The sequence below is a fragment of the Hafnia paralvei genome (assembly GCF_020150375.1).
Classification (GTDB): domain Bacteria; phylum Pseudomonadota; class Gammaproteobacteria; order Enterobacterales; family Enterobacteriaceae; genus Hafnia; species Hafnia paralvei.
On the sequence record NZ_CP083737.1, the window covers coordinates 3,045,811 to 3,103,481 of the forward strand.

General features: G+C 48.8%; 52 protein-coding genes (2 of these 52 only partly in view). 14 read left to right on the plus strand and 38 right to left on the minus strand.

Annotated elements, in window-relative coordinates; all coding sequences use genetic code 11:
* Together K9N75_RS14320 and K9N75_RS14325 are read right to left on the minus strand one after the other, a co-directional pair.
* A protein-coding gene (locus K9N75_RS14320) for a glycoside hydrolase family 31 protein (RefSeq protein ID WP_224451767.1) crosses the window boundary here: on the minus strand, window positions 1-1,648 show its 5' portion. Its footprint begins 722 nt before the window's first position; only the first 1,648 of its 2,370 coding nucleotides appear in the window; the start codon lies at window positions 1,646-1,648; the stop codon falls past the left edge of the window.
* Between the two features lie 32 nt (window positions 1,649-1,680).
* Window positions 1,681-2,988 (minus strand): MFS transporter, encoded by a 1,308-nt coding sequence (locus tag K9N75_RS14325; protein WP_039185461.1) that lies wholly within the window; start codon window positions 2,986-2,988, stop codon window positions 1,681-1,683.
* 331 nt (window positions 2,989-3,319) lie between these two features.
* Here K9N75_RS14325 and K9N75_RS14330 point away from each other — a divergent pair, with 331 nt between their 5' ends.
* A complete protein-coding gene (locus tag K9N75_RS14330; RefSeq protein WP_224451768.1) occupies window positions 3,320-4,390 on the plus strand; it encodes a LacI family DNA-binding transcriptional regulator in 1,071 nt (356 codons plus the stop codon).
* A gap of 106 nt (window positions 4,391-4,496) precedes the next feature.
* Entirely contained in the window at window positions 4,497-6,815 is a 2,319-nt protein-coding gene (bglX, locus tag K9N75_RS14335; protein ID WP_224452615.1) for a beta-glucosidase BglX, read from the plus strand.
* Between the two features lie 349 nt (window positions 6,816-7,164).
* Here bglX and K9N75_RS14340 read toward each other — a convergent pair whose 3' ends face one another.
* The 4 genes from K9N75_RS14340 to K9N75_RS14355 all read right to left on the minus strand — a co-directional run bounded on the left by K9N75_RS14340 (window position 7,165) and on the right by K9N75_RS14355 (window position 11,704).
* Window positions 7,165-8,022 carry a hypothetical protein gene (locus K9N75_RS14340; protein WP_224451769.1) on the minus strand — a complete coding sequence of 286 codons (858 nt, stop codon included), beginning with the start codon at window positions 8,020-8,022 and terminating at the stop codon, window positions 7,165-7,167.
* A gap of 102 nt (window positions 8,023-8,124) precedes the next feature.
* A complete protein-coding gene (locus K9N75_RS14345; protein WP_224451770.1) occupies window positions 8,125-9,732 on the minus strand; it encodes an ABC transporter substrate-binding protein in 1,608 nt (535 codons plus the stop codon).
* Between the two features lie 160 nt (window positions 9,733-9,892).
* Entirely contained in the window at window positions 9,893-11,242 is a 1,350-nt protein-coding gene (locus tag K9N75_RS14350; protein ID WP_061059801.1) for an MATE family efflux transporter, read from the minus strand.
* 42 nt (window positions 11,243-11,284) lie between these two features.
* On the minus strand, window positions 11,285-11,704 hold the full coding sequence (locus tag K9N75_RS14355) for a MarR family winged helix-turn-helix transcriptional regulator (RefSeq protein WP_004092586.1): 420 nt from the start codon (window positions 11,702-11,704) through the stop codon (window positions 11,285-11,287).
* 398 nt (window positions 11,705-12,102) lie between these two features.
* Here K9N75_RS14355 and K9N75_RS14360 point away from each other — a divergent pair, with 398 nt between their 5' ends.
* From K9N75_RS14360 to K9N75_RS14370, 3 genes are read left to right on the plus strand one after another with little or no spacing between them, the layout of a single operon-like run.
* On the plus strand, window positions 12,103-12,774 hold the full coding sequence (locus K9N75_RS14360) for a CsgG/HfaB family protein (RefSeq protein ID WP_008814009.1): 672 nt from the start codon (window positions 12,103-12,105) through the stop codon (window positions 12,772-12,774).
* Window positions 12,775-12,800: 26 nt separating this feature from the next.
* Window positions 12,801-13,160 carry a DUF4810 domain-containing protein gene (locus tag K9N75_RS14365; protein WP_039185450.1) on the plus strand — a complete coding sequence of 120 codons (360 nt, stop codon included), beginning with the start codon at window positions 12,801-12,803 and terminating at the stop codon, window positions 13,158-13,160.
* Window positions 13,157-13,813 carry a DUF799 domain-containing protein gene (locus K9N75_RS14370; protein ID WP_224451771.1) on the plus strand — a complete coding sequence of 219 codons (657 nt, stop codon included), beginning with the start codon at window positions 13,157-13,159 and terminating at the stop codon, window positions 13,811-13,813. Before K9N75_RS14365 ends, K9N75_RS14370 begins: the two co-directional genes overlap by 4 nt.
* Before the next feature lie 76 nt (window positions 13,814-13,889).
* On the opposite strand, the gene K9N75_RS14375 is transcribed toward K9N75_RS14370, so the two are convergent.
* From K9N75_RS14375 to K9N75_RS14450, 16 genes are all read right to left on the minus strand, one after another.
* The gene (locus tag K9N75_RS14375) at window positions 13,890-14,444 is read right to left on the minus strand and encodes a sugar O-acetyltransferase (RefSeq protein ID WP_224451772.1); all 555 of its coding nucleotides are present in this window, start codon (window positions 14,442-14,444) and stop codon (window positions 13,890-13,892) included.
* Between the two features lie 189 nt (window positions 14,445-14,633).
* Window positions 14,634-16,106: an NADH-quinone oxidoreductase subunit NuoN gene (nuoN, locus tag K9N75_RS14380; RefSeq protein WP_008814013.1), complete on the minus strand. Its 1,473-nt coding sequence runs from the start codon at window positions 16,104-16,106 to the stop codon at window positions 14,634-14,636.
* Window positions 16,107-16,112: 6 nt separating this feature from the next.
* A complete protein-coding gene (gene nuoM / locus K9N75_RS14385) occupies window positions 16,113-17,651 on the minus strand; it encodes an NADH-quinone oxidoreductase subunit M (protein ID WP_004092599.1) in 1,539 nt (512 codons plus the stop codon).
* Window positions 17,652-17,739: 88 nt separating this feature from the next.
* Window positions 17,740-19,587, minus strand: coding sequence for an NADH-quinone oxidoreductase subunit L (nuoL, locus tag K9N75_RS14390; protein WP_224451773.1), 1,848 nt, complete (start codon window positions 19,585-19,587; stop codon window positions 17,740-17,742).
* Complete coding sequence (nuoK, locus tag K9N75_RS14395) at window positions 19,584-19,886, minus strand: NADH-quinone oxidoreductase subunit NuoK (protein WP_004092601.1); 303 nt, start codon at window positions 19,884-19,886, stop codon at window positions 19,584-19,586. Before nuoK ends, nuoL begins: the two co-directional genes overlap by 4 nt.
* The gene (gene nuoJ, locus K9N75_RS14400) at window positions 19,883-20,461 is read right to left on the minus strand and encodes an NADH-quinone oxidoreductase subunit J (protein ID WP_004092602.1); all 579 of its coding nucleotides are present in this window, start codon (window positions 20,459-20,461) and stop codon (window positions 19,883-19,885) included. The genes nuoK and nuoJ overlap by 4 nt, the downstream gene beginning before the upstream one ends.
* Before the next feature lie 10 nt (window positions 20,462-20,471).
* Window positions 20,472-21,014, minus strand: coding sequence for an NADH-quinone oxidoreductase subunit NuoI (gene nuoI, locus K9N75_RS14405; RefSeq protein ID WP_004092603.1), 543 nt, complete (start codon window positions 21,012-21,014; stop codon window positions 20,472-20,474).
* A 14-nt stretch (window positions 21,015-21,028) separates the two neighbouring features.
* A complete protein-coding gene (gene nuoH / locus K9N75_RS14410; protein ID WP_004092604.1) occupies window positions 21,029-22,006 on the minus strand; it encodes an NADH-quinone oxidoreductase subunit NuoH in 978 nt (325 codons plus the stop codon).
* Window positions 22,003-24,753 carry an NADH-quinone oxidoreductase subunit NuoG gene (nuoG, locus tag K9N75_RS14415; RefSeq protein ID WP_008814015.1) on the minus strand — a complete coding sequence of 917 codons (2,751 nt, stop codon included), beginning with the start codon at window positions 24,751-24,753 and terminating at the stop codon, window positions 22,003-22,005. Before nuoG ends, nuoH begins: the two co-directional genes overlap by 4 nt.
* Before the next feature lie 33 nt (window positions 24,754-24,786).
* Window positions 24,787-26,148 carry an NADH-quinone oxidoreductase subunit NuoF gene (gene nuoF / locus K9N75_RS14420; RefSeq protein WP_004092607.1) on the minus strand — a complete coding sequence of 454 codons (1,362 nt, stop codon included), beginning with the start codon at window positions 26,146-26,148 and terminating at the stop codon, window positions 24,787-24,789.
* Window positions 26,145-26,645, minus strand: a complete 501-nt coding sequence (nuoE, locus tag K9N75_RS14425; RefSeq protein ID WP_004092610.1) for an NADH-quinone oxidoreductase subunit NuoE — start codon at window positions 26,643-26,645, stop codon at window positions 26,145-26,147. Before nuoE ends, nuoF begins: the two co-directional genes overlap by 4 nt.
* Before the next feature lie 2 nt (window positions 26,646-26,647).
* Window positions 26,648-28,471 (minus strand): NADH-quinone oxidoreductase subunit C/D, encoded by a 1,824-nt coding sequence (nuoC, locus tag K9N75_RS14430; RefSeq protein ID WP_371272857.1) that lies wholly within the window; start codon window positions 28,469-28,471, stop codon window positions 26,648-26,650.
* Window positions 28,472-28,568: 97 nt separating this feature from the next.
* A complete protein-coding gene (locus tag K9N75_RS14435; protein WP_004092613.1) occupies window positions 28,569-29,243 on the minus strand; it encodes a NuoB/complex I 20 kDa subunit family protein in 675 nt (224 codons plus the stop codon).
* A gap of 48 nt (window positions 29,244-29,291) precedes the next feature.
* Complete coding sequence (locus K9N75_RS14440; protein ID WP_008814016.1) at window positions 29,292-29,732, minus strand: NADH-quinone oxidoreductase subunit A; 441 nt, start codon at window positions 29,730-29,732, stop codon at window positions 29,292-29,294.
* A 683-nt stretch (window positions 29,733-30,415) separates the two neighbouring features.
* Window positions 30,416-31,375 carry a LysR family transcriptional regulator gene (locus K9N75_RS14445; protein WP_008814017.1) on the minus strand — a complete coding sequence of 320 codons (960 nt, stop codon included), beginning with the start codon at window positions 31,373-31,375 and terminating at the stop codon, window positions 30,416-30,418.
* A 361-nt stretch (window positions 31,376-31,736) separates the two neighbouring features.
* Window positions 31,737-32,420 carry a TVP38/TMEM64 family protein gene (locus tag K9N75_RS14450; protein ID WP_008814018.1) on the minus strand — a complete coding sequence of 228 codons (684 nt, stop codon included), beginning with the start codon at window positions 32,418-32,420 and terminating at the stop codon, window positions 31,737-31,739.
* Window positions 32,421-32,579: 159 nt separating this feature from the next.
* Here K9N75_RS14450 and K9N75_RS14455 point away from each other — a divergent pair, with 159 nt between their 5' ends.
* Entirely contained in the window at window positions 32,580-33,893 is a 1,314-nt protein-coding gene (locus tag K9N75_RS14455) for a rhodanese-like domain-containing protein (protein ID WP_008814019.1), read from the plus strand.
* A gap of 336 nt (window positions 33,894-34,229) precedes the next feature.
* On the opposite strand, the gene K9N75_RS14460 is transcribed toward K9N75_RS14455, so the two are convergent.
* Window positions 34,230-34,859: a CDP-alcohol phosphatidyltransferase family protein gene (locus K9N75_RS14460; protein WP_061059796.1), complete on the minus strand. Its 630-nt coding sequence runs from the start codon at window positions 34,857-34,859 to the stop codon at window positions 34,230-34,232.
* Window positions 34,852-35,442, minus strand: coding sequence for a carboxymuconolactone decarboxylase family protein (locus K9N75_RS14465; RefSeq protein ID WP_114445307.1), 591 nt, complete (start codon window positions 35,440-35,442; stop codon window positions 34,852-34,854). Before K9N75_RS14465 ends, K9N75_RS14460 begins: the two co-directional genes overlap by 8 nt.
* A gap of 299 nt (window positions 35,443-35,741) precedes the next feature.
* Between K9N75_RS14465 and K9N75_RS14470 the strand changes: the two genes are divergently transcribed.
* The gene (locus K9N75_RS14470; RefSeq protein ID WP_004092623.1) at window positions 35,742-36,962 is read left to right on the plus strand and encodes a pyridoxal phosphate-dependent aminotransferase; all 1,221 of its coding nucleotides are present in this window, start codon (window positions 35,742-35,744) and stop codon (window positions 36,960-36,962) included.
* Window positions 36,963-37,078: 116 nt separating this feature from the next.
* On the plus strand, window positions 37,079-37,684 hold the full coding sequence (yfbR, locus tag K9N75_RS14475) for a 5'-deoxynucleotidase (RefSeq protein WP_008814022.1): 606 nt from the start codon (window positions 37,079-37,081) through the stop codon (window positions 37,682-37,684).
* Window positions 37,685-37,907: 223 nt separating this feature from the next.
* Here yfbR and K9N75_RS14480 read toward each other — a convergent pair whose 3' ends face one another.
* From K9N75_RS14480 to yfbV, 4 genes are all read right to left on the minus strand, one after another.
* On the minus strand, window positions 37,908-39,740 hold the full coding sequence (locus K9N75_RS14480) for an SLC13 family permease (protein WP_008814023.1): 1,833 nt from the start codon (window positions 39,738-39,740) through the stop codon (window positions 37,908-37,910).
* A 156-nt stretch (window positions 39,741-39,896) separates the two neighbouring features.
* Window positions 39,897-40,550 carry a sugar phosphatase gene (locus tag K9N75_RS14485; protein ID WP_008814024.1) on the minus strand — a complete coding sequence of 218 codons (654 nt, stop codon included), beginning with the start codon at window positions 40,548-40,550 and terminating at the stop codon, window positions 39,897-39,899.
* A gap of 15 nt (window positions 40,551-40,565) precedes the next feature.
* A complete protein-coding gene (locus K9N75_RS14490; protein WP_008814025.1) occupies window positions 40,566-41,060 on the minus strand; it encodes a YfbU family protein in 495 nt (164 codons plus the stop codon).
* Window positions 41,061-41,316: 256 nt separating this feature from the next.
* Window positions 41,317-41,772: a terminus macrodomain insulation protein YfbV gene (yfbV, locus tag K9N75_RS14495; RefSeq protein WP_004092641.1), complete on the minus strand. Its 456-nt coding sequence runs from the start codon at window positions 41,770-41,772 to the stop codon at window positions 41,317-41,319.
* Window positions 41,773-42,177: 405 nt separating this feature from the next.
* On the opposite strand from yfbV, the gene ackA reads away from it, so the two are divergent.
* Both ackA and pta read left to right on the plus strand, forming a co-directional pair.
* On the plus strand, window positions 42,178-43,377 hold the full coding sequence (gene ackA / locus K9N75_RS14500) for an acetate kinase (protein ID WP_004092645.1): 1,200 nt from the start codon (window positions 42,178-42,180) through the stop codon (window positions 43,375-43,377).
* 154 nt (window positions 43,378-43,531) lie between these two features.
* The gene (gene pta, locus K9N75_RS14505) at window positions 43,532-45,688 is read left to right on the plus strand and encodes a phosphate acetyltransferase (protein WP_020303665.1); all 2,157 of its coding nucleotides are present in this window, start codon (window positions 43,532-43,534) and stop codon (window positions 45,686-45,688) included.
* Window positions 45,689-45,769: 81 nt separating this feature from the next.
* Here pta and K9N75_RS14510 read toward each other — a convergent pair whose 3' ends face one another.
* The 5 genes from K9N75_RS14510 to K9N75_RS14530 form a co-directional block, all read right to left on the minus strand.
* Window positions 45,770-46,735, minus strand: a complete 966-nt coding sequence (locus tag K9N75_RS14510; protein ID WP_224451774.1) for a transketolase family protein — start codon at window positions 46,733-46,735, stop codon at window positions 45,770-45,772.
* Complete coding sequence (locus tag K9N75_RS14515; RefSeq protein ID WP_008814027.1) at window positions 46,732-47,562, minus strand: transketolase; 831 nt, start codon at window positions 47,560-47,562, stop codon at window positions 46,732-46,734. The genes K9N75_RS14510 and K9N75_RS14515 overlap by 4 nt, the downstream gene beginning before the upstream one ends.
* A gap of 9 nt (window positions 47,563-47,571) precedes the next feature.
* On the minus strand, window positions 47,572-48,957 hold the full coding sequence (locus K9N75_RS14520) for a PTS ascorbate transporter subunit IIC (protein ID WP_008814028.1): 1,386 nt from the start codon (window positions 48,955-48,957) through the stop codon (window positions 47,572-47,574).
* A gap of 38 nt (window positions 48,958-48,995) precedes the next feature.
* Window positions 48,996-49,265 carry a PTS sugar transporter subunit IIB gene (locus K9N75_RS14525; RefSeq protein WP_008814029.1) on the minus strand — a complete coding sequence of 90 codons (270 nt, stop codon included), beginning with the start codon at window positions 49,263-49,265 and terminating at the stop codon, window positions 48,996-48,998.
* Window positions 49,266-49,354: 89 nt separating this feature from the next.
* Entirely contained in the window at window positions 49,355-49,798 is a 444-nt protein-coding gene (locus tag K9N75_RS14530; protein WP_008814030.1) for a PTS sugar transporter subunit IIA, read from the minus strand.
* A 309-nt stretch (window positions 49,799-50,107) separates the two neighbouring features.
* On the opposite strand from K9N75_RS14530, the gene K9N75_RS14535 reads away from it, so the two are divergent.
* Window positions 50,108-51,127, plus strand: coding sequence for a LacI family DNA-binding transcriptional regulator (locus tag K9N75_RS14535; RefSeq protein ID WP_008814031.1), 1,020 nt, complete (start codon window positions 50,108-50,110; stop codon window positions 51,125-51,127).
* 20 nt (window positions 51,128-51,147) lie between these two features.
* On the opposite strand, the gene yfcD is transcribed toward K9N75_RS14535, so the two are convergent.
* The 3 genes from yfcD to yfcF all read right to left on the minus strand — a co-directional run bounded on the left by yfcD (window position 51,148) and on the right by yfcF (window position 53,205).
* Window positions 51,148-51,762, minus strand: a complete 615-nt coding sequence (gene yfcD / locus K9N75_RS14540; protein WP_008814032.1) for an NUDIX hydrolase YfcD — start codon at window positions 51,760-51,762, stop codon at window positions 51,148-51,150.
* Window positions 51,763-51,874: 112 nt separating this feature from the next.
* Window positions 51,875-52,423, minus strand: a complete 549-nt coding sequence (yfcE, locus tag K9N75_RS14545) for a phosphodiesterase (RefSeq protein ID WP_020303664.1) — start codon at window positions 52,421-52,423, stop codon at window positions 51,875-51,877.
* Window positions 52,424-52,560: 137 nt separating this feature from the next.
* Window positions 52,561-53,205 (minus strand): glutathione transferase, encoded by a 645-nt coding sequence (gene yfcF, locus K9N75_RS14550; RefSeq protein WP_008814034.1) that lies wholly within the window; start codon window positions 53,203-53,205, stop codon window positions 52,561-52,563.
* Window positions 53,206-53,416: 211 nt separating this feature from the next.
* Between yfcF and yfcG the strand changes: the two genes are divergently transcribed.
* The 3 genes from yfcG to K9N75_RS14565 all read left to right on the plus strand — a co-directional run bounded on the left by yfcG (window position 53,417) and on the right by K9N75_RS14565 (window position 55,532).
* Entirely contained in the window at window positions 53,417-54,043 is a 627-nt protein-coding gene (gene yfcG, locus K9N75_RS14555) for a GSH-dependent disulfide bond oxidoreductase (RefSeq protein WP_008814035.1), read from the plus strand.
* Between the two features lie 107 nt (window positions 54,044-54,150).
* Window positions 54,151-54,528, plus strand: a complete 378-nt coding sequence (folX, locus tag K9N75_RS14560; RefSeq protein ID WP_004092674.1) for a dihydroneopterin triphosphate 2'-epimerase — start codon at window positions 54,151-54,153, stop codon at window positions 54,526-54,528.
* A gap of 98 nt (window positions 54,529-54,626) precedes the next feature.
* Window positions 54,627-55,532, plus strand: a complete 906-nt coding sequence (locus tag K9N75_RS14565) for a TIGR01777 family oxidoreductase (RefSeq protein WP_008814036.1) — start codon at window positions 54,627-54,629, stop codon at window positions 55,530-55,532.
* A gap of 712 nt (window positions 55,533-56,244) precedes the next feature.
* Here the strand turns inward: K9N75_RS14565 and hisP are convergent.
* Both hisP and K9N75_RS14575 read right to left on the minus strand, forming a co-directional pair.
* Window positions 56,245-57,018: a histidine ABC transporter ATP-binding protein HisP gene (gene hisP, locus K9N75_RS14570; protein WP_224452616.1), complete on the minus strand. Its 774-nt coding sequence runs from the start codon at window positions 57,016-57,018 to the stop codon at window positions 56,245-56,247.
* A 10-nt stretch (window positions 57,019-57,028) separates the two neighbouring features.
* On the minus strand, window positions 57,029-57,671 hold the 3' portion of the coding sequence (locus K9N75_RS14575; RefSeq protein WP_039185427.1) for an ABC transporter permease. It continues 74 nt past the right edge of the window; 643 of the gene's 717 nt are visible here — the last part of the coding sequence; the start codon falls outside the window, past its right edge; the stop codon is at window positions 57,029-57,031.

Here is a 57,671-nt window from a genome sequence, read left to right on the forward strand (position 1 = left end):
AATGGATGGTAAAGCGTGGGTGCATCACGCCATTCTGAACCCAGCGCACAAATAGCTCGGCATCTGGTTTGTCGCCAGAGAACCCGCCGACGTCATGCCCCACATTATATAGACCTGACAAACTCATCCCTACCCCCATCCGAGTGTTGTAGCGCAAAGTCTGCCAACTGGTCCGATTATCGCCGCTCCAGGTTTGCACATAGCGCTGCATACCGGCACAACCAGAACGAGAAATAAGATATGGACGTTGCTGCGGTGCAAAACGTTGCTGAGCTTCTAAGGAAGCACGCATCATCAGCAACGGCATTACTGGGCGGATCTGCTTGATGGCAATTTCCTCACCAAAACCATGGCAGCGTGCCTCACCGTCCCAGACTTCATATTCGTTGTTGTCGTTCCACGTAGAATCAATGCCCATCTCTAACAACTGCTGGGTGACATTATCCTGCCACCACTTCACCGTTGCTGGATTGGTGAAATCAAGGTGCGAACCTTCATCATCCCAAAACACTGAGCGCTCTGCGTTATCGGATTCGGAATCACGGATAAACAGCCCCTTCTGTGCCACTTCCTGATACTTAGGATGATCCTGTAACAAGCAAGGTTTGATGTTCGCCGCCAGTTTTAGCCCTGCGTCGTGGAATGCCTGCGACATCACTTTTGGCTGCGGAACTTTGTCGTAGTTCCAATTAAAGACATATCGCTTATGGTTAATCGACGTGTAACCGGAGGATAACTGGAATGAGTCACACGGAATATCGTGTTCACGGCACAGCTCGATGAATTTCATCAGCTGATTTTGTGCGTCCGGCGCATCGGTATAATGCATGGTTGAACCGCTATAGCCGAGACTCCATTTTGGCCCAAACAGCGTCTTACCGGTCAAGCGAACAAAAGCTTTGGTGACATCCAGTACTTTCGGCCCAACGAAGATGTAGTAATCCAAATCACCTGCTTCGGCCTGATAGCGACGGTAGGCCAGATGGTAGTTATCGAGCTCATTCCCCAAATCCAGCATGGTGCTGCTGAGGTTGTCATAAAACAGGCCAAAACTGACATCATCTCTGTGAGTAATCGTAAACGGAATATGCTTGTAGAGTGGATCGGTTGAAGCCGCGTTATAGCCCATCGCGTCCAAATTACGCATTTCATAACGACCGCCGGTACGATTAAGATCGCCTGCTTTTTCGCCTAGGCCATAATAGCTCTCTGTCGGAAATCGACGTTGATAATGGGCTACGCCATCGCCGTGCGCATTCAGCAAATAGGCGCTGGTTGGACGATCGGCAGCGAGTAGCTGCCATTCTCCCGCCTCATTGCGGTATTCCCATTGCAGCCATAGAGGCTGATTGACGCTAACTCGCATGCGGTCAGTGCTAATACGCAGACCGTTATTAGTTTGCTCCAGCTCAAACGCCGGTAACGTAAATCCTTCGGTGCTTTCACGATCGCGCCCTTCCCAAGGTACATCAGCCTGCGGCGCAATACTCCAAGTACGGTTCAGCGCTAGCTCACCGCGCTGTTTGATCAACACACGGAATAGCCCAGACTCCAGAACGTAAATACGGAACAGATGCTGATCGTCAACTTTAAGCTCAACGTGATCGGCAGCTTGATGATTCAGAACCCAGTTTTTCAACGTTTTCATGATAGTACTCGTCTAAAATAGATAAAAAATAATCATGCCTGATGCGTCTTCTGACGACGCTCGGCAATAAATGCGATCAGGAATACCGCGCCAATCAGGTCAAAAAAGCCCATCGCGATAAACAGCGGGTTGTAGCCAATTTTATCGGCGGTCACACCGATCAACAGAGAGAACAAGAAACTGGCGATCCACGCAAAGGAGCCGCGCATTCCGTTAACCGTTGCCATTTGACCTTTATCGAAGGACTCAACCACGAGTGCGCTCAACATGCAGGAGATCACCTGATGGCCAAAGCCACCTACTGAAATCAATGCAATGGTGATGTAGGGGTCTTGAGTGATGGCGACCAGTGCCAAAGAGAGCATCAAAAATGCACCGGTGACCGAGCTTGCAACAATAGAATTAACGCGTGAGGTACCAAATAGTTTGGCGTAGATTCGGGTTAAATACCCACTGGCCACGCTGCCCAAGTCAGCAGCCAAGAACGGCAACCAAGCAAACATAGCAATCTGCTTTAGATCCATGCCACGCTCATTAGCTAAATAAAGCGGTACCCAGAAACTGAGTACTGCCCACGCAGGCTCGGCCATAAAGGCTGGGAGCGCAATACCATAGAAACGCTTGTTTTTAGAAACCGTTGCTAACGCCTTGAAGAAAGGCAGCTTCACCGGCGCCGGTTCATTATCCTGCTTGATATATTGCAGTTCGGATGAGCTTAGATTCGGATGTTTATCTGGGTTATGGTAAAACAACCACCATAGGATCACCCACAACATGGCCAGTACGCCCGAGAACATGAATGCCCCCTGCCAGCCAAATGAAGCATGAGCAATAACGATAATCGGCGGTGCCAGCATTGCACCAATAGAAAAACCGACACCGGCCCAACCTGCAGCAATCGGACGTTCCTTTTTCGGAAACCACTCGCCGATGGTTTTCGCATTAGCCGGCGTCGCAGCAGCCTCAGCGCCCCCCATGAAGAAACGCAAAATGGCTAATTGCATCCAACTGCCCGCACCTGCATGCAACATGCACATTAATGCCCAAATACCTGCGCATATCAAAAAGCCGAGCTTCAGACCAATGACGTCAATCAGCCAACCGCATAACGGCTGAAATACGGTATAAGCAATCTGAAAAGCCCCAACAATCCACGAATATTGTTCGGTGGTCATTCCCAAACTGGTTTTGAGCTCTGGCGCTAAAATCCCCAACGAGTTACGTGTGATGTAGTTCACCGTCACACCGAGTAGAAACAGCGCCAACATCCACCAGCGCAAATTCTTGATCTTACGCTTTCCCTTTACAGCTACAGCGGGTTGATTCATATCAAGACTCATCGTGATCCCCTGATCGCGGTAGCAACAAACACTCGTCTGACACATTATTGGTATATCAGGTTTTATAACGTGTCCAACCAATGATTTTATTGCTGACTTTGACTATCCGATTGATTTTAATTTGATTGTTTTAATTTATCGGCCAAAACACAGCATGAAATTGGTCGACCAATTGAGAGTAAAGAAGTTAAAAACGTGGGGATACGCACTTTTTTGCAAAGATTTTCATGAGAATCTTAAAAACGATTATTTTCAGTCAAAAAAACCCGTTAAATGGCGATTATTGGCTTATGAAAATTTTGTCATTTTCGAATTTGAACGAGATCACAAAATGAACGGAAAGCTAAAAATAAGGGAAATAGCTGCCCAAACAGGATTATCTATCAGCACGGTTTCACGCGTGTTATCGGGAAAGTCAAACACCAGTGAGTCTGCCAAACAGCAGATTTTAGCCGCGGCTCGTCAGCATGGGGTGCTTGATGATATATCGACAGGCAGAATGCTGCTTAACGGCTTAGTCGTTTTTGCTCCTCAACGGGCTTTTGATGTGCGGTCTGACATCTTCTACTACAAGGTGATACAGGGTATTGCTCAAGCACTAGAACCTCATGAGGTGCGGTTGCGTTACTGTTCCCTAGAAGAAAATGACAATGACGTTTCTCTGTTCCTGCAAAAGATGAACGAGCCGGCAACCGAGGCTGCCATATTGATTGGGATCGACGATCCGTACATTCATTCCCTCGCAGCTGATTTAGGTAAACCCTGTATTCTGGTCAACTGTCGCGATCGCAAAATGCGTTTACCGGGCATTGCCCCCGATCATCAAATGATCGGCGCATTCTCGGCTAACTATCTCTTTGAACAAGGACACCGCCACATTCTGAGTCTGCTGTGTTTACGTCGCGACACTATGGAGCTGCGTTTGTCGGGGATCCGTGAAGCCTATCAAACGAATAACCTGCCGTTTAATGAGGAAACCGCCCTGCTCTCTACCCCGAGTTTTGGCGCTACGGACGCCGAACTTGCCGTGAAACAGTTTTTAGAGCACAGTCCTGCCGAGCATCGCCCCACGGCGATTCTGGCCGGCGGCGACTATATGGCTGTCGGTGCAGTCAATGCGTTGCTGAACGCGGGATTACGCGTGCCTCAGGACATTTCAGTCATGAGTATGGATGGGTTTAACCTGGCCGCTATCCACGATATTCCACTTACGTCAGTACATGTGCCCCGCGATGAATTGGGTGAAGAAGCCGTACGCATGCTGCAACGCCGCCTGATGCAGCCTAATACGCCGGTAGGTAACCTACTGCTCAACGGAACACTGGTCATACGTGACTCTGTGCGCCGCATCCGTACCAGCCAAAATCAGGCACTGGTACAGAAAGACAGCCTTTATGATTAACCCAACAAAACACAGTAAAATTCATGTATTAACGAATACCGCTTATGGCAAACTGCCACCACTTCCCTACGCTGCAAAAGCAGCTTACAAAAGAGAAAACTCCGCGATGAAATGGCTTTGCTCGCTCAGTCTGGTCGCAGGACTGATTGCTACTACGCTGTCTCCAGTCTATGCAGACGCAACACAACCGGCTCACCCCTTGGTGAAACCACAATCCACCCAGCAGCGTGATGCTTTTGTCACCGATCTGCTGAGCAAAATGACGCTCGATGAGAAAATTGGTCAGATGCGTCTTATCAGCGTAGGGCCAGATAATCCTAAAGAAGCCATTCGCGAAATGATTAAACAGGGTCAGGTCGGGGCGATTTTTAATACGGTGACCCGCCAAGATATTCGTAAGATGCAGGATCAGGCGATGCAGCTCAGTCGCCTGAAAATCCCTCTGTTTTTTGCCTATGACGTGGTTCATGGCCAGCGTACCGTTTTTCCGATTAGCCTAGGATTAGCATCCAGTTGGAACCGTGACGCAGTGACTACCGTAGGGCGTATTTCTGCCTATGAAGCTAGCGAAGATGGTTTAAATATGACGTGGGCGCCCATGGTGGATGTCACCCGCGATCCGCGTTGGGGGCGAACGTCTGAAGGCTTTGGCGAGGATACCTACTTGACGTCGGAGATGGGCCGCCTAATGGTAGAAGCGATGCAGGGCAACAATCCGGCGGATCGTAACTCTGTCATGACCAGCGTGAAGCATTTTGCCGCCTACGGCGCGGTAGAGGGAGGACGCGATTACAATACGGTGGACATGAGTCCGCAGCGCCTGTTCCAAGACTATATGCCACCTTATAAAGCGGCCTTAGATGCTGGCAGCGGCGGTGTGATGGTTTCATTAAACTCCATTAACGGCACGCCTGCCACGTCCAACAGTTGGTTGTTAAAAGATGTCCTACGTGATGAGTGGAATTTCAAGGGCATCACGATTAGCGATCACGGTGCAATCAAAGAATTGATTAAGCATGGTGTGGCTAGCGATCCGGAGGATGCCGTGCGCGTGGCGGTAAAATCTGGCATCGACATGAGCATGAGCGATGAGTATTACAGCAAATACCTGCCTAGCTTAGTAAAAAGCGGTCGAGTCAGCGAAAAAGAGGTTGATGATGCGGCGCGTCATGTCTTAAACGTGAAGTATGACATGGGGTTGTTTACCGATGCCTATAGTCATTTGGGGCCTGTCGGTTCAGATCCGGTTGATACTAATGCGGAAAGTCGCCTGCATCGCCCTGAGGCACGTAGCGTCGCCCGTGAAAGCATGGTGCTACTGAAAAACCGCTTAAACACCCTGCCGCTAGCTAAATCCGGCACTATTGCCCTGATCGGCCCATTGGCCGACAGCAAACGTGATGTTATGGGTAGTTGGTCTGCTGCCGGCGTCGTTGATCAATCGGTCACCGTGCTCCAAGGTCTACGCAACGCCGTGGGTGACAAAGCGCAAATCGTCTATGCCAAAGGTGCCAATGTCTCTAACGATCCGGGGATCACTGATTTCCTGAATCTGTATGAGAAAGCCGTAACCGTCGATCCGCGCTCGCCACAGGCGATGATTGACGAAGCGGTTGCCACAGCGAAAAAATCTGACGTCATCGTGGCCGTTGTCGGTGAAGCACAAGGCATGGCACATGAAGCCTCGAGCCGCAGCGATATTACTATTCCGCAAAGCCAGCGTGATCTGATTGCTGCATTGAAGCAAACGGGTAAGCCTTTGGTTCTAGTACTGATGAACGGCCGTCCACTGGCGCTTGAAAAAGAAGACCAGCAGGCCGATGCGATCTTAGAAAGCTGGTTCTCAGGCACCGAAGGGGGCAATGCAATTGCCGATGTTCTGTTTGGTGACTACAACCCATCCGGCAAACTACCGATGTCCTTCCCTCATTCAGTTGGACAAATCCCTATTTATTACAGCCATCTGAACACCGGTCGCCCTTACAACCCGGAAAAACCAGAGAAATACACCTCGCATTATTACGATGCCGCAAATGGCCCACTCTATCCGTTTGGCTATGGATTGAGCTACACCACTTTCAGCGTTTCTGACGTGAAGATGTCTAGCCCAATAATGAAACGCGATGGTTCGGTGACCGCAAGCGTGACGGTGAAAAACACCGGTAAACGTGACGGTGCGACGGTAGTTCAGCTCTATATTCAGGATAAAACCGCCACCATGAGTCGCCCCGTTAAAGAGCTGAAAGGCTTTGAGAAAGTGATGCTGAAATCTGGCGAGCAAAAAACCATTCACTTTAAGATTGATGAGAACCAACTCAAGTTCTGGAATGCTTCAATGAAATATGTGTCAGAACCAGGCAAGTTTAACGTATTTATTGGGTTAGATTCGCAGCGAGTTAATCAGGGAGAATTTGAGCTGCTGTAAAATAGAGAAAATAGCGGTGGAATGCTTGAACAAGCTTCCACCCGCTTACCGATAAAAATACCTCTGACACATAACTTGAAATAGCTTTATTCCAGCCCATAATTATATTTACCGTTAGTCGTACAGAGTTTCAGGAGATATTATGCCTGATAAGATAGCCTCTTGGCTCATCATGTTTGCGTTTAGTCTATCGTTGGCGATGCTCGCCAGCATGCTGGGAGAGAGCAACATATGGGCTATCATAAGTATCTTTACTGTAACATATTTTATTTGTGACATAATTCTTACGGTCATAGAGTAAGGATATGATGACGCTATGACCGTGAAAATAGCAAGCTCGTCATTTGAGCTAATGTGGACAATCCCCCTTATCAAACGTCAGACTAATTTGGTCAAGACCACGCATAAAGAGATACTCGACTTTCATATTGTATAACTGGATAATTGGCTGATTACACATATTTTTAAATGCTGGCAAACTAAGTCGATATATATTCAACCTAGTGAAATCTTCTTTTTTCACATCCGTTAATGTATATTCATAGGTTAATACATTATTATTACGATAAACGTCTTTTATTGTTATTTCATTATTTAGCTTTAATGGATACGAACTTTTGGTCTTCGAAATATCTTCGTCAACCGCGGCCCACTGAGCCGGTGTAATTCTTTGCATTATCCACTCAGTGCCTTTCATTATCCCCAACAAAAGAAGAAATGAGGCAACTGCGCAAGCAAACATATATTTAGTTATTTTTTTATCGTTGAATTTTTTCCCTTTACGCCAACGATGAAACTCTATCGTTCCTACGACACCATATGAGAAACACACGATTAAAACAATCAACAATATATTAAAATGATACTCCGTTTTCACATTGCCAATATAATATAATTTTGGTGCTATCGCCTGAGAAAGAATATATAACAACAACATCAATATAGCGCATGTGCGGCTGCGTCGATAAACCCCATAAGACAACAGTAAATAAATCACCACATCAATTAAATCCCACAATGGCGTTTTAAATACTATCCATTGATAAACAAAAAGACACAGTGTCAACACAAACAAAACAATTCCCGCTTGCCAGCCATTTTTTATCGCGCGATTAATTTTCTTCGGTATGATGTTAGTTTCTGCGCCAGATACTCCTTTAGAAGAATCATTTACATCATCAATCACATCCGTGTTTTCACTATTCATATATAATCAATTCCATTGATAAAAACCATAACTTCATAATATATCACCACCGGGCAACTGACTCCCCCCCATGGTGATATATTGAATTAAGCCAAACTAAACCTAATGTGCAACAATATACAACTCTTTGCTATAGATATAATCCTGCGGGTTATGGACCGGAAAACCATCCACATAAGGCTTTAACAATTTGATTAACGGTTGATAATAGATAGGGATAATCGGTGCCTGCTGATTAATTCGTAGCTCTGCCTGCGAGTATAAAACATTACGAGTCACAGGGTCGGCAACGCTCTCGGCCTGCTTTAATAACCTATCATATTCAGCATCTGACCAGTGTCCCACATTTTCGACACTGGTTGATTGCAGCGTGTTTAAAAACGTCGATGGCTCATCATAGGTGGCATCCCAAGACTGGCGCGACAACATAAAATCTCCGGCCCGACGTGCATCCAAGTATGTTTTCCACTCCATATTACGCAGCGTGACCTGAACGCCCAGCAACTTCTTCCACTCAGACGAAAGCGCAATAGCCGTTTTCTCATGCAGATCATATTTATTGTAAAACAGCTCGAATTTCAGTGGGTGTTGCTCATCATAGCCCGCTTGATGCAGTAGCCCTTTGGCTAGAATCACTCGCTGTGCTAGCGGCTCATTTAATTCATCCAGTACAGGAGGCTTAAAGCCGGTAACCTGAGGCGGAGTCAGCGTGGTTGCGGGTTCACGTAAGCCAAGCACTTTATGGGCGATAAGATCGCGGTCAACCGTCAAATAAAGCGCACGACGCACCCGCACATCATTAAACGGCGGCATCGAGGTGTTAAAATTATAATATTCGGTATTTAAACGCGGAATAATGTGTAATTCATCAGGCATTTTCTGCTGAATATCTTTAACTTGATCGGCTGGCACCCACGTTAAATCTAAATCACCTGCACGATAGCGGTTGTAGCCAGAAACCGCGTTATCAACCACTAAATACTCAACCTGTGTAAGAACAGTTTCTGCGCGATTCCAATATTGCGGATTAGGTTTCGCGACAATCTTTTCATTCACGACCCGGTTTGCCAGCACAAACGCCCCGTTAGAAATGAGGTGTTCTGGTCGAGTCCAGTCTTCGCCATATTTCTGCACTACGGTGTGTGGAACAGGGAAAGTGGTAGGCCATGCCAGCATTGAAATAAACCAAGGCGTTGGCTGCTCTAAATCAACCTGTAAAGTACGCGCATCAACCGCTTTGATGCCTAATTGCTGTGGCGATATTTTACCGCTGACAATGTGTGCAGCATTCACAACGTGCCCTGCAGCCAGATAGTCGGCGAAAGGACTCCCTGTTGCTGGGTCAACCGCACGTTGCCAAGCAAACACAAAATCCTCTGCGGTGAGCGGCGAGCCATCTGACCAACGCAAATTTTCGCGTAAGGTGAAGACAATCTGTTTACCATCGTCGCTTATTTTCCAGCTTTTAGCCTGAGCCGGTTGAACGTTTCCATTGCCATCCAGCCATACCAATCCTTCGAACAGATCGAACGCAACCTGTGCTGCGGTGTTCTCTTCGATTTTCTGCGGATCGAGCGTGCTGGGTTCGCTGTGGTTGTTGTAACGGAAAACCTGCTGAGGAGCGAGCGTTGTACCTGCTGGAATTTGTGCTGCATATAATGGTGCCACGCTTATCAGGCTGACCAGCCACAATGGCGTTAATATTTTCATGGTATACCCTTATCAGTCGTCAGTGCGGATACGTTACGCTTCAGACCATGAGATTGTTGTGTTGGATCTCGCGAATTATCTTTTTACGGTGTTGTGCTTAACGATATGATTAAAAAAAATCCAGCCATATCATTAGGCTGGATTTCAATATCTCATTCATTTAGCTGGCTAAAGGTTTCTGTTTCGCGGAAAGGTTAATACCTAAACGGCGTAGCTGACGCTTAAGCATTAAAATCACCACAACCGATAAGCAAATATTTGACAACGGCATGGCCAACCACACACCGTTAAGGCCGAATATCCACGGAAATAAAGCCAAGAACGGAAATAAGATCAGCATATTGCTGAGCGTAATAAAGGTAGCGTAACGAGCGTGTCCCAATGCCTGAAAGAATGTCGCCGCCAGCACAATAAAGCCATCAAGAAACATCACAAATAGGTGAAGACGCAGACCATGAATCGTCGCCGACCGTAATACGTTGTCGCCAGAAATAAATATGCTGGCAAATAACGATGGCAGAATAAAAATGGCCAGTGCGAGTATGATCCCCCCACCTACCGCGGTCATTAGCCCTAAACTGAGCACTTTACGTACTTTTTCTGGCTGTCTCGCGCCATGATAATAGCTGACGAGTGGTTGCATTCCACCACATACGCCTTCAGCCAAGAGATAATAGAAACCAATCAAATAACTGGCAATACCATAAGCTGCCACTTCAACCGGCCCGCCATATTTCATGAAGAGCAGATTGTGTAACATCACAACGACGCTGAGGTAGAGATACATCAGCATGCTGGAAAAACCGGTGGTCAAAGACGCTAAGCTTAGGCGTAAATTAAAAGCAATATGCGAGCGTTGAGGCCGCAATTTATTATATCGACTGAAGATAAAACCAATACAGATCAGTACAGCCAAACTTTCGCTGGTGATCGTCGCCACTGCTGCGCCTTTTAATCCCCACCCGAGGCGAATAATGAAAATATAGTCCAACAAGACATTCATTAACGCCCCAACTAGCATGGCAAAAGTTGCCAAGCGAGGTGCGCCTAAATTACGCACTAGCAGCGGCATCGCAATACTGCCGAGCACTATCGGTCCCGATATTCCGACAATCGTGAGATAATCGATACCGTAATTTTCAATAATACCCGAGGCATCCTGCATCCGCATAAAGAGCGGAGCCATATAAGCAACACAGCTCCCCACGCCAATACCGAGAGCAATGAGCAACCAAAAAACCTGCATTAAGATGCGGCGAGCTTTATCTATTTTCTCTTCACCCTGCGCGAGCGAACAGCGTGCGCCGCTGCCCATTCCGATCATCATCCCAACCGCAAGTAATACACCAGACAGCGGCCATGCCATATTGATCGCCGATAAACCTTCGGCCCCCATCGCGTGACCGATAAATGCACCATCCACAATCTGGTACAGCCCACTGATTAACAGTGCAGCAATGGCCGGAATACTATAATGCCAGAATGTTCGGGTAATACTTTGGTGCAACATAACGCGTCCTAAATAGCTCTTTTTACACTGTTCAATGAAAACTTAATCGGTATTCAAGCCGTGACAGGCTTTATGCAGTAATAACTCAAATTGTTGCCGCTCTTCAGGCGTCAGTGCGCTCGCCATTTTCTGAGCTGTTTCTGCATAGATATCCATCTCTTCTTTTTCTAACGCAGTCCCTTTCTTCGTCACCTGCAATAACGTCGCTCTTCCGTCGTCTGAGCAAGGCACGCGTTGGATATATCCTCGGCTTTCTAGCTTACTCACCATTGCGCTAGCTGATGCCTTACTCACTTTCATGCACTCAGCTAGCTCGGTTAGCCGCACACCCTGCGGGTGCTCCAACAAAGCATAAAGATAATCAAACTCACTGTTGGTGAGCTCCATACTGCCGCTTTGACGTGAAACCTCACGCCAACAAAACCAGAGGTGCCACTGAAGTTTCTTTAGATCGTTAATCATTTGGGGAATCCGCAGAGAGGGTTGCCACACTAGTTTCTATTTAGTTAGGCTAACATACTAAATGCAAATCGACAATCAGAGTCAACCTTACCGTCCAGTTGTTGAGAACTACTCCCATTAATGTTCTGAGATTTTCTTTATAACAATCACATATTCTGTAATTCAGATAACATATCGGAATATTTAAAATAAACGTTTTATTTTCCTTCAAGTGACTAATAGTTACCCATCCTAATTTTTAATCATAAATAAAAGCTGTTATCTTTAGCGGCTAATTTTTAAAGAATTAAATATAAAAATATCATTTGCAGGCTTATCAGTTTGCGCTTGCAAGCAAATATTTCTTTCTTTGCCGTTATTACATGACACAAAACTCAACTCTGGTGAAAAATAGACTTATGATGAAGAAAATTCTTATTGCAACAACGCTGTCTCTGGCAACTTTTCTTAGTGGCTGTGCTTCAGAGTCTTCTCGTTCTTTAGAAGTGGCCAAAGTAGCTTCTTATGGAACCCAATATAACGGTCCTCGCAGCCCTATTTCTGTCGGAAAATTTGATAACCGTTCTAGCTATATGAACGGGATTTTCTCGGATGGCGTTGATCGCCTAGGTAACCAGTCTAAAACTATTCTTGTCACTCATCTGCAGCAAACAGGTCGTTTTAACGTTTTAGACCGCACCAATATGGCTGAACTGAAAGAAGAAGCCGGTATTAAAGGCCAAACCCAAACGTTAAAAGGTGCGACCTACGTCATTACCGGTGACGTTACCGAATTTGGCCGTAAAGAGACAGGTGACCACCAGCTTTTCGGTATTCTGGGTCGCGGAAAATCTCAGGTAGCTTATGCAAAAGTTAACTTGAACGTGGTCAATGTTCAAACCTCTGAAGTGGTCTTCTCATCTCAAGGTGCTGGTGAATATGAGTTATCTAATCGTGAAATTATTGGCTTTGGCGGCACCGCAAGTTACGACTCAACGCTGAATGGTAAAGTATTGGATCTGGCTATCCGTGAAGCCGTCAACAATCTGGTCACAGGTATCCAAAACGGGGCATGGCAGCCAGCTCAATAATTATAAAATATACGGATAACTATTTTATGAAGTTTGTTAGACATTCGGGGTTACTGCTAGCCGTAGCCCTTTTGGCAGGCTGTGCCACGGCACCAAAGCCACTCTATAACTGGGATAATTATCAGTCCACGATTTATCAATATTACCAGTTAGGAGAAACCGGCCCTGAACAACAGATTGCGACGCTAAAGGCGAGCATCGAAAAATCTCGCTCGAAAGGTTTGCCGGTTCCTCCCGGATTACATGCTCACTTAGGCATGCTTTATAGCAATACCGGACAGATGGATTTGGCGATGGCGGAGTTTGAAGCAGAGAAAGCGCAGTATCCAGAATCAGCAACGTTTATGGACTTTCTGACCCGCAAGAATAAAGGAGCGATGAAATGAAATATCTTCTCGCTCTATGCGGTTTGATTAGCGCGTTGCTCCTGACCGGCTGTGTGTCCCCTGTTAAACATGACTATTCGGCATTTAAGCAAAGCAAACCGAAAAGCATTTTGGTGTTGCTGCCACAAAATCAGTCTCCTGATATAACGGCTAGCCACGGTCTTCTGTCTCAGGTCACTTTCCCTTTGGCTGAGGCTGGATACTACGTCTTCCCTGTTGCCGTGGTGGAGGAAACCTTCAAGCAAAATGGCATGACCAATGCTGGAGATATCAACGCGGCAAGTCCTGCCAAGCTGCGCCAAATCTTTGGTGCGGATGCTGTTTTGTATCTGACGGTGACTCAATATGGCACGTCTTACCAAGTGATTTCCAGTGATACCCGCGTCTCAGCCACGGCGAAACTGGTGGATCTACGCGATGGGAAAACACTGTGGAGCGGCTCTGCTACGGCATCTAGCACCGAGAATGACGATAACTCCGGCGGACTTCTCGGCATGGTTGTCACAGCCATGATCAATCAGGTTAGCAATACGCTGAACGATAAGAGCCACGATATTGCCGGTATCACCAGCGTCCGTTTGCTATCTGCGGGAGCGCCTAATGGCATTCTCTATGGGCCACGTTCGCCTCAATATGGCAAAGACGCACAGTAACGTTTCTACACCATAATCTTATCAAGCCTCGCACTGCGGGGCTTTTTTGTGTCAATATCTCTTTAAGCACAAAGCGTTAGCTCAGTACTTTATGTACACGACAAGGGTTACCGCACGCCACCACATTATCCTCAATCGAACGCGTTATCACGCTCCCTGCCCCCACGGTAACGCCGTCACCAATAGTCACTCCTGGCAAAATAATACAACCGCCGCCAATCCACACATTACTGCCAATAGTCACCGGCTGTGCACTGCCGATATGCGCATTACGCGAGTCTATCGCCAGCGGATGTTGAGCGGTATAAAGTTGAACATCAGGACCAATAAAAACATTGTCGCCAATAGTCACCCTCGCACAATCAAGGATGACAAAGTTGAAGTTGATAAAGACATTGGAGCCAAAATAAGTGTTACAACCGTAATCAACCCGCAGCCCCTTTTCGATGTGAACGTTCTCTCCCACCTGAGCAAAAATGTCAGTAATGAGACGATTTTTCTCCATAACGTTACGGGCACTTAGTGCATTGAAAGCGTCCACGCGGTCACGCGTCACGTAGCGAATTTCACGCAGTTCATCATCGTTAATAAAATACTCTTTCCCCGAAGTCATTAGTTCAAACGCGCGCATATCAGTCTCTCTGTAGAAAACGTCAAACTAGCATGCCGCAGGGTTTATAACAGGGACGCATCTGACGCAAATATGCACTATTTAGCTAACAGATACGGTTAGATGATGGATATCAAAAAGACAAAAAGCCCCTGCTGCTTGCGCGAACAGGGGCTTCATTTACCTGAGATTAACGCTCAGGAAAGACTATTACAAAATCGGCTGTGCCATCTGCACCAGAGAAATCAACGGCTGCGGGAAGATACCCAGCAGAACCACTAAGATCCCAGAAATCAGAACGACAACGCCACCGGCAGTCAGTGCCCAGTTATTTGGCGTATCACGTACCAATGTCTCAGGTGCATGCAGATACATACTGACAGCCACGCGCAGGTAGTAGTACAAACCAATCGCACTCCCCACGACAACGGCACCGGTCAACCACCACAGGTGCGCACTCACACCCACGGAGATGATGTAGAACTTACCGATAAAGCCCAGCGTCATTGGAATGCCTGCCAATGACAACATAGAAACCGTCATGACGGCAGAAAGAATCGGCTTGTGCCAGAACAGACCACGGTATGAGAACAGTGACTCTGCATCAGGGCCGCTGTAAGGGCTAGACATCAGGCTCACTACGCCGAAGGAGGCCAAACTGGCGAACAGATAACCTGCCAGATAAACACCTACCGCTTCCGCGGAGATCTGTTGGCTTTGCACCGCTATCAGCGCGACCAGCAGATAACCCAAATGTGACACCGAAGAGTAACCCAGCAGACGCTTGATGTTGCTCTGAGTGATCGCCATCAGGTTACCAAACAGGATTGAGCAGAACGCAATAATACCCAGAACCAAACGAACGGTTTCGCTGTTGGTGACAGGAGCATACATAAACAGACGCATCAGAACCGCAAAGATCGCAATCTTGCTGGCCGTAGCGAGGAAGGTTGAAACCGGCGCAGGCGCCCCCTGATAGACGTCAGGCGTCCACAACTGGAACGGAACCAGAGACAGTTTGAAACCGAAGCCAACCAGCATTAAGCCCAAGCCCGCCAGCAGTAGCGGCTCATGTAGCATGCTATCGCTCATGCTCTTACCTAAACCAACAAACGACAGGTCACCAGACTCAGCGTAGAGCAGCGCCATACCAAACAGCAGGAAGGACGAAGCCGCTGCTGACAGAATGGTGTACTTGATAGCTGCTTCCAGCGAGCGTTTCTGGCGGTAGGCATAACCGATCAGGCCAAACAGTGGCAGAGAGATAAGCTCAATACCAATGAAAAGCGCAGCCAAATGGTTTGCACAGGCCAGCACAATGCCACCCAGCGTCGCGATCAGAACCAGCAGGTAGAACTCATCGCGGTTATCGGGATAGCCTTGCAGCCACGGATAAGCAAAAGTGCTAGTCGCAAGGCTCGACAGCAACACCAGCCCAATATAAAGCATGGAGAAGCTATCAATGCGGAATAGCGGAGTTACGCTTAACGAGCCGTCCGTTGCAGAAAGAAGCTGCCCCACAAAATAGAGCGAAAGCAGCGCTAGGTTCAAACCGATCACTGTCACCGTTGCGTTGACGAAGTGGTTGCGTCGCCACGCAATGCACAGCATCACAACCACCACCGTCAATCCGACGATCAACAGCGGTAACAGTGCGATCAGATGTTGAGGAGTTATTGTCATGGCGAATTACGGCCTTGTTGTTGTAGATAATGACTGCAAAGTTGAAGCAGAGCTAAACCAGTGCTGCACGTTCGTCATTGCTGCGCTGGACGTATCCAGAATAGGCTGAGGATAAAGACCCAGCGCAACCAGCAGAACCACCAGCAGCAGAATAATTGACAGCTCACGCGCACTCATGCCCGGCAATGGTTTGTCAGATTTTGGAGCTCCGTAGTAGGCGCGCTGCATCATGATTAACGAATAAACAGAGGCAAACACCAGACCGAAGGTTGAGATAATCGTGATAACCGGCACCACTTGGAAGCTGCCGAACAAGATCATGAACTCACCGACAAAGTTACCAGTACCTGGCATACCCAACGTCGCTACGGCGAAGAACAACGACAGCGCTGGCAGATATTTAATCCGCCCCCACAGGCCGCCCATCAGACGCATATCACGCGTGTGCAGACGTTCATACAGCTGACCACAGATGATGAACATACCGGCAGCGGACAAGCCGTGTGCAATCATCTGAATCACTGCCCCCTGATAAGCCAGTTGGTTACCAGAATAAATCGCGATCAGCACAAAGCCCATATGAGAAACAGAGGTATATGCGATCAGACGCTTAATATCGGTCTGCGCAAATGCCATCCATGCGCCGTAGAAGATACCAATCACACCCAGCCACATGGCGATCGGTGCAAACTCATGAGAAGCTTCAGGGAACAGAGGCAAACTGAAACGTAGCAGACCATAGGCTGCGGTTTTCAGCAAGATACCCGCTAGGTCAACAGAACCTGCGGTTGGTGCCTGACTATGTGCATCGGGTAACCAGCCGTGTAATGGAACTACCGGCATTTTCACTGCAAAAGCAATGAAGAAGCCCAACATCAGCAGATACTGAACGTTATGGCTCATCGGCGTATTCAGCAGTTCTTCATAGTTGAATGTCCACACGCCGGTTGCGTTGTAGTGAACGAACACCAGACCCAAAATCGCGATTAGCATGATCAGACCGCTGGACTGGGTATAGATGAAGAACTTGGTTGCCGCACTGATACGAGTTTTGCCGTCTGATGCTTTATGACCCCAAAGAGCGATCAAGAAGTACATCGGCACCAGCATCATTTCCCAGAAGAAGAAGAACAGGAACAGGTCGATGGCCAAGAACACACCGATAACGCCGCCCAGAATCCACAACAGATTCAGGTGGAAAAAGCCCTGATACTTCTGGATCTCGTTCCAAGAACAGAGAATCGCTAGCACACCCAGCAAGCCGGTCAACACGACCATCAGCAGTGATAAGCCGTCTAATGCAAGATGGAATTCAATACCGAAACGAGGGATCCACGGTATGGAGAACTCCGACTGCCACTGCGGAATACCCGCTGCCTGAGTCAGAGAATAGCCGCCCTGCAACCAGAGTTGCAGAGACAACACTAACGTCAGACCCATTGCTATCAGTGCAATCCAGCGTGGAGCTTTGGTGCCGAAGCGCTCGCTCTGCCAGCTTAAGAAGCCACCGATAAACGGGATAAGAATTAGCCAAGGTAATAACATGGCGCTTTGTGTCCCTTAAAATTGAATAATGTAAAACTTGTTATTAGTAGGGGCCAACTGCCCCTACTCTTCAGGTTTTAAACTCTATTCATTTGACCAATAACAACAGAGCCAATACGACCACTGCGCCCACACCCATAGATGCCATATACCAGCGCAACTGACCGTTCTCGCTCACCGCCAGACCACGATTCCCCCAACGCGCAAAGACAGCGAACAGGTTCATCAGGCTGTTTAGCGGATCACGCTGTAACAGGTAAGCAACGGCTTTAAACGGCTTAACAAAGATCATGTTGTATAGCCAATCGAAGCCCCACGCATGGAACCACCACGTTGAGAAGAAGCGACCTGGCGCACTTTGCGCCACGCTGTTCACAAACTGGCGTTTACCCAGGTACAAGACAGCAGCCAACAAGATGCCAACGATCGCGACAACGCCGGAGATAATTTCTAAGGTCATCTTACCTGCTTCACCGCTATGGCTTTCTGGCAGCACGCCCGCCAACGGTGGTGTAATCAACGCACCGATGAACGTAGACAGAACCAGCAGCACGATCAGCGGTAGGCTGTGCGCAATGCCTTTACCGGCATGGGCTTTGGTGTGTGCTTCGCCATGGAACACAATGAAAATCATACGGAAGGTATACAGCGACGTCAGGAACGCCCCAACCAGACCCGCAGTCATCAGGTTGATGTGACCAGAAGCCAATGCGCCCCACAGGATCTCATCTTTACTGTAGAAACCTGCGGTGACGATTGGCAACGCTGACAGCGCAGCGCCACCCACCAAGAAGCAGATGTAAACCAGCGGCAGCGATTTACGCAACCCACCCATTTTGAAGATGTTCTGCTCGTGATGGCAGGCCAAAATGACCGAGCCAGAAGAGAGGAACAGCAGCGCTTTGAAGAACGCATGCGTCATCAAATGGAAAATTGCCGCGTCCCATGCCTGAACGCCAAGCGCCAAGAACATGTAGCCAATCTGACTCATCGTTGAATAAGCCAGCACACGTTTGATGTCGGTTTGCACCAGCGCAGCAAAGCCAGCCAGCACCAGCGTAACAGCACCAACAATGCCCACCAGATGCAGTATTTCTGGCGCCATCAGGAACAAGCCATGAGTACGTGCAATCAGGTAAACACCCGCGGTAACCATGGTCGCGGCGTGGATCAGTGCAGATACCGGAGTTGGACCCGCCATCGCATCTGCCAACCACGTTTGCAGCGGCAGCTGTGCAGATTTACCCACAGCACCACCCAGCAGCATCAGCGTTGCCCAAGTAATGGCGGCGGAGCCGACTTCCAATTTCTGCGGTGCCAGAATCATCAGTTCACGGATGTTCAGGGTGCCCAGTTCGTTATAAAGAATGAACAGGCCAATGGCTAAGAACACGTCACCCACACGAGTCACAATGAACGCCTTCATCGCCGCAGCGCCGTTAGCTGGATTGGTGTAGTAGAAACCGATCAACAGATAACTGCACAGCCCTACCCCTTCCCAGCCGAGATACATCAGCAGCAGGTTATCCGCCAGTACCAGAACTACCATGCTAGCGATAAACAGGTTGGTGTACGCGAAGAAGCGGGAATACCCCTCTTCACCACGCATATACCAAGAGGCAAACATATGAATGAAGAAGCCCACGCCGGTGACCACGGAGAGCATGGTTAACGACAGGCCATCAAGCGTAAGAGTGATTGGAATACCAAAATCACCCACGGCCATCCAGTTCCACAGGTGCTGGTTAAACACCTGCACGCCATCCGCTCTTTGGCTTAAGAAATCAAAGCCAACATAAGCCGTTACTAGAGCAGCCAGACCGATAGAGCCAACGCCGATGATAGCCGACGTACTTTCTGACCAGCGACCACGGGAAAATGCCAGCAGCAAGAACCCGATTAACGGCAGCAATATTGTTAAGTAGAGTAGGTTCATCCGCGCATCTCACTGACAGTATCGATATTCAGGGTGTTGCGACGGCGATGCAATTGCAGCAACAGCGCCAAGCCGATGCTCGCTTCCGCAGCCGCTAAGCTGATAGCCAGAATATACATCACCTGACCGTCTGCCTGTCCCCAATAGCTCCCCGCCACCACGAATGCCAAAGCAGCCGCGTTGATCATGATTTCCAAGCTAATCAGCATAAACAGCAAATTGCGTCGGATTAATAGGCCGGTCAGCCCGAGAACAAACAGGATGGCCGCCAGAATTAAACCGTGTTGTAACGGGATCATGCTCGCTCCTCCGCCTTGTTTTTAACCGCCATTGCCTTGGCTTTATTGGCTTCTGTCTCTGGTGTTTTGCTAAAGACTTCGCCCTGCTTATGCTCACGCCCGATGTGGAACGCCACCACCAGACCGGCTAGCAGCAGCATAGACACCAGTTCAACAGCCAGAACATAAGGACCAAACAGCGCGATACCGACCGCTTTCGCGTCAATCATGTCGCCGCTGATACCCTGATCGTTCACGCTCATAATGGCGTAGACCAGCACCGCTAGCAGGATGAGAGACAGCAAGCTTGGCCCAATCCACAGCGAAGGTTTCAGCCATGCGCGCTCTTGCTCAACCACAGAATTTCCCAGGTTGAGCATCATCACAACGAACACGAACAGAACCATAATCGCACCGGCGTAAACGATGATCTCCAACGCCCCGGCGAAATAAGCGCCCAGCGAGAAGAACACCGCAGCGACAGCCAGCAGCGATACGATGAGATACAGCAAGGCGTGAACCGGATTGGTGTGCGAGATCACTCGGATCGTTGCCACCACGGCCACCAGCGCTGCAATGTAGAATGCAAATTCCATGCTTGGCTCCTTAAGGTAGCAGACCTTTGACGTCGATCGGCTTCGCTTCGTTTTCGGCTTCGCCTTTGGCTTTGCCGTCGATAGCCATACCGGCCATACGATAGAAGTTATATTCTGGGTATTTGCCCGGCCCCGAGATCAACAGATCTTCTTTTTCATACACCAAATCCTGACGCTTAAACTCACCCAGTTCGAAATCCGGCGTTAGCTGAATCGCCGTCGTTGGGCAAGCCTCTTCACATAAACCGCAGAAGATGCAACGAGAGAAGTTGATGCGGAAGAACTCTGGATACCAGCGACCGTCTTTAGTTTCTGCTTTCTGCAAAGAAATACAGCCAACCGGACAGGCTACCGCACACAGGTTACAGGCAACGCAACGCTCTTCACCGTCTGGATCGCGCGTTAACACGATACGACCACGGTAACGAGGTGGCAGATAAACCGGTTCTTCCGGATACATTTGGGTTTCGCGCTTAGCAAACGCATGCAAGCCAATCATCCACAGGCTGCGCACTTGGGTGCCGAAACCAACCACTAACTCTTTCAATGTCATGGTTCATTCACCCCTTATTGAGCGTTATACAAAATCACGGCGGCGGTCGCCAACAGGTTCAACAACGTCAGCGGCAGGCAAATTTTCCAGCCAAATGACATCACCTGGTCATAGCGAGGACGCGGCAATGACGCACGCACCAGAATAAACATCACCATGAAGAAGGCCGTCTTGATAGCAAACCAGATAACCGGCGGCAGGAATGGCCCCTGCCAACCACCGAAGAACAGCGTAACAATCAGCGCTGACACGGTGACGATCCCGATATATTCCCCCACAAAGAACAGACCGAATTTCATACCGGAGTATTCAATGTGGTAACCATCAGCCAGTTCCTGCTCGGCTTCTGGTTGGTCAAAAGGATGACGGTGACACACCGCAACACCCGCGATGATGAAGGTCAGGAACCCAAAGAACTGCGGGATGACATTCCACAAATGAGACTGTGATTCAACAATCGTCTGCATGTTGAAGGAGTCAGCCTGTGCAACAACGCCCATCACCGAAAGACCAAGGAACACTTCGTAGCTCAGGGTTTGTGCCGATGCACGCATCGCCCCAAGCAAAGAGTATTTGTTGTTACTTGACCAACCGGCGAACAGCACGGCATAAACCGCAAGACCCGCCATCATCAGGAAGAACAGGATACCGATATTCAGATCCGCTCCCATCCACGTTGGGCTGACAGGCACAATCGCAAATGCCAGCAACAGAGATGAAAACGCAATCATCGGTGCCAAGGTAAAGATTAAACGGTCAGAGAAGCGCGGAACCCAGTCTTCTTTGAAGAACATTTTGACCATATCCGCAACCAGTTGGAGCGAACCGCCCCAGCCAACACGGTTTGGTCCATAACGATTCTGGAACAGGCCGAGCAGACGACGTTCGCCGAAGCTCATGAATGCCCCGCAGGTAACCACCACCAGCAAAATCACAATGGCTTTTAACACTGTGAGAAGGATGTCGATCACCTCTGGCGTTAGCCAACTCATAATGCTGCCTCCCGCACTTTCGTTTCCTGAATAGCGTCAACTTTGGTTCCGTTCAGTACCGGAGAGATCCCTGGTAAACCAAGAGGCAGACCGATTTGACCCGATTGTAGGTTTTCGCTTAAGCGTGCTGGTAACGTCAGTTTCTGGTCTGCAAAAGTCAGTTCCAGAAGCGTACCGTTGTTAACGCCCAGCTGCGCGGCATCCGCTGGATTCACCATCACGTAAGCCTCTGGCATACGAGTCTGAATGACCGGAGAACGCTGAGTCATTTCGTCACTACCAAACAGATGATAATAAGGCGCAACAACCCAACCCGCATTGTGATAGGCGGCAGGTACCGCGTCGAAGTACGCCAGTGAACCCTCACCAGCAGCAATCAGACGCACACCCGGATCGCCGTGGCGCAAATGACCACCCACTTCGGCTTGGAATTTGTTCCATGCCTGAGGGGAGTTCCAGCCTGGAGCCCATGCGAATGGGATCTGCTGGCGATCTTCTAACGGACCACTGTAGCCTTCCATCGAGAACGCAAACGCGGTGTCTTTGTCCTGTGGCTGGCGAGGTTCATGCACGCTGATGTTGGCACGCATAGCGGTACGACCGCTGTAGCGATGCGGTTCACGCGCCAGTTTCTGACCTTTAATTCGGAATGTTGCATCCGGTGCCGCATCCACAATACCTTGCAGCTGTGGGTAAGCTTTCACACACGACGCGATCACATGATCCAGCAACGTCCAGTCGATCTGACGGCTTTCAACGGTGGTATGCAGCGAATGCAACCAGCGCCAGCTTTCCAGCATAATGGACGGCGTGTTTTTCTTCGGATCGTCGTAGTAGGCAGGATCATAAACTTGGAAGAAGCGCTGAGCGCGGCCTTCCTGATTGACCAGCGTACCGTCGCTCTCAGCAAAACTTGCTGCAGACAACACCAGATCGGCTTTGTCCATAATGGCAGTGCGCTGATGATCGACGACGATCACGCTTTGTGCTTTGGCCAACGCAGCATCGACACGTGCAGCTGGCGCATGGCGGTAGAGATCGTTCTCCAATACCACGACGGCATCCGCACTCCCCTGCTCCAGCTCAGCCAATGCATCATCGATAGATGGTGCATTCATCATCGCCAAGCCCATGCTGTTCGCTTCGGAGGCAATAAAGGTAATACCAACGTCCAGATCGCGTGTTTTCAATGCCTTGGCAATGTTCGCAGCGGCTTCAATCAACGGAGTATAACCGGCGTTGCTGCCTGTTACGATCAGTGGCTTCTTCGCTCCGGCCAGAGCCTGAACAATCACGTCAACCTGCTTGCGCACGTCGTCCGATAGTCCATCAACCGCAGGAGCCGAGTTATCCAGCGCATGTGCAACCGCAAATCCTAGACGAGCCTGATCGGCAACCGGTGCGCGATAGTTCAGAGCAGCAACGTCATCCAACCGAGTGTCATCAATGCTGGTCATGAACAGTGGATACTTCGCGCGCTGACCAATGTTTTGAATCGCAGCAATCTGCCAATCTGCTACGCGCTGGGCCGCAGCCATCGCGCGCGCTTTGCCTTTCACCGCCTGACGTAGTGCCAGCGCGATACGTGCCGCTGTCTGGGTTACGTCTTCCCCCAGAATCAGCACCGCATCATAGCTTTCCATTTCACGCAGAGCTGGCGTGTAAACGCCGCCTTCGCGCAGAATTTTCTGCATCAGATTCAAACGGCTTAATTCACCCGCCTCAATACCGCTGTAGAAGTTTTCCGCACCAACGAGTTCGCGCAGCGCATAGTTGCTTTCGAGACTTGCGCGTGGAGAGCCGATACCGATGGTTTTCTTCGCCTGGCGCAGCAAATCTGCAGCCCCCTGCATCGCCTGTTCGGCATTCAGGTGGATCCAGTCATTGCCACGGCGCTGTTGCGGCTGGCGAGGACGATCTTTCAGGTTGACGTAGCCATAGCCGAAACGCCCACGGTCGCAGAGGAAATAATGGTTTACGGTACCGTTATAGCGGTTTTCAATACGGCGAATTTCACCGTAGCGTTCACCTGGGCTGGTGTTACATCCCACGCTGCACTGCTGGCAGACGCTAGGAGCAAACTGCATGTCCCATTTACGGTTGTAACGCTCAGAGTGTGTTTTGTCAGTAAATACGCCCGTTGGACACACTTCTACCAAGTTACCGGAAAACTCACTTTCCAGCGTTCCGCTTTCTGGGCGGCCAAAGTAGACGTTGTCGTGCGCACCATAAACGCCAAAATCGGTGCCGTCAGCGTAATCTTTGTAGTAACGCACGCAGCGGTAACAGGCGATACAGCGGTTCATTTCGTGAGAAATAAACGGCCCTAACTCCTGATTATTGTGGGTACGCTTCGTGAAGCGGTAACGGCGGAAACTGTGGCCCGTCATTACCGTCATATCTTGCAGGTGGCAGTTGCCGCCTTCTTCACATACCGGGCAATCGTGTGGATGATTGGTCATCAACCACTCAACGACGCTCTCACGGAACGTTTTTGCTTCAGCATCATCGATAGAAATAAAAGTTCCATCCTGCGCTGGTGTCATACATGACATTACCAGACGACCGCGAGTGTCTTCCGCGTTCTGGTATTGCTTAACCGCGCACTGGCGGCAAGCACCGACGCTTCCCAGCGCCGGGTGCCAGCAAAAGTAAGGAATATCAAGTCCCAGAGAAAGACATGCCTGTAACAGGTTATCCGCTCCGTTAACTTCATACTCTTTGCCGTCTACATGAATTGTAGCCATTAGCATGCTTCCAAAATAAGAAAAACCTTTAAATTACCAGCGCGATTTCAGCAAGTTCGGCTGAATACCCTTAATGGCATTCAAGTTGCCGTAGTCTTTGGCGGCAATGCCTGCTTCGAACTCTTCACGGAAATATTTAATCGCGCTCTGTAATGGTTCAACAGCCCCCGGCGCATGTGCGCAGAACGTTTTGCCTGGGCCTAAATGGCGGCACAGCTGTTCTAACGTTTCGATATCTCCCGGCTGGCCTTCGCCACGCTCAAGTGCACGCAGGATTTTTACACTCCACGGCAAACCATCACGGCATGGTGTACACCAGCCACAGGACTCGCGAGCGAAGAATTCTTCTAAGTTGCGCACAAGCGGCACCATGCCGATCTCATTATCAACGGCCATTGCCAGCGCGGTACCCAAACGGCTACCTGCTTTGCCGATGCTGGCGAAGTCCATCGGCAGATCGAGATGATCGCCGGTCAGGAAGTCAGTTCCTGCCCCACCTGGCTGCCACGCTTTGAGCGTTAAACCATCGCGCATACCACCGGCGTAATCCTCAAGAATTTCACGCGCCGTGGTGCCGAATGGCAGTTCCCATAGACCTGGATTTTTCACCCGCCCCGAGAAGCCCATCAGCTTGGTGCCCGCATCTTCACTCTTACCGGCAGAGAGACCTTTATACCAGTCGACGCCGTGCTCAATAATCGCGGGTACGTTGCACAAAGTTTCAACGTTGTTAACACAGGTAGGCTTGCCCCATACGCCAGAACTGGCTGGGAATGGTGGCTTGGAGCGAGGATTGGCACGACGCCCTTCCAGTGAGTTAATCAGCGCAGTTTCTTCACCGCAGATATAGCGCCCTGCGCCGGTATGCACAAACAGCTCAAAATCAAAGCCCGAGCCTAAAATGTTTTTACCCAGCAGGCCTGCCGCTTTAGCTTCTTCGATCGCTTTACGCAGGTTAACCGCAGCTTCTACGTATTCGCCACGCAGGAAAATATAGCCACGGTAGGATTTCAACGCGAACGCCGCAATCAGCATACCTTCCACCAATAGGTGTGGCATCTGCTCCATCAGCAAACGGTCTTTGTAGGTGCCCGGCTCCATTTCATCGGCGTTACACAGCAGGTAACGAATGTTCATGGATTCGTCTTTCGGCATCAGACTCCACTTCAAGCCTGTTGAGAAGCCTGCACCACCGCGCCCTTTCAGGCCAGCGTCTTTAACCAGATTGACGACTTCATCCTGAGCCATGCCTTTGAGCGCTTTTTCAGCGCCCTGATAGCCACTTTTACTGCGATACTCATCCAGCCAAACCGGCTGTTTGTCATCGCGTAAACGCCACGTTAGCGGATGGCTTTCCGCTGAACGGGTTGGGAATAAAGCTGAAGGAATCGTCATTTATACTGCTCCAACAATTCGACGACGTTTTCCGGCGTCAGGTGAGCATGAGTATCTTCATCGATCATCATATTCGGCCCCTTGTCGCAGTTACCCAGACAGCACGTTGGCAGCAGCGTAAAGCGACCATCAAACGTGGTTTGACCCGGCTTGATATTCAGTTTACGTTCCAGCGCAGCCTGAATGCCTTGGTAGCCGTTGATATGGCAAACCACACTGTCGCAATAGCGAATAATGTGGCGGCCAACCGGCTGACGGAAGATCTGGCTATAAAACGTGGCCACCCCTTCGACGTCTGCGGCAGGAATATCCAACACCTCGGCAATGGCATAAATGGCACCATCAGGGACCCAGCCGTGCTCTTTTTGCACAATTTTCAGTGCTTCAATCGACGCGGCGCGCGGATCTTCATAGTGATGTTTTTCATGCTCGATGGCCTCACGGGCGCTATCGCTGAGCACGAAAACCTCTTCTTTAGCTAAAGATTGATCTGACATGATTAGCGGTCCACATCTGACATAACAAAATCAATACTGCCGAGGTATACGATCAGGTCGGATACCAGGCTGCCACGAATTACCGCTGGGATCTGTTGCAGGTGCGCATAGCTTGGCGTGCGAATGCGTGTACGGTAGCTCATCGTGCTGCCGTCACTGGTCAGGTAATAACTGTTGATCCCTTTAGTCGCTTCAACCATTTGGAACGATTCGTTGGCAGGCATGACCGGCCCCCACGACACTTGCAGGAAGTGCGTGATTAGGGTTTCGATGTGCTGCAACGTGCGCTCTTTAGGCGGCGGCGTGGTCAGTGGATGGTCAGCTTTAAACGGACCTTCCGGCATATTTTTGTAACATTGCTCCAGAATTCTTAGGCTTTGACGAAGCTCTTCGACTTTCAGCATTACACGGTCGTAGCAGTCACCGTTGTGACCCACCGGAACTTCGAAATCAAAGTTTTCGTAACCGGAGTAGGGACGCCATTTACGCACGTCAAACTCGATACCCGTGGCACGCAGACCCGCCCCCGTTACGCCCCAGTCCAAGGCTTCTTTTGCATTGTAGGCAGCAACGCCAACCGAACGGCCTTTCAGAATAGTGTTTTTCAGCGCGGCTTTAACATAGGAGTCCAAACGCTTTGGCATCCAGTCAAGGAAGTCACGTAGCAAACGTTCCCAACCGCGAGGCAAATCGTGTGCCACGCCGCCGATACGGAACCAGGCTGGATGCATACGGAAACCGGTAATCGCTTCAACCACGTCATAAACTTTCTGGCGATCGGTAAAGGCGAAGAATACGGGGGTCATCGCACCTACGTCCTGAATAAACGTAGAGATATACAGCAGATGGCTATTAATGCGGAACAGCTCAGAAAGCATGACGCGAATAACCTTCACACGCTCTGGCACTTCAATACCTGCCAGTTTTTCAACGGCCAGTACGTAAGGCATTTCATTCACGCAGCCGCCGAGGTATTCGATGCGGTCGGTATACGGAATATAGCTGTGCCATGATTGGCGCTCACCCATCTTCTCTGCACCACGGTGGTGATAACCCACGTCTGGCACACAGTCGACGATCTCTTCACCGTCCAACTGCAACACGATGCGGAATGCACCATGGGAAGAGGGGTGGTTAGGGCCGAGGTTGAGGAACATGAAATCTTCATTTTCAGTACTGCGCTTCATTCCCCAGTCTTCAGGTTTGAAGGTCAGTGATTCCATTTCCAGATCTTGTTTTTGCTTGGTCAGCTCAAACGGATCGAACTCAGTCGCACGCGCCGGATAATCTTTACGCAGCGGGTGCCCTTCCCATGACTGAGGCATCATAATGCGCGTCAGATGTGGGTGGCCATCGAAGGTCATACCGAACATTTCCCACGTTTCACGCTCATACCAGTTAGCGTTAGGGAAAATCTTGGTCACGGTCGGCAGATGCATGTCTTTTTCAGACAATGCAACCTTGAGCATGATGTCGCGATTTCGTTCAATAGAGATGATGTGATAGAAGACTGAAAAATCGGCTTCCGGCAACCCTTGACGATGGGTACGCAGACGCTCATCCATACCATGCAGGTCAAACAGCATAACGTATGGTTTTGGCAGTTTTTTCAGGAAGGACATCACTTCCAGTAATTGCTCACGCTTCACCCAAACAACAGGCATTCCAGTGCGTGTGGGCTGAACGGTAAAGGCATCGGGCCCAAAACGGTTGCGCAATTCACCGATAACCGGATCATCAAGATGATCGCGGGTTTGCCACTCTTTACCTTCAGAAAGAGGCAAATTCAGATCTTGCGTCGTCGAATCTGTCATAATTTTTATCACCACGCTTTTACTTTACTTGCCGGAAACCAGCAAACTAACGGGCTAAATCATTCGCCGCTGACAATGCTAACCCTTAATGGGCTGCATCATGCGTGCGTTAAATTTCGTCTGGTGAGCGCAGATTAGTCACTGCAATACGCTCAGCTCGCTTGCGCTCTTTTTCTGATGGCATGTTGGCTCTATAAACACCTTGATCGCCCACAACCCAAGATAATGGGCGGCGTTCTTTACCAATCGATTCCTGCAACAGCATCAGCGCCTGCATATAGGCTTCTGGACGCGGCGGACAGCCCGGGATATACACATCAACCGGAATAAACTTGTCTACGCCTTGCACGACAGAATAAATGTCATACATGCCGCCAGAGTTGGCACAAGACCCCATAGAAATCACCCATTTGGGTTCCAGCATCTGGTCATATAGACGCTGAATAACCGGAGCCATTTTGGTGAAACAGGTTCCCGCAACCACCATAAAGTCAGCCTGACGTGGAGAGGCACGAAGCACTTCCGCCCCAAAACGCGCAACGTCATGCACCGCAGTGAATGACGTCACCATCTCCACATAACAACAAGAAAGGCCGAAGTTATACGGCCAAAGAGAGTTTTTACGCCCCCAGTTCACCATATCGTGCAGAGCGTTTTCGAGTTTGCCCATATACACACTGCGGTGAACATGCTGTTCCAGAGGATCGGTCACGATCTCCTGTTTTTGAAGGGGGTAACGGTCGTTCTCACCGTCCGGATCGATGCGGGTGAGCGTATAATCCATCTTTATGCCTCAATTCTTTCTCTATAAATGGTGACTAATAGGCCAGACTTACTGCGGGCGGCTATCTGTATTCGTGACGGTACTTTCGTGCTCTACACGGCGCTTGGAACGTGCGGGAGTCCAATCAAGCGCGCCGATACGCACGAGATAGAACAAGCCTGCTAACAGCACCAAAATGAAAATTGCCGCTTCGATAAAGCCAACCCATCCACTCTCCCGGATGGAGACAGACCAAGCATATAGATACAAGGCTTCCACATCGAAGATGACGAAGAACATGGCGACCAGATAAAACTTAGCAGACAGACGCAGACGCGCTGAGCCTACTGAGTCGATACCGGATTCATAAGGCGTATTTTTCGCGCGCGCGCGTGCTCTCCCACCGAGTGCATATGCTCCAAGAAGCATAACCCCACATAGCCCGAGTGCGACGATGATAAATACGGCGAATGCCCAGTGATGAGCGATTACTTCAGTGGTTGTTGACATACTCTTATGCTTACTCATCAAACGTGATGCGGTTCACTGCGTAAAAAATGCAGGAGCACCACAACGACTAAGGGAAGGAAAATGACCACAAGAAAACTGCTGTTTCCTATGATTAAACAGAGTTTTACTGTGGGCTTTTTACTCCTTTCTATAACCTTTTGTCAACTTTGACAAAAGTAACAACACATTAATTTACAACACTACATTTTACTTAACATTTGATGCGTCTGCACGACGTATTAGCATCCTTAATGACGTTTTAGAGTTGCATCAGTAACGTGTCGATTATGTAAACGAAAGTGAATGTTTGGTAAGCACTATACCATTTTCTAAAGAATTACCCGTTCACCATCGTGGGTATCTCGGGTGTTTTTATGATGGAGATCACACTTACAATGATAAGCACGCAAATGAATATTCATTCAGGACAGCAGAATCTTGAGATTGTTTAACATTTGCTGTATGTATTTCATACAGCCACATTATTTATGAGAATGATTTTCATTTAAGTTTTTGATGGTAAAGCGGAATCGGTTCAGGTGGGAAGCTTACGGTAGTCAAACAACGAAATGTTAAAAATTTATTTCATACTATAAAATAATCACATACCGGCATGTTTATGCACTCAATGCCGGTATGTGGAATCAATTTTTCCTGTTGAAAATGTGCATTAATGAACGATCTCAAGCCACGTCAGCAGGATCGGTTGGGCCAGTAGAATAAGCACTCCCCTGCTCAACAGCCAGATCGATATTTGGAGCATTTTCAATATAAGGTTCAGAACCTGCTTTTAATGAACTAAACAATATCGTCGCTAATTCATTAGTGCAGTTTGGGGCTAAACAAAGAGAATATTCAGTTTCAGGTAGCTTAGGTAGACGCTCAGAAACACCAAGAACGCGCAGCTCTGGGCTCATCATTTCAATTGGCCGAGCTGTAACCCCCAACCCCGCTTTCACCGCGGCTCGTACTGCTGACAGCGTAGATGCTACATACGCAATACGCCATGGAATTCCGGCTTCATTCAGATGCTTGATCGCCAGTGCGCGGAATGGACTCGGCTCATCCAGTACCACTAATGGCACAGGCTCACCGGCTTGGTAATCGTAATCGGTTGCGCAAAACCACACAGTTGGAGAACGTCTTAGCGTTTCATAAGAGAACTCATCAAAGCCCATAGTAGTAATGGCGAGATCAATTTCTCGATCTTTCAGCAACTGTCTCATGTCAGGACTGCGCTTTACTCTGACATCGATTTCCAGCTTCGGATAAAGGCTGGTAAATCGGCTCAGCAGAAAAGGCAAAATAGTATCCGCGGTATCGTCAGTAGCGCCAATAATGAGTGAGCCATGAAGATGATTGTAGATCAGTGAACTACAGGCTTCATCGTTAAAGCGCAAGATTTTACGTGCATACCCCAACAACTGCACGCCGTGCTCCGTGAGTTGTTTGTTACGTCCATGGCGAGCAAATAACTCCTTGCCAACCAACTGTTCCAAACGTTGCATCTGCTGGCTGACGGCCGATTGTGTTCTCTGCACCACAATAGCCGCTGCCGCAAAAGTTTTCACATCGGCGACAGCTACGAACGTTCGTAGCAAATCTAAATCAAGGTTAATGGTAGGACGATGTGTATTTATCATATCTATTTCTCATTATAAGACTGCGATTATAAAACCCTGGTATTTAAGACTTGTGATACTTAGATAATCAGACTCCTCCTATCACTGATACATCCACTACTTAATACTTAATCCATTTGATATACATGTTTAATTATGGCTTAAAAACAAATTTTAAGCATAAAACACGCAAAAATATTTACACTATTGAATCCTGCTTATTAGTTAAGATATGCAATTAACCACATCGCTTATAATTAACTGTAATATAATAACTTTTTAAATAATTCTATCTTTTTATACGTACTTTTATAGCAGCAACACAATAAATAAATTAATAATTCTTATGTTAGCTTAATAACCGAGACCGGTTTCATTAAGCTTAGCTGTTGTTTCCTTGGAAAAGTTTTTTCTTTTTTAGCGCAAAAAAAACCACGCTTATTGAAAACGTAATTAATAAACCTGTTACTAACAACTGCGCTCCCCCCGTAAGCATTCCCCCCACATACGAGTAAACAAGCGTTGCGGGCAGTTGCCCTATTCCTGTCGCAATTAGGAATCCCCTTACTTTAATAGAGGTTAATCCTGCTGCATAGCTAATAATGTCAAATGATACAAAGGGTAATAGCCGGCAAATCAGGATGGTATGTTTTCCGTAGCGAGCAAAAAAAAGATCGCTACGCGTTAAGGCTTCGGAGGAAACAAACTTTTCAAGCGTTTCTCTACCTACCCAACGAGCCAAAATGAAACATATCCAAGCTGCTACCATAGCACTGAACCAGGATAAGAGAGCCCCTTGCCACCAGCCAAATAGCGCCGCGTTGGCGAATGTAATTAAAAACGCGGGCAAGGGAGCAGCAAGAGCCTGAAAGATCATGAGCAAAAATGAGACAACCATTGCCCAAGGCCCAAAACTGCGTAAATACTCCATCATCGCACTAACATCCAACGAGGAGAACAGCGCCCACCAATGCCATAACAGCTGACGGGGGGAATCGAACCACAGCATGCCAGCGACCATCAGGCACAGAAGAAATAAAATACAAGCCTGACGATGCTTAAACATAACTCGTTGGTTTCCTCAGTAATTACTACCTAACATAGGATAACGATTTATCACCAACTTGTGTGCGCTAACTTAAAACATTGTGCGCTTGCACAAAGAACACTGAAAAATGTTGCGACAAAATACATCCCTTTCTGTTTTTCCTTGTTAGGATCCCTGATGAAAGTCACTTCTCAGCTAGTCACCTCAGCGCTATTACTTGGGTGGTTACAAATGGCTCATGCCGCTGACGCCACGCCTCTAAAACACATTAAGCTTGATGATCTTCAGTCTGGCAATGGTGCAATTGTCGATACCCGCCCTAGTGCATTTTACAACGGATGGCCCCAGGGGCTTAACGGCCCATCAGGTCATGAACCTCGAGCGTTCAATCTTTCTGTAAACTGGTTAAGCCTCATGAGCGATGAGCAGCTACAACAGTGGGCTAGCCAGCATCAGATCACGCCAGACCGTAAAATTGCACTTTATGGTACGACTGAACAGACCTCAGAGGTTAGTAAACGATTAATGAAGCTGGGCTACATCAATATTGCCACGCTCAGTGACGCGTTGTCCCAACCCGACCGTTTACAACGTATGGCTCACTATGAGCAACTCGTTTACCCACAGTGGATCCACGATTTACAGCAAGGAAAAAATGTCGTAGCGAAGCCCGCGGGTGAATGGAAAGTCATTGAAGCCGCTTGGGGAGCACCTAAGAAATATTTGCTCAGCCATATTCCCGGTGCAGGCTATATCGATACTAATGACATAGAAAGCGAGCCGCTTTGGAACAAGGTTTCCGACGACAAGCTGAAAGCATTGTTGGCTAAGCAAGGCATTAAACACGATACCACCGTCATCCTCTACGGTCGCGACGTGTATGCAGCCGCTCGCGTTGCTCAGATCATGTTATACGCAGGTGTTAAAGATGTTCGACTGCTAGATGGGGGCTGGCAAACTTGGTCTGATGCGGGACTCCCCGTTGAGCGCGGACTCCCGTCAAATGTGAAACCCGCGCCTGATTTCGGAGCAGAAATTCCGGGACAGCCGCAGCTGATGCTCAATGAAGAACAGGCTCGTGGGTTATTACATCGTAAAGATGCCTCGCTGGTAAGTATCCGTTCATGGCCAGAGTTTATCGGTGAAACCAGCGGTTACAGCTATATAAAACCAAAAGGTGAGATCGCGGGTGCTCGCTGGGGCCATGCAGGCAGTGACTCCACGCATATGGAAGATTTCCATAATCCAGACGGAACCATGCGCTCAGCGGATGATATCGCGGCCATGTGGAAAGAGTGGCATATCACCCCTGATCAACAGGTTTCCTTCTATTGTGGTACTGGTTGGCGAGCCTCTGAGACCTTCATGTATGCCCGCGCTATGGGTTGGCCATCTGTCAGCGTATACGATGGTGGCTGGTATGAATGGAGCGCTAATCCAAAGAACCCAGTTGTTGCAGGAGAACGCGGGCCGGAGAGTAGCTGGGAGTGATGCTCACGCTTATTTTCTGAGCACGTGATGTTGGGATGATAAAGTCATCGGGCAGATTCTGCACTCAAGAGCGGTTATCTGGGATGTCATTTCTGCTGCAGTTTGATATTGGCGATGCAAGTTCAGTGTAATATTCCGCCCGCCTGTTCATACCGAGCTTCATTGATACACTGATGAAGGCGTACGTGCAGAGACCACCAGCGCGTGGTCTCTGCACTCGCGCGCTTTTATCCGAGATGCCATCTTCGCTGCGGTTTGGTATCGCCCATCCAGGGCGCCCCAAACGCCAGCATGACATCCCTGTCGGACGAAAACCTTCAACACAATGGAGTCCCCTTACTCCCCGCGATCCTGCGCCACCCTTCTCAACGTGTGATATCCCCCCCAGACGCGCGTCAGCGTGGTAAACCAGCATAGAGCACCAAAAAGCCACGCAAGTAGAGGGAAATAGGCGGGGAATAAGCAGAAGAGCACGAACACCAATATCGTTTCTGCCCCCTCGGTTAATCCTCCCAGGTAATAAAATGACTTATGTGGGTAGTCTAAATTCTCTAATTTGTATTTATCAGCTACCGCAGCAAAGGCTAAGAAACTGCTCCCTGTGCCGATAAAAGCAAACAGCAACCATGCTCCAGCCACCGCATTCAATGTAGGAGAGGCTAAGACAAAACCAAATGGCACCAGCGCATAAAATAAGAAGTCCAAAGCAATATCTAAAAATCCGCCCGCATCCGAAAGATCGCGCCTGCGTGCTAACGCACCATCGAGTCCGTCAAACAATCGGTTGATAACAATCATCAGCAAGGCTGCGAAGTACCACTGCATGGCAAGAAACGGCAAAGCCAATGCACCGATAAGAAACCCCACAAGACTAATACGGTCAGGAGTGACTTCTGGACGATCAATCGTAGCCGCTATTCGGTTTAACAGTGGTTTTACTCTGGGATGTAAATAGCGATCAAACACGCGGTTTACCTCGACTCTGCACATCACGTTCCGGTACACAGAGACCCTGTGATGGGATATCTAAAGCAGAATTAAATCTCGCAGACAAATTTTGAAATGCCACCAGCGCGGTAAGTTCTGTAATGGCCTTTTCGCTAAAATAGCGCTTAAGCTCAGATTTTAATGCCTCGTCAATGCTCGGTGGCGTCGCAGTCATCCCGTCGGCATAAGCCAGCGCAGCTCGCTCCTGATCATCAAAGCAATCTGCCTCATGCCAATGATAAACTGACATCACTTTATCCAACGAACCACTACGCTGAGCAAGACGTAGACTATTTGCATCGATACAAAAATCACATTCGCATTGCTGGGACACTCGGGTCATCACCAACGCACGCAGCGTGGGTGAAATTGCCGATTTTTTTCTCTCCAGAAAACCAACAAAAAAAGCGATTAGCCAAAATAAAAAAGGGAGGCGCCCCCACCAACGCGTAGGATTAAGAATCTGCCCGTAATGTTTCTCTTGTGCTCTCACGATCGGAACCAACACTGACGGAATTTTCTTCAGCGGTGAGACCCAAGGCTGTTGCCCACTATTTTTCACCCATCATCTCCTATTTTGTGACGTTAAATTGACGACGCCAGTGATTTTATTTGGAGTTTTTAACTTCATAAAAAACAAACCAAAGATTTATACACTAATAAATGACTAAGTATTACGCGCGATCGGTTATCGGCGGCGAATAAGCTAACGTTTTTCACCAAAAACTATCTGTGCCCTTCAAAACCCCTGCTCTGGGGAGTACATTATTTTACGTCGCAGTGTTCTGTTCGTATGGACACGCATTTTCACGCGCAACGCCGAATTTTATTCTGGCTACGTATTATAAAGGCTGCTGTTATATGTCCCCTATAGAAAAATCCCGCAAGCTGGATCACGTGTGCTATGACATCCGTGGTCCGGTTCTGAAAGAAGCAAAACGACTCGAAGAAGAAGGCAATAAGGTCCTGAAGTTAAACATCGGCAATCCGGCACCGTTCGGCTTTGAAGCACCCGATGAAATTCTAGTGGACGTCATTCGCAATCTGCCAACGGCTCAGGGCTACTGTGACTCCAAGGGGCTATATTCTGCGCGCAAAGCCATCATGCAGCACTATCAAGCACGTGATATCCATGATGTTACCGTAGAAGACATCTATATTGGTAACGGTGTATCTGAGCTAATTGTGCAGTCTATGCAAGCACTGCTGAACACGGATGATGAGATGTTGGTGCCTGCGCCAGATTATCCGCTATGGACTGCAGCGGTCGCATTATCAGGCGGTAACGCCGTTCACTACCGCTGCGATGAAGAAGCCGATTGGTTCCCAGACTTGAATGATATTCGTAGCAAAATCACTCCACGCACCCGTGGTATCGTGATCATTAACCCGAATAATCCAACTGGCGCAGTCTACAGCAAAGAACTGTTGGAAGAGATCGTCACCATTGCGCGGGAAAATAATCTGATCATCTTCGCTGATGAGATTTACGACAAGATCCTGTATGACGATGCTGAACATATTTCGATCGCCTCTCTCGCACCGGATTTGCTCGTTGTCACCTTTAACGGTTTATCTAAAACCTATCGCGTCGCCGGTTTCCGCCAAGGGTGGATGGTGCTTAGCGGCCCCAAAAAACACGCTAAAGGCTATATTGAAGGATTGGAGATGTTGGCATCTATGCGTCTGTGCGCCAACGTACCGATGCAACACGCTATTCAAACCGCCATCGGTGGTTACCAGAGTATTAACGAATTTATCCAACCCGGTGGCCGCCTGTATGAACAACGCAACCGTGCTTGGGAACTGATCAATGAGATCCCTGGTGTATCCTGCGTCAAACCGCGCGGCGCGCTTTATATGTTCCCGAAAATTGATGCCAAACGCTTCAACGTTCATGACGATCAGAAAATGGTTCTGGATCTCTTGCTACAAGAAAAAGTGCTGCTTGTTCAAGGCACCGCGTTTAACTGGCCAGAACCCGATCACTTCCGAATCGTTACGCTGCCGCGCGTAGATGATCTCGATATGGCCATTCATAAACTTGGTCGTTTCTTCTCTGGCTATCACCAGAAATATTAATTTTCGCTTCTGATGACAACGGCACCTCCTTGGTGCCGTTTCTTATTTGCATCCTCACTTTCCTCCGCCCACAATAGAACATGTCTTTCCACTACCTGTATTATTGAGAGAGCGTTATGAGCCAGAACCAAAGTCACTTTTTCGCCCATCTATCCCGTTTAAAACTGATTAACCGCTGGCCACTGATGCGCAACGTGCGCACCGAGAACGTCTCCGAACATAGCCTTCAGGTCGCATTTGTCGCTCATGCATTAGCCATCATTAAAAATCGTAAATTCAACGGTAATGTGAACCCCGAACGCGTGGCATTACTGGCGATGTATCATGACGCTAGTGAGGTATTAACCGGCGATATGCCTACGCCGATCAAGTATTACAATCCGCAAATTGCGCATGAGTATAAGAAGATTGAAAAAGTCGCGCAGCAAAAGCTGATTGAAATGCTGCCCCCAGAGTTGCAAAACGACTTCCGTCCACTGCTGGATGAACACTATTACACTGAAGATGAGAAATTGGTTGTTAAGCAAGCTGACGCACTGTGTGCCTATCTGAAGTGTCTGGAAGAACTTTCGGCCGGTAACAACGAATTTAAGCTAGCCAAAGCGCGTTTAGAAAAAACATTAGATATGCGTTCAAGCCCTGAGATGGAATACTTCATGAAAGTCTTTATTCCAAGTTTTAGCCTGTCACTAGATGAGATCAGTCAGGATGAAGTGATGTAGGTTTTGGGCATTTTAATTCTCGTTATACCGCACTCGTGTAAGGTTTTGATCGCCTCTCCTCGTGGTATTCACATACAGGCGTCCGAGTTGAGTCGGCCGCCTGCACGGTAGATATGTCAGGCAGGCATACGTAATTGGGCCGTATCTATAAGCGCATGTATGAGCGCTTGAGTTGCCTTGTTCAAGCCCTTAAGCATACAAAGCTTAGATAAAATCATCCCCATCAAAATGGAAACAACCACGGCACCACAATCACGCTGGCAATCATCACCAAGAGAGTAAACGGCACGCCGATCTTAACGAAATCGCCAAAACTGTAGTTGCCCGGCCCCATCACCAGCGTATTGACCGGTGACGATACCGGCGTCATAAACGCCGCTGACGCCGAGATCGCAATAATCATCGCGAACGGATACGGTGAAAGCTGCATCGCGTGAGCCGTCGCAATCGCAATTGGTGCCATCAGAACCGCCGTAGCCGTATTAGAAATAAAGAGCCCCGTTACTGCGCAGAATACAAATAAGCTGAGCAAGACAACTCTTGGCCCCATGCCACCCACCAAATTCATCAGCACATCCACCGCCAGCGTAATACCGCCACTCTTTTGCAACGCGAGGGCAAACGGTAGCATTCCCACGATTAAAATTAGGCTCGGCCAGTGAATCGATTTATAGGCACTCTCCATATCAATACAACGGAATTTCCCCATCAGCATACAGGCGATCAGCGCCGCAATGGCGTTGGGGACTTCATCTGTCAGCATCATGGCAATCATCAATGCCAAACAGAACAGCGCGTGTGGTGCTTGGCTGATAGCCGGAGCGACATCGTCCACTTCAGAGGGAAGGTGCAACACAATAAAATCACGTGGTTGTAACTGAAGCTGGCGGATCTGCTTCCAGTTGCCGATGACCAACAGAATGTCACCTAGATGAAGCGGCTCATTCACCAGCTTGCCTTCTATCGGCGCACCATCACGGCGAATACCTACAACGTTTAGCCCATAGCGAGTACGGAAAGTCATTTCACGCAGAGTTTTGCCAATCAGGTCGGAATCAGGAACGATAGTGACCTCAGCCATCCCCACATCGCGAGCCTGTTCAGAAAAATACTCACCACGCAGTACCATCGGCTCAAGCATCTGTTCGGCACAAAACTCACGCAGATCGACCTCAGAATCCGACATGTCGATCAACAATACATCGCGCTCTTTAAGTTCAGTGTTTCCGACAGCGTTAACCATGACTCGGCGAAACTTGCGCCAGCGTTCAATTCCCACCACGTTAGCGCCATAACGAGCACGGAGATGAAGTTCATCCAAGGTATGGCCGATCAAGGGAGAACCGGAGCGAAGTGCCAATCGACGCGCTCTTCCGGTCAACTTGTAATCGCGGATCAAATCGCGGAAAGTCCGGCGTGTCCAGCCGTCCTTGTTGCTATCTTCTTTACTGCTTGCGAGCCAGTTACGCGCCACCAGCATATAGCCGACCCCCATCAGCAATACGATGATACCGACTGGTGTCACGCTGAAAAAGCTGAGGCCGCGAAATCCCTCACGCACTAACTCACTGCTCACAATCATATTGGGCGGAGTTGCAACCAACGTCATCATACCGCTTATCAGCCCAGCAAAACTCAGCGGCATCAACAGACGTGCTGGTGATATTTTCATCCGCGCAGCAACGCTGAGTACGACGGGGATAAAAATCGCTACTACGCCCGTTGAACTCATGACGGCGCCCAGTGAAGCAACCGTAATCATGAGCAAAACCAACATTTTGGCCTCGCTATCCCCGGCCACTTTGACTAACCAATCGCCAACCTGATAAGCAACACCAGTGCGTACCAATCCGTCACCGATAACAAACAAAGCCGCAATTAAAATAACGTTAGGGTCACTAAACCCCGCGGTTGCTTCGCTGAGTGAAAGCGTGCCACTCAGAACAAATGCAATGATGATAAGCAGCGCTACGACATCCATGCGTAGCTTGTTGGTAGCAAAAAGGACAATAGCAATCAGTAATAACGTTAAAACCCACAATAATTCGCCGTTCACGACATCTCCCTTTGTGAATTTACTCCGATAGAAACCTATATCTAAATTAGCTGGATTTTCAGCCAGCATCGTGACTATTCCAAAAAATCGTTATAAGCATGCCATAAAAAAAGCCCCGTGATGACGGGGCTTAATCATATTTCACTCAATTACTACTTACAGGGCATGAATAACAGCGTACTCGCCTTCTTTATCTACGCGCATCTGCACTAGCGAAGTCAAGTTGAGATCGACCAACTCCAGCTTTGGCGCATCTTGAGGAGCATTCACTGCGATCACCTGACAGCCTGCCGACAATCCAGAAAGAATACCCGCCGCGGCGTCCTCCACCACCACACAGTCACTGACGGCCAGCCCCAGCTTCTGCGCACCCAACAGGTAAGCGTCAGGCTCTGGCTTGCCGCGAGACACCTGTTCCGCGGTGATGAATACATCAGGCTTTGGTAATTGCCCCGCCGCTCGACGCGCGTAAGCCACCGGAATAGAACCTGAAGTGACAATCGCCCATGGAATGTCTAACTCATTCAGACGCTCCAGCAGAGCAACCGCCCCTGGTAACGCCGTTACACCCTCGGTATCTCTTGATTCAATCTCTTCCAACCAGTCATATTCTTGTTGAATACGCTCTTCGCTCTCACCAGACATAAAATGCCGCAGCGAGGTGATGGCCTGTTTGCCGTGGATAAAATCCAGAACCTCCTGTGGATTCACTCCCTGACGTTTCGCCCAGTTGATCCATGAGCGTTCTACTACCGGCAGTGAATCTACCAATGTTCCATCCAGATCAAACAAAAAACCTTTGCACTTCACAGGCATTCCTCTGTTTTACGCGTTAATAATTTGTGCAATCTCCACCGCGCTCAAATGATACTGACGCGGGCATGACTGCCAGATTGACAGCATACGCTGGTATTTTTCCCACATTTTAGTCTGGGCATTGAAACCATGCGTACCTGAATCGAAGTGAGTGTAACGCCCTTCAGTACCAACCATAAAGCGCACATAACTTAAATAGCGAGCTTCTGTTGCCGCATCAAAGCCTAAAAACTCTAATCGGCGAGGATCAATATCTTGTTTTTCTTTGAGATTATTGTAAGACACCTGCAACGCATGGTGCATTTCCATAATATTGATAATAGTGCGACAGGTATCTTCGCTCAGCTCGCCAAAGTCGCGATCGAGCTCGCGCATTTGCAGGCCAAAGCCACGCTCAATGATGGTTTGCAAACGACGGTAACGCTCGGCGTTATCCGGATCCATCATGGTCATCATCTTGTATTGGTTAGAAAGAATCAGGCGTTGTGCGTTGGTCATTTCCATCTTTGATTTCCTCATCGAGCGGCCAAAGTCGATGCTAGGCCGGGGTCAAGTCATGTAAAAATGTGAACTCTATGTCCGGAGCATGGCATAAGCCTGTCATTCTAAATAGTGCTTAACATCACTTTTTTGATTTGGAACGGGGTTTCGAGAAAGAGAAACTGCGTTAAATTCCACTCTGAGCATTTTTTTATCAATAGGCGTGTATTTACACAACAAACCCGCAACATTGACGGACAAAAAACACACGCCAAATCGATTAAATATCATCCAGAAAGGTCTTATCCAACTGCTTAAATGCGCGCTGCAAAACATCTGCTAAGGCTTGATAGGTTGGTGTCCCCTCAACAGGCGCCTGTGCTTTACCGGCCTCGACTAACTTCGCGCGGAGCTCGTGAAACCACTGCAATAATGTTGGCGGCAACGGGGTGACTGAGCGTTTACCTAACCACCATAGCCCTTGCATTGGCAAACTACAGGCAAACAACGCCGTGGCAATCGCAGGCCCTAACTGGCCTCCCAGTGCAATCTGCCACGTCAATGTAAAAATAGCGATTGGTGGCATAAAGCGCACGGCAAAGCGCGTCACTTTAGCAATACGATTTTCTGGAAACACCGGGGCCAAGCGTTTATCACTCGGCCAGGTCTTCATATATGTCTGTCCGCGCTGAAAAATCTGAAACCACCCTACGTGGCCAGTTGGCTTAGATGTCATAGGAACCTCAACTTCATTTATAAAAATTCAAAAAATAGTGTAAAATCACAACGGATACTTAGCGGCCTTAAATTTATTTTGTTTTTGGCATCCGCAATCGGTATCCTAGCGCGGCCTTGGGGCCGGTAGAAGCAAAAAACAGCGTTAATAAAGTGTTTCATTAACGACTGCTTCTTAAAGCTAAGTTTTCAACGATTGAGCTCTGTACACTCTGTCAGTGTTCGGCTGAATCCTTGCCGGCAAAGCAATGCATTTTTGGGCACCGCAGTTTTTCAATGCGATGTTCTTCATCATGACGAAATCACATTACGCATGATGTTAATCATAAATGTCGACGACATATTACGCTACGCTTAATGTCTGATTGACTCAATTTCTAACCACGCATAACAAGTAGGTACTTCCATGTCGAAGCTGGTACTGGTTCTTAACTGCGGCAGTTCATCACTGAAATTCGCTATCATCAACGCAGCCAACGGTGAAGAACACCTGTCTGGTTTAGCTGAATGTTTCAGCCTGCCTGAAGCCCGTATTAAATGGAAAATGGACGGCGCTAAACACGAAGAAGCGTTAGGTGCTGGCGCGGCTCATAGCGAAGCGCTGAACTTCATCGTTAATACTATCCTGGCTCAGAAGCCTGAACTCTCCGCATCACTGACCGCTATCGGTCACCGTATCGTTCACGGCGGCGAGAAGTTCACTGAATCAGCGTTGATCACTGATGATGTTCTGCAAGGTATTAAAGATGCGATCCCGTTTGCGCCTCTGCACAACCCTGCGCACCTGATCGGTATCGCTGAAGCGTTCAAATCTTTCCCTAGCCTGAAAGATAAAAACGTTGCCGTATTTGACACCGCGTTCCACACCACCATGCCAGAAGAGTCTTATCTGTATGCCCTGCCATACAGCCTGTACAAAGACCACGGCGTTCGTCGTTACGGCGCACACGGCACCAGCCACTTCTTCGTAAGCCAAGAAGCTGCAAAAATGCTGAACAAGCCGATTGACGAGCTGAACGTAATCACTTGCCATCTGGGCAATGGTGGTTCTGTAACCGCAGTTCGCAACGGTAAATGTGTTGATACCTCTATGGGGCTGACCCCGCTGGAAGGTCTGGTTATGGGGACTCGCTCTGGCGACATCGACCCTGCTATCATCTTCCACCTGCATGATTCACTGGGCATGAGCGTTGAGCAGATCAACAAACTGCTGACCAAAGAATCTGGTCTGCTGGGTCTGACCGAAGTCACCAGCGACTGCCGTTATGTTGAAGACAACTACGAAACCAAAGCTGACGCTAAGCGCGCTATGGACGTATTCTGCCACCGTCTGGCTAAATACATCGGCGCTTACACTGCGCTGATGGATGGTCGTCTAGACGCCGTTGTATTCACCGGCGGTATCGGCGAAAACGCAGCAATGGTACGTGAACTGACTCTGGACAAACTGGGTCTGCTGGGCTTCGAAATCGATCACGAACGCAACCTGGCTGCACGCTTCGGCAAATCAGGCACCATCACTAAAGATGGCAGCCGTCTGGCCGTCGTTATCCCAACCAACGAAGAGTTGGTGATTGCACAAGACGCCTCTCGTCTGACTGCATAAGACGCATCTCAACCCCGCAAGCCAAGGCCTGCGGGGTATTTAAGCTCCAAAGTTTAAATCAAGCGTAGAAATTCTAACCTATCCGACCAAGTTCAACGCACTGAGCACACCAACATCCGTTCAGCCAGTTGAACAACCGTAAAGAGGTTTTATCGTGTCACGTACAATTATGCTGATCCCCACCAGCACCAGCGTTGGCCTGACCAGCGTTAGCTTGGGTGTCATCCGCTCCATGGAGCAAAAAGGTGTTCGCCTTAGCGTGTTCAAGCCCATCGCCCAGCCACGCACCGGCGGCGATTCTCTTGATCAAACTACCACTATCATCCGCGCTAACTCTTCAATCCCTGCTGCAGAACCACTGCGCATGTCTCACGTTGAAACGCTGCTGAGCTCTAACCAGCAGGACGTGTTGATGGAAGAAATCGTTGCTCGTTACCACGAAAATACCAAAGACGCAGAAGTTGTTCTGGTTGAAGGCTTGGTTCCAACACGTAAGCACCAGTTTGCTAACGCGCTGAACTATGAAATCGCCAAAACCCTGAATGCTGAAATCGTCTTCGTTATGGCGCTGGGTAATGACACTGCGTCTCAGGTTAAAGAGCGTATCGAACTGGCTCGTTCTAGCTTCGGCGGCAGCAAAAACAAAAACATCACCGGCGTGATCATCAACAAGCTGAATGCACCGGTTGACGATCAGGGTCGTACTCGCCCAGATCTGTCTGAAATCTTTGATGACTCTAACAAAGCCAGCGTTGCAAACCTAGACACTGCACAGCTCGTGGCAAATAGCCCGCTGCCAGTTCTGGGCTGTGTGCCTTGGAGCTTTGAGCTGATCGCGACTCGCGCAATCGACATGGCGAATCACCTGAAAGCACGCATCGTGAACGAAGGCGACATCAAAACTCGTCGTATCAAGTCTGTGACTTTCTGTGCTCGCAGCATTCCTCACATGCTGGAGCACTTCCGTCCAGGCTCTCTGCTGGTCACTTCTGCCGACCGTCCAGACGTACTGGTTGCCGCATGTCTGGCTGCGATGAACGGCGTGGAAATCGGTGCGATCCTGCTGACCGGTGGTTACGATATGGACGAGCGCATTGCTAAGCTGTGCGAACGTGCATTCCAGACGGGTCTGCCAGTATTCATGGTGGACACTAACACTTGGCAGACATCTCTGAGCCTGCAGAGCTTCAACCTCGAAGTTCCTGCTGACGACCATCAGCGCGTAGAGAAACTGCAAAACTACGTCGCTAGCCATATCGATAGCAAGTGGATCGACTCTCTGACTGCCGCCTCTGAGCGTTCACGTCGTCTGTCTCCTCCGGCATTCCGTTATGAACTGACCGAACTGGCGCGTAAAGCTTGCAAACGCGTTGTTCTGCCAGAAGGCGACGAACCACGTACCGTTAAAGCAGCCGCTATCTGTGCTGAACGCGGTATCGCTGAATGTGTTCTTCTGGGTAACCCAGAAGAAATCCAGCGCGTAGCAGCGGCTCAGGGCGTTGTTCTGGGTAAAGGCATCGAAATCGTCGATCCAAATGTCGTTCGTGAACAGTACGTTCCACGTCTGGTTGAGCTGCGTAAGAACAAAGGCATGACCGAAGTTGTTGCTCGCGAACAACTGGAAGACAACGTGGTTCTGGGTACGCTGATGTTGGAACAAAACCAAGTCGACGGTTTGGTATCTGGCGCAGTCCACACCACAGCAAACACTATTCGCCCACCGTTGCAGTTGATTAAAACAGCGCCAGGCAGCTCTTTGGTTTCTTCTGTGTTCTTCATGCTGCTGCCTGATCAGGTTCTGGTTTATGGTGACTGCGCGATCAACCCAGATCCAACGGCTGAACAGCTGTCTGAAATCGCGATTCAGTCTGCTGATTCTGCGGCTGCATTCGGTATCGAACCACGCGTTGCCATGATCTCCTACTCTACCGGCAACTCTGGTGCAGGCAGCGACGTTGAGAAAGTACGCGAAGCAACTCGTCTGGCTCAGGAAAAACGTCCTGATCTGATCATCGATGGCCCTCTGCAATATGATGCGGCAATCATGGCTGACGTTGCGAAGTCTAAAGCGCCTAACTCTCCAGTGGCGGGTAAAGCAACCGTGTTCATCTTCCCAGACCTGAACACCGGTAACACCACTTACAAAGCGGTACAGCGTTCTGCTGACCTGGTTTCTATCGGGCCAATGCTGCAAGGCATGCGTAAGCCGGTAAATGACTTGTCTCGTGGCGCACTGGTTGACGATATCGTCTACACCGTTGCTCTGACTGCGATTCAGGCTGCACAGGCTGCGGCGGCAGCTGCTAAGTAATCTCTGATTACCTATGTGCTTTAAAGGCTCCCAATGGGAGCCTTTTTCATAGGTATCAATAGACTACAGCGCTCATGGGGATTACATGTTATCGTTTAACAACGTTTCCGCCTGTTTCACAATATCTTCCGCCGTCAGTTCATACTCCTTCATCAAGAAATCCTGCGTTCCCACCTGACCGTAGCGCTCTTTAATTCCAACGCGTCGCATTGGTATCGGATAATTTTCAACCAGCACTTCTGCCACTGCTGAACCCAGCCCATTATGGATACTATGGTTTTCACAGGTGACGATTCGCCCTGTTTTTGTTGCGTATTCAATAATCAGGTCTTTATCGATAGGCTTCAAAGTGAACATATCAATAACCGCCACGCTGTATCCCTGCTGTTTCAGTATCTCTGCGGCTTGTAAAGCCTCTGCCACCATGATGCCATTGGCGATCAGCGTGATATCTTTACCATCCTGTAAAACCTTTCCCTTACCGATGGTAAATTCAGTGCCTTCAGGATAAATAGTATAGGCCTGCTTGCGGATAGTCCTTACCCAATGGAAGCCTTTCAAATCGACGAGTTGTCGCAGAATGTCACGGAACATCGCGGCATCCGTCATTTCCATGACCACCGAATGCGCCAAACCACGCACGATCCCCATATCTTCAAATGACATATGGGTTCCGCCATTGTGACAGGCACTCACGCCCGCGTCTGACGCAATCACCTTGACGTTGTTTTTCTGATAATCAACAGACATGAAAAGCTGATCAAAACAACGGCGACTAGCAAAAGCAGTAAAGGTATGCACAAAAGGAATTCGGCCAGCCAATGAAAGCCCCGCGGCAGTACCAATCACGTTTGCTTCCATAATTCCGCAGTTAATCACCTGCTGTGGAAAATCGCGATGAACGGCATCCATCGCCATTGAACTCATCAAATCAGCTTCTAAGGCAATAACCGGCGTATTTTCCATGAACTGCTCGCGCATCGCCTGAGCATAGACCTTACGCATTTCAATTTTATCTTTCTGTAACGGCAAGAATTCATGGCTCATAGCGAAGCCTCCAGTGTCTCAATTGACTTCAGCATTTCAGCTTTTATTTCGGCAGTTAAACGCAGATGATGCGAATTAGACAGCTGCTCGATGTAAGGAACCCCTTGGCCTTTTATGCTGTCGAGTATCACGACGCGAGGCCGCTGCTCACTGGTGCGAACTGGGGCAACAACATCATAGATTGCAGCAATATCGTCACCTTTCACGCTGACAACATCGAAACCAAATGCACTGAATTTCGCCTTAAGATCAAACGGTTTAATCACTTCATCCAAGGTTCCATCCAACTGCTGCTTGTTATAATCAATAAACAACGTCAAGTTATTCAGATTATGATGGGCAATAAATTGGAATGCCTCCCAACACTGCCCTTCGTTGAGCTCACCATCCCCCAAAATGCAGAACACACGGTTTTTACGCCCGGCCAAGCGATGTGCCAATGCCATTCCTGTCGCTATGGATACCCCTTGCCCTAACGACCCCGTTGTGGCATCCACGCCACGGGTTAGTAAGCGATCGGGATGACTCGGAAAATGGGTGCCATTTTGGTTTAGCGTCGCTAGGTCCTCACGCGGAAAATAGCCTTTGAGTGCTAACGCACTGTAGAGCGCTGGTCCCGCATGGCCTTTGGATAAGACGAAATTGTCGCGCGCCTCCCACTCAGGATCCGATGGGTCAATATTCATCACCGCGCCATACAGCACGGCCAGCGTTTCGACTACCGACATCGAACCGCCATAATGGCCAAATCCTAGGTTGGTTAGCGCTTTCAACGTTTCCACGCGAATTTCTGTCGCGTAGCGTTGAACCTCATTTAGGTTAAGCATAATGACCCCTTATTTATTCACACCGTCGGAGGACGTGGAGGGTGAGCTCTTACGAGAGAAGAAGTAGTTATGCGCCACAAGTGCCGCAAAGATCGCAATAATAACTACCATAATCATGTCCTTGTTCATGAAGCGCGCCATGTTGCCCAACACAATACCGATGGCGCCAAAATCAGCGTCCGAGAAGGTCGTGTTAGCAAAACCCAAAGCGCCAAGAACAGGGAGTAATAGAACGGGTAAGAACGTAATCAACAAACCGTTGGCAAAAGCTCCAAGCATCGCACCACGACGCCCGCCGGTTGCATTACCAAACACGCCTGCGGTAGCACCAGTAAAGAAGTGCGGCACAACACCTGGCAAAATCAGCACCAGATTGAATTGGCCCAGTAAGAATAATCCCACCAGTCCGCCGAGAAAACTAAACAGAAAACCGACCAACACCGCGTTTGGTGCATAGGGATAAACCACTGGGCAGTCGAGTGCCGGACGTGCATTCGGCACTAAGCGCTCTGAGAAACCGGTAAATGCAGGCACAATTTCTGCCAGAATCAGGCGCACTCCCTGCAAGATGATGAATACACCGGCGGCAAAAGTGATCGCCATAATAATGGCGTAAACCAGATAGTTTTGACCGGCGCTATAGGTTGCCTCAACGAAGGTGGAACCCGCACTCACCGCCATAATCAGGTAAATCACCATCATGGTCAGAGAGATTGAAATTGAACTATCGCGCAAGAAACTCAGGTTTTTAGGCAGATTCATCTCTTCGGTCGAACGAGAGCCTTTACCTACGCGTCCGCCAATCCAGCCAGAAAGAATGTAGCCAAGCGTACCAAAGTGACCGAAAGCAATATCGTCATTGCCGGTAATTTTCCGCATATAGCGTTGCGCCAGTGCAGGGAAAAAAGCCATGACTAAGCCCAACGTCAACGCTCCCGTAAAGACTAATTGCACGCCCTCAAAACCCGCTACGGTTAAAATAATCCCGATCATACACGCCATATAAAACGTATGATGACCCGTCAGGAAGATGTATTTCAACTTGGTAAAACGAGCAACGACGATATTAGCCACCATGCCGAATGCCATGATTAGCGCAGTTGCTGCACCGTATTTTTCGAGTGCTATAGATACAATGGCCTCGTTGTTAGGGATAATGCCTTGAATATTGAATGCATGTTCAAACATGCCACCTAATGGATTCAGAGAACCCACTAATACACCCGCACCGCCGCCTAATACGATAAAACCTAAAATAGTTTTTACCGTACCTTTTACCACATCACTGAACGATTTTTTTTGCGCGAGCAAACCAATCAACGCAATTAAACCGACCAATACGGCGGGAACCTTTAATATATCAACGATGAACTTAAGCGTTTCTTGGATAAACATATCCACCTCGCTAATTATCTGGGAGTCTGTCGATTATTTTATTTATTGAAATAAGCGCGTAGTTTAGTTTCTAACTCATTTATATCGATAATATTAGTAATCACAATCAATTGGTTATCAGGAATACTAGCACTCGCAGCAATATCCTTTGCCATAACAAACAGGTCTGCTTCACCGGGAATAGCCGAGGAGAGATCGGAATGCTCTACCTCGGCGTCAACGCCCATTTTTTTGAGTACTTTCTTGATATTCATTTCAACCATAAAGCTACTGCCTAACCCTGAACCACATATCGCCATAATTTTCATTATTTGTTCCTCGGTGATTTATTTTGAATGCAGGAGTCCCGCAGGTAATCCTGATGTTTTGATCATTGGGTTATTAAATTAAGTAGAAATTAATATTTTTCGATGATGGTTTTAATTTCCTCTATGGTAGTAGCCTGATGAATTTTTTTTACCGCATCATCATCTGAGAAAAATTCAGCCAGATGAGAGATTAATTCAATGTGGCTGTGACTATCCGGTGCCGAGAGCATAACGATTAAATTAACAGGATCGTTGTCGGCAGAATAAAACAAAACGTCTTGCTTGACGCTTAGCAGTGAAAGCCCGAGAGATTTAGCCCCCTCTTCTGGTCTAGCGTGTGGCATCGCTATTCCCGGAGCCAAAACATAGTAGGGACCCAGTTTTTCATGTTGCTGATAAATCGCAGCAAGATAGTCAGGAGTAATAATGCCTTTTTGCAACAACGGCTGAGCGCTGAGTTTTACCGCCTCCTGCCAAGAATCCACACGCTCACGAATTTGTATCGTGTCATCAGTTAACCAAGTGTTTAGCATTGTCTCTCCTAAGCGGATGACCTCAGTCGATAACCTTTAACTGTGGGTCATTTAAACCCGCGGTCATCACATGATTGAGTGGTGTAAGGAGACGATACCTTTAAAGATAGCGCTACCAAAAACGCTATCTATTGGATTTGTGATAGCGCTATCAAAAATAGATGTTTATTCTATGAACAACGAGGATGCATAACTTTAAAGCAGCCGATATGACAATATCTCACGCTAGGTCAGTAAGTAGTTTGATGATTAATCTATTTTTTTAGCTAAAATAGTGTCACTGCAGCCTAGGCTCCGTTAGGAACAAGCATGCCTATCATTAAAAAACGACGTAGTACCGGCAGAGTGACATTGGCCGATGTAGCCAGACTCGCCGGTGTGGGTTCTATGACCGTGTCACGCGCGCTTCGCACGCCCGATCAGGTTTCGGATAAGCTAAGAGAAAAAATCGAGTCTGCCGTTAGCGAACTGGGCTATGTGCCAAACCTTGCCGCAAGCGCGTTGGCGTCAGGAGCCGGTCGCACCATTTCTGTGGTCGTTCCCTCATTTACTGAGGCTGGCTGTGCCCAGATGCTTGCCGGCCTACAAAGCGTGCTGCAACCGGCAGGGTTTCAACTCACGCTCTCTGAGTCTCAACGTGATGAAGAACGTGAAACAAACATGTTGGAAAATCTTCTGTCGGCCAGTCTGGCCGCGGTTGTTTTGTTGAGTACTGAACAAAGCGATAATACGCGGCAGTGGCTGAAGAATGCAGAGATCCCCGTGGTTGAAATTGGTGCAATCCGTGAGGATCCTATCGATATCAACATCGGGATAGATTATGCCGATGCCATGTTCAATCTCACCCGTCACGTTATCGAGCGCGGGTATGAAAACATTGGTTTGCTGTGCGCTAACCAAGAGCCGTGGGTATTTCAACAGCATCTGCACGGTTGGCATCAAGCGTTGTTGCGCAGCCATTTCTCGCCACACCGTGTAATTAACGCCGCCGAGCCGGCTAATTTTTCTACCGGTGCGAATCTACTACCGGAGTTTATTCTGGCTTGGCCTGAAATAGATGCGTTGATTTGTGCCTCTGACGAACTTGCCTGCGGCGTCTTATATGAGTGTCAACGACGGCATATTCGCGTACCAAGCCAGTTGGCGGTGGCGGGATTCGGCAATCGTGATGTCAGTCAGGTATGTCAGCCACCGCTAACAACCACCGCGGTACCGTTTAAAGAGATAGGAATTCAGGCTGCCAACGCACTGCTGGCGCGCCTGAATCAGCAAGCAACCCAAGCCACTATTCCTGTCAGCTCAGTATTATGCAAACGGAGCAGTTGCTAAGCCGACAAAAAGTGGAATCGCTACTCTTCGCTTTCGTTCTGCGGTACGTCTTCCGCTTCGGTTTCGCTAGAGACTTTTGCCGATGGCGTACTTTTTTGAATACACATCGGCTGATAGTGCTTGTCGCTATTGCGCGTCATCCACAACGAGAGGGCTTTGAGAGAATCCGGCGTAAAGCTGTCGCATTCAGCCGTAATCTCTTCTGGGGTCATCCAGCGAACAGATTCAACCTCTTCCTCCTGCAAAGCGAAAGGCCCGTGAGACACACAGCTGAAAAGAGCGCCCCAAACACGGCAATTGTCTTGTTCAAAATAGAACATACCGTGATCGGCAAAGGGAACACCGGCAATACCCAGTTCCTCTTCCGCTTCACGGCGTGCTGAATCCAACATGTTCTCACCGCTTTGAACAACGCCCCCTGCGGTTGCATCTAGCCAACCGGGGTAAAAATCTTTGTTATCGGTACGTTTTTGAACCAGGATCTGCCCCATTCCATTGTGAACCACGATATAGGTTGCACGGTGACGCAGACATTGAGCGCGCATTTGCGCACGAGTCGATTGAGCAATGACATCATTGTTTTCGTCAACGATATCGACCCACTCCAACCCGGTGTTGAGCGTTTGTTCCACCATCCTCTGAAACCTTTTTCTTAGCGTACTGACGCACGCAGTTTGTTCATCGCATCTGCTTTATGTGCAACATCAGCGCACGCAGATCCTACCGAAAATGCCATAAAATAAAAAATCAGTCGATTGCGACTTCTGCCAGTATCTCTGTACCGTTCAGGGCGCAGACTTTTAAGACTCCGTGTTCAAGCATCCCAAAGCTAGGGACATTTCCACCTTTAGGTAAGCTAACCGAGCCAGGATTGAAACAATAAATATCACCACGTTGCTCTGCTACCGGCAAGTGTGTGTGTCCGTAGACCAGCACATCTTTTTGGCTCAATGGCGGTAGCTCAGCGGGATGATAAAGGTGACCGTGGGTTAAAAACAATCTTTGATTGTTGAGCAAGATTTGTTGCCAAGGCGCCATCATCGGGAATTTCAACAGCATCTGATCGACTTCACTATCGCAATTGCCACGAACAGCGATGATCTTGTCAGCAAACTTATTTAATAGCTCTGCGACCTGAGGCGGATTATAGCCTTCGGGCAGTGGATTGCGCGGCCCGTGATTGAGCACATCTCCCAGAATAATCAGCCATTGGCTTTCATTTTGTTCAAACAACTCAAGCACGCGCTGCGTCGCGCTGAGAGAGCCATGAATATCCGAGGCAAACATCAGCTTCATATGCGGTTCTCGTTGAATAGGAGTAATGCCCATAGTGTAACGATGGCTATCATTGCCCGCCAGCCTACAAAGCCTTGTTTGCCCACTTTTAACCAGATTGATTCATCAGTTGCTTGTTTTAACAACACTTAATCGCTTTAGCGTCGTTTAGCGGCCGATAAAGCCAGCCACTGGCACACGGACGCGCGTTGCCACTGGAAATGTGCATACTCGACCAACCGTTCAGGCACGGCATCTCCCGCCATAATCAATCGATTGAGCATGAGCGCTAAATCAGTATCTGCGATACACCATTCGCCAAATAAGTTTTGGTGTCCTTCCAACAACAGACGTTCAACTCCGGCGATAAGCTTAGCCGCGGCATACACCCCCTCTTCACTTAGCGCAGGTGGCTTTAGTCCAGCAAAGACAACCTCCGTAGAGCGCTCTTGGCGAATCGGCATGAGATCGCTGCGCAACCATGCCTGAATCTCGCGAGCCTTGGCTCTCTTTTGTTTGTCATGTGGGTAGAGCGACGCAAAATCCGGTGCGGTAAACACCTCATCCAGATATTCCGTAATCGCCGAAGATTCAGAGAGAGAAAAGTTTTCATGCAACAACGTTGGCACCCTACGCGTCAGGGATAGCTCGGCGTACGCCTCCTGCTGATTTTCATGCTCTGCCAAGTCAACGGGTTCCAGTTCGAATCTCAGCCCTTTTTCTTTCAGAGCCACGTAGACCGACATCACATAAGGACTAAAAAAATGACTGTCAGAATACAGCGTAATATCCGGATGACTCATGTTGCCTCCTGAGGAATAGGACAAAACATTAGGAGTGTCAGTATTACATGCCTACGTACTTTTGCAGCGATGAAATCATGTAACAGAGTAGATATTTCATTCAATCTTAATTATACATTTTTGCAACACCATCGCTTTCACCGCTGTGGCTTTTGGACTATAGTCAGAAGGATACGCTTCCTCTTACCGCTTGATTTTTCTGGGAGACATCATGATCGACCTGTATTACGCCCCGACGCCAAACGGCCATAAAATAACGCTTTTTCTCGAAGAATCTGGCCTGTCATACCGCATCCATCACGTCGATATCGGCGCTGGTGAACAGTTCAAACCCGAATTTTTAGCCATCTCGCCGAATAACAAAATTCCAGCCATCGTCGATCGTCAGCCTGTTGACGGCGGCGCACCATTAAGCCTGTTCGAGTCAGGCGAAATACTGCTATATCTGGCAGAAAAAACCGGACGTTTCATCAGTCAGGAGCTGCGTTCACGCGCTTCCACCCTCCAGTGGCTCTTTTGGCAGGTAGGCGGCTTTGGTCCAATGTTGGGACAAAACCACCACTTCAATCACTATGCTCCCCAGCCTGTTCCCTATGCTATCGAACGCTATCAGGTTGAAACCAAACGCCTGTATACCGTTTTAGACAAACAGCTCCAGAAACATGCCTATGTTTCTGGCGATGAATACAGCATTGCCGATATGGCGATTTATCCTTGGGTGGTGCCGCATGCGCGCCAGCGCATCGATTTAGAAGACTTCCCTGCGGTACGTAACTGGTTTGAACGTATCTCTGCGCGCCCCGCCACTAAAAAAGCGTACAACCTGCCACAAGAATAATGGTTTCAGGCCAGCACTCACGGTGCTGGTCGCAATCCCTCTTCTATTATCAATCGCCAATTTTCCCTGTATGCTGAATGCGACATCGCATTTGATAAGGATACCCTATGAGCTTTTTACAGCCTGATGCCATCATTCGGATTAAAAACCTGCGGCTGCGTACTTTCATCGGGATAAAAGAAGAAGAAATCAATAATAAACAAGACGTTGTTATCAACGTTGTGATCCACTACCCAGCAGAACAAGCACGGAGAAGCGAAAATATCGCCGATGCGCTTAACTACCGTACCATCACGAAACGCATCATTGCTCACGTAGAGGAACATCGTTTCGCGCTGCTGGAAAAATTAACCCAAGATGTTCTCGACATCGCTTGTGAACACCACTGGGTCACCTATGCTGAAGTAGAGGTCGATAAGCTTTACGCGCTACGCTACGCGGATTCCGTCTCGATGACTATGCGCTACCGTAAGGCTGATAAATAACGACATATACCCGAACAACTGGAGATGCGGCCAGCAACAATGGCTAATGCAGCCTAAGGTATATCGGGTATACATATCCCTGATCTTGGAGAAGGCTTATGCGTATTTTTATTACCGGCGGAACGGGGCTTATCGGCAAACCTCTTTGCCAACGTCTTCAGACGCTACACCACGAGCTAACGGTTTTAACCCGAGATCCGCAAAAAGGACGAGAAAGACTAGGGGATAACGTTAGCTACGTCACCTCGTTAGATGCGCTGTCAAACCTTGATGGCTATGATGCCGTTATCAATTTAGCGGGCGAGCCTATTGCCGATAAGCGCTGGAGCGAAGAGCAAAAGCAGCGCTTGTGTCACAGCCGCTGGGATATTACCCAGCGCATCGTCGAACTGATCCACAACAGTGCCAAACCGCCCTCTGTGCTACTTTCGGGTTCTGCGGTCGGTTATTACGGCGATCAGGATGAAGCGCTCGTCACAGAAGAAGATCCGCCGCATCACGAGTTTACCCACGATCTTTGCGCTCGCTGGGAAGGGCTTGCTCTGCAAGCTGCCAGTGATAAAACGCGTGTTTGTTTAATGCGAACAGGGATCGTACTTTCACCCAACGGCGGCGCATTAAGCAAAATGCTGCCACTGTTCCGTTTAGGCTTAGGAGGCGAAATGGGTAGCGGCAGGCAGTACATGCCGTGGATCCATATCGATGATATGGTCAACGCCATTCTCTATCTGCTGGAATGCCCAACATTAAATGGCCCGTTCAACATGACCGCGCCCTATCCGGTTCATAACGAACAGTTTATCGCAACGTTAGGTGAAATTTTAGGACGCCCAACGGTAGTACGTACTCCAGCATTTGCAATCAAAACCCTGATGGGCGAAGCCAGCGTACTGGTACTTACAGGACAGCGCGCCGTGCCAAAACGCTTAGAAGAAGCGGGGTTTGGGTTTAGGTATTTTGAGTTGGAAGATGCATTGAGGAATGTATTGGGGAAGGAATTTTAAGTAGGCAGAGGTTTAGTTCACCGATCGTTTATGGGATTGCAGTGAAATGTTTCGTTCGCCTGTCAGCAAATGCGTTTCCATGCCACCGCTGGCGAAGGCGACCGATGAGAGCCCCGTTGCGCGGGGGCTCTCAACTCGCGCGCTTTTATCCGAGACGCCATCTCCGCTACGGTTTGGTATCGCCCATCCAGGGCGCCCCAAACTCCGTCACGACATCCCTGTCGTGCCGGCTCTACCTACCAAGACTTAAACAATTAAAAATACAAAAACAGGGTGTGGTCTTTATCTTTTGCCTTTGACCTTTTCCGGCACGTTGTTCTTCAGCCGAAGGGAGGGATGTCGGCGAAAGAACGGAGGAGCCAGGACAAATTTGCCTGGAGCAAATTTGAACAACGCTTGCGTTGGCCCCGAAGGGGTGAGGCGCAGGGATGCGCCGAATACTCGCGATTGCCGTTCGTTCCGTTAAAGCCGGAATGACGAGATTCGGGTACCTGCGAAGCAGGCTGAAGAACGGTGCCTAGCTGGGGTGTCGGGGGGCAGCGCTTGGCCCCCCGACTCGGACGCCTGCACAGTGTATATGCAGATTTAGGTGCTTTAGGCGTACGAAACCTTACACAGCTCTCACGCCTACGCCAGTGATGTCTGCAGTACGAAAAATCACACCACTCTAGTATAAAAGTACTGCGGCTATTATGCTCTCCCAGCAATCCCCCTACTTCAATGCCCCCGACAAAAACTGCTGTAGCCGCACACTTTTGGGGTAACCAAACACCAACTCTGGCGGCCCTTGTTCTTCGATTATCCCTTGATGCAAAAAAATGACGTGATTAGACACGTGACGAGCAAATCCCATCTCGTGAGTCACCACAACCATCGTTTTCCCCTCTTCGGCCAGCTTTTGCATAATGCGTAATACTTCACCAACCAATTCAGGATCGAGCGCCGACGTTGGTTCATCAAATAGCAATACTTCAGGCTCCATCGCTAAAGCACGAGCGATAGACACACGTTGTTGCTGACCGCCAGACAAATTGATCGGGTATTTCCCTCGCGCTCTTTCATCAATACCCACTTTGTCTAGGTAGCGAATCGCTCTCTCATGCGCCTCCGCTTTACTCAGACCAAGAACCTGAATCGGTGCCTCCATCACGTTTTCCAGCACGGTCATGTGGCTCCATAAATTGAAATGCTGGAACACCATCGTCAGGCGCGTACGCAACAATCGAAGCTGCTTTTTATCACCCACTTTTAACTGGCCGTCAGTATCACGTACCAAACCGATATCGGTGCCGTTAATAGCAATCGTGCCCTCGCTCGGTTTCTCCAAAAAATTAATGCAGCGTAAAAACGTACTCTTTCCCGATCCCGATGAGCCAATAATACTGATCACATCACCCGCTTTTGCCGTCAGTGACACACCTTTCAACACTTCGTGGTCACCGTAGCGTTTATGCAGCTCTATTACGTTAAGTTTGGTTGGATTCATCAACGGCAGCTCAGTGAGAAAGTGAGGGATTAACATGGGCCATCCAGCGTTTTTCCGCTTTGCGGAACAGCCTGATGAGCACGTAAGAGATAATCAGATATAGCACGGCCGCAATGCCAAACGCGGTGAAAGGCTGATAGGTTGCGGAATTGATATCACGAGCCACTTTCAGCAAATCCGGTACCGTCGCGGTAAACGCCAGCGCGGTCGAGTGCAGCATCAGAATCACTTCATTACTGTATGCAGGTAATGCCGTACGTAACGCAGAAGGTAAAATAATGCATCGGTAAAGCTTAAAACGTGAAAACCCATAAGCATTCGCGGCTTCGATTTCACCATGGGGCACCGCACGGATCGCTCCAGCGAAGATTTCGGTGGTATAGGCGCAGGTATTCAGCGTTAACGCCAGTAAAGTACAGTTCAGCCCGCTGCGGAAAAATGCATTGAGCATCTCGGTACCTTTGACTATTTCCAGCGTGTACATCCCAGAGTAAAACACCAGCAGTTGCACATACAGCGGAGTGCCACGAAAGACCCAGGTAAACAACCATACCGGCATCGAAATCCAACGTTTTGGGGAAACCCTAGCCACGGAGAGAAAAACGGCCAGTATTCCGCCCATCACCACCGAAGCAATCAACAACCACAGCGTA

Excerpts from the sequence above, each read along its gene's own strand:
- nuoH (WP_004092604.1), bottom strand. The coding sequence starts at position 22,006 with ATGAGTTGGCTAACGCCAGAGGTGATCGACATCCTTCTCACAGTGTTA.
- yfcG (WP_008814035.1), top strand. The coding sequence starts at position 53,417 with ATGATCGACCTGTATTACGCCCCGACGCCAAACGGCCATAAAATAACG.
- nuoK (WP_004092601.1), bottom strand. The coding sequence starts at position 19,886 with ATGATCCCGTTACAACACGGTTTAATTCTGGCGGCCATCCTGTTTGTT.
- K9N75_RS14370 (WP_224451771.1), top strand. The coding sequence starts at position 13,157 with ATGAAATATCTTCTCGCTCTATGCGGTTTGATTAGCGCGTTGCTCCTG.
- K9N75_RS14490 (WP_008814025.1), bottom strand. The coding sequence starts at position 41,060 with ATGGAAATGACCAACGCACAACGCCTGATTCTTTCTAACCAATACAAG.
- nuoN (WP_008814013.1), bottom strand. The coding sequence starts at position 16,106 with ATGACAATAACTCCTCAACATCTGATCGCACTGTTACCGCTGTTGATC.
- yfbR (WP_008814022.1), top strand. The coding sequence starts at position 37,079 with ATGAGCCAGAACCAAAGTCACTTTTTCGCCCATCTATCCCGTTTAAAA.
- K9N75_RS14355 (WP_004092586.1), bottom strand. The coding sequence starts at position 11,704 with ATGATTAACGATCTAAAGAAACTTCAGTGGCACCTCTGGTTTTGTTGG.
- K9N75_RS14350 (WP_061059801.1), bottom strand. The coding sequence starts at position 11,242 with ATGTTGCACCAAAGTATTACCCGAACATTCTGGCATTATAGTATTCCG.
- K9N75_RS14530 (WP_008814030.1), bottom strand. The coding sequence starts at position 49,798 with ATGCTAAACACTTGGTTAACTGATGACACGATACAAATTCGTGAGCGT.
- K9N75_RS14445 (WP_008814017.1), bottom strand. The coding sequence starts at position 31,375 with ATGATAAATACACATCGTCCTACCATTAACCTTGATTTAGATTTGCTA.
- K9N75_RS14375 (WP_224451772.1), bottom strand. The coding sequence starts at position 14,444 with ATGCGCGCGTTTGAACTAATGACTTCGGGGAAAGAGTATTTTATTAAC.
- ackA (WP_004092645.1), top strand. The coding sequence starts at position 42,178 with ATGTCGAAGCTGGTACTGGTTCTTAACTGCGGCAGTTCATCACTGAAA.
- nuoF (WP_004092607.1), bottom strand. The coding sequence starts at position 26,148 with ATGACGATTCCTTCAGCTTTATTCCCAACCCGTTCAGCGGAAAGCCAT.
- K9N75_RS14510 (WP_224451774.1), bottom strand. The coding sequence starts at position 46,735 with ATGAGCCATGAATTCTTGCCGTTACAGAAAGATAAAATTGAAATGCGT.
- K9N75_RS14365 (WP_039185450.1), top strand. The coding sequence starts at position 12,801 with ATGAAGTTTGTTAGACATTCGGGGTTACTGCTAGCCGTAGCCCTTTTG.
- K9N75_RS14535 (WP_008814031.1), top strand. The coding sequence starts at position 50,108 with ATGCCTATCATTAAAAAACGACGTAGTACCGGCAGAGTGACATTGGCC.
- K9N75_RS14325 (WP_039185461.1), bottom strand. The coding sequence starts at position 2,988 with ATGAGTCTTGATATGAATCAACCCGCTGTAGCTGTAAAGGGAAAGCGT.
- K9N75_RS14345 (WP_224451770.1), bottom strand. The coding sequence starts at position 9,732 with ATGAAAATATTAACGCCATTGTGGCTGGTCAGCCTGATAAGCGTGGCA.
- K9N75_RS14340 (WP_224451769.1), bottom strand. The coding sequence starts at position 8,022 with ATGAATAGTGAAAACACGGATGTGATTGATGATGTAAATGATTCTTCT.
- K9N75_RS14470 (WP_004092623.1), top strand. The coding sequence starts at position 35,742 with ATGTCCCCTATAGAAAAATCCCGCAAGCTGGATCACGTGTGCTATGAC.
- folX (WP_004092674.1), top strand. The coding sequence starts at position 54,151 with ATGAGCTTTTTACAGCCTGATGCCATCATTCGGATTAAAAACCTGCGG.
- nuoE (WP_004092610.1), bottom strand. The coding sequence starts at position 26,645 with ATGTCAGATCAATCTTTAGCTAAAGAAGAGGTTTTCGTGCTCAGCGAT.
- nuoM (WP_004092599.1), bottom strand. The coding sequence starts at position 17,651 with ATGTTATTACCTTGGCTAATTCTTATCCCGTTTATCGGTGGCTTCTTA.
- K9N75_RS14435 (WP_004092613.1), bottom strand. The coding sequence starts at position 29,243 with ATGGATTATACGCTCACCCGCATCGATCCGGACGGTGAGAACGACCGT.
- K9N75_RS14525 (WP_008814029.1), bottom strand. The coding sequence starts at position 49,265 with ATGAAAATTATGGCGATATGTGGTTCAGGGTTAGGCAGTAGCTTTATG.
- yfcE (WP_020303664.1), bottom strand. The coding sequence starts at position 52,423 with ATGAAGCTGATGTTTGCCTCGGATATTCATGGCTCTCTCAGCGCGACG.
- nuoL (WP_224451773.1), bottom strand. The coding sequence starts at position 19,587 with ATGAACCTACTCTACTTAACAATATTGCTGCCGTTAATCGGGTTCTTG.
- K9N75_RS14515 (WP_008814027.1), bottom strand. The coding sequence starts at position 47,562 with ATGCTTAACCTAAATGAGGTTCAACGCTACGCGACAGAAATTCGCGTG.
- yfbV (WP_004092641.1), bottom strand. The coding sequence starts at position 41,772 with ATGACATCTAAGCCAACTGGCCACGTAGGGTGGTTTCAGATTTTTCAG.
- K9N75_RS14455 (WP_008814019.1), top strand. The coding sequence starts at position 32,580 with ATGAAAGTCACTTCTCAGCTAGTCACCTCAGCGCTATTACTTGGGTGG.
- K9N75_RS14565 (WP_008814036.1), top strand. The coding sequence starts at position 54,627 with ATGCGTATTTTTATTACCGGCGGAACGGGGCTTATCGGCAAACCTCTT.
- nuoG (WP_008814015.1), bottom strand. The coding sequence starts at position 24,753 with ATGGCTACAATTCATGTAGACGGCAAAGAGTATGAAGTTAACGGAGCG.
- yfcD (WP_008814032.1), bottom strand. The coding sequence starts at position 51,762 with ATGGTGGAACAAACGCTCAACACCGGGTTGGAGTGGGTCGATATCGTT.
- bglX (WP_224452615.1), top strand. The coding sequence starts at position 4,497 with ATGAAATGGCTTTGCTCGCTCAGTCTGGTCGCAGGACTGATTGCTACT.
- K9N75_RS14450 (WP_008814018.1), bottom strand. The coding sequence starts at position 32,420 with ATGTTTAAGCATCGTCAGGCTTGTATTTTATTTCTTCTGTGCCTGATG.
- K9N75_RS14440 (WP_008814016.1), bottom strand. The coding sequence starts at position 29,732 with ATGTCAACAACCACTGAAGTAATCGCTCATCACTGGGCATTCGCCGTA.
- hisP (WP_224452616.1), bottom strand. The coding sequence starts at position 57,018 with ATGAATCCAACCAAACTTAACGTAATAGAGCTGCATAAACGCTACGGT.
- yfcF (WP_008814034.1), bottom strand. The coding sequence starts at position 53,205 with ATGAGTCATCCGGATATTACGCTGTATTCTGACAGTCATTTTTTTAGT.
- K9N75_RS14520 (WP_008814028.1), bottom strand. The coding sequence starts at position 48,957 with ATGTTTATCCAAGAAACGCTTAAGTTCATCGTTGATATATTAAAGGTT.
- nuoI (WP_004092603.1), bottom strand. The coding sequence starts at position 21,014 with ATGACATTGAAAGAGTTAGTGGTTGGTTTCGGCACCCAAGTGCGCAGC.
- K9N75_RS14360 (WP_008814009.1), top strand. The coding sequence starts at position 12,103 with ATGATGAAGAAAATTCTTATTGCAACAACGCTGTCTCTGGCAACTTTT.
- K9N75_RS14330 (WP_224451768.1), top strand. The coding sequence starts at position 3,320 with ATGAACGGAAAGCTAAAAATAAGGGAAATAGCTGCCCAAACAGGATTA.
- nuoJ (WP_004092602.1), bottom strand. The coding sequence starts at position 20,461 with ATGGAATTTGCATTCTACATTGCAGCGCTGGTGGCCGTGGTGGCAACG.